The following is a 57,671-nucleotide window of genomic DNA, read 5'->3' as shown; positions in this document are numbered from 1 at the left end:
CCGTGCAAGACCAGGGTTGCGGCAGTTCTGTCGGCAATTTTGCGCAAGAGTTCAATGTCCAGCCTGGGCTCCTCTTTATAAAATCCATGCGCCGTGCCGATGGCCACAGCCAATGCATCTACACCCGTTTCCTGCACGAATGCAGCGGCTTCGTCAGGCTGTGTAAATCCGCTATGATCGTGCGACTGGCCGAGCTTGGCCACATAACCCAGCTCCGCTTCCACATGGACATCGTACTTTTTAGCCCGCTCCACCACTTCCCTCGTCAGCCTGACATTTTCCTCGAAAGGCAGCTCGCTGCCATCGATCATCACCGAGTCGAAACCCGCATCCAGGCACCGCTGCACGAGTTCTACCGACCCGCCGTGATCGAGGTGGATCCAGCCTTCCACACCAAATTCTTCCAGTCCGTTCCGGCCCAGGTTCACGGCCGTTTTGAGGCCCATGTAATCGATCGAGCTCTGGGTAAGTTGCAGAATAACGGGTTGTTTCATGTCCGCCGCAGCCTGTAACACGCCGTGCAATGTTTCCAGATCGTAATAATTGGTAGCCAGCAAGCCCTTTTTCAGCAATGTTAATTCGCGTAGTTTTTCTTTCAGTTTCATGACAGGCTCGATGCTATTCCCCAGAAGTCTTTAATGTTTGTGCTGATTTGGTTGAAGTCACAGAATGCGCCTGTGCCGCCCGCAGCAGTAGTGTTCAGTGCACCCATCAGGTTACCCTCCCGCAGGCAGTCGTCCAGCGGTGCACCTGAAATGTATTTTTGAATAAATCCTGCATTAAAGGAGTCGCCCGCGCCTATCGCATCCACAAAATGCGACACCTCAAAAGCAGGCATTGTTAGCTCCTGCCCGCCGCTGATACCCAGGCTCCCATTTCTGCCCATTTTCAGGGCGAGGGTATTCAGGTACGGCCGGATTTTCTCAATGCCTAGGCTGATCGAATCCGTTTTCGTCAGCGCCAGTAATTCCGATTCATTAGGCATGAAAACATCCACATATGGCAGGCAGCGCGCATAGTCGAAGGTCCACTGCTCGGATGGGTCCCATTGCAGGTCCAGCGAGGTGGTCATGCCAGCAGCGCGTGCACTTTTTAATATTTGTTCAATGTCCTGTAAAAGTCCGTTTTGGAGAAACAGGCTGGATAGGTGCAGATGCTGGTAGGGATCAGTCGCTTCAAGAGGGATATAGTTGATGTTCAGCGCATTCATCGCCCCCTGGTAAGTAATGTTCGCCCGATCCTGACCGTAGTTCATCACGAGCGTGCAGCCTGTCTTTTGGCCGGGAAGTCTGGTCACATGCGCGCAGCTCACCGATTTTCTTTTCAGTTCATCCAAAATAAAATCCCCGAAATAATCATCTCCTAACACGCCACAGAAGGTGGTATCCACGCCCATCGCCGCGATATTTGCCGCCATGATCGCCGAAGAACTGCCGAGGCACAGGTCCATTTCATCCGCGATCGTTTCCTTTCCCATTTGAGGAAAAGCCCGGATTTTATTCAAAATCAGGTCGACATTCAACTCGCCTACTACCAGTAATTTAGGGTTCATCATACGCTACACCAGCTATTCTATGCTCAATATTTTATTCCCTGTAAATATTAACACCCTGCACTACCCTGCTGATCGACCCGGATATGGATGGGCTATCGGGATCAATACCCAGATGCAACGCGCTATAAAAGCCCAGCAACTGGCCGACGAGGGTAACCGGGATCATCTGGTATTGATTTTCCGGATCAATATTCAATTCTAATTTACTGCTATTGGCCAGTACCAACTCGTCCACGCCCCCGATCTGCAGGGACTGAATTGTCCTGGCATCACGTGCGATGTCTTCGGCCAGGTCCCGCTCGTAGCGCATCATCCGCGGATTTCGCGAAAACAAGTATACCATTAAGGTATTTTCATTCACAAATGCCCTTGGCCCGTGCCTGAACCCCAAGAAAGAATCCGACATGCACACCAGTTTCCCGTCAGTCAGTTCGAGCAATTTCAAATGACATTCCCGCGCTATACCCAGCAACTCCCCGGAGCCCAGGAAAACGACCCGCTCAAACCCTTTCAAGACCAGTGTCTCAAGCAGGGATTTTTCTTCCAGGATCAAATTTCCATGTTCGACCATACGCTGGATTTTCTCCGATTCATCGTCCAGCGAATCCACCCGCGCCACCAGCAGCGCACTGAGCAACATGCAGGTGAAACTGCTGGTCATCGCGAGGCTTTTATCATTGGTTGCCTCTGGCAGCACCATGCGGTATATTCTATCTGGTGCGACGGTGTTCATATGGGCAAGCGCGCCCTCCCTATTGCAGGTAATGATCAAATGATAAAGCTCGTCGCAGTGAGCGTCGGCCAAGCGCACTGTCTCAACGCTTTCCGGGCTATTCCCGGAACGGGCAAAAGAGATCAAAAGCGTAGGGACCGTGCGGACAAAAACCGTTTCAGGCTGGGTGACAATTTCCGTTGTGTGTACTGCCTGAACAGGTCTGCGCCATATTTGCTGCAAAGTCCCCCGGGCGGCCTCACCGATAAATCCCGAGGTACCTGCCCCTGTCAGCAAAACGCTCAGATTCTCCCTTTGTATAATCGGATTCAGAAAGTCGGCTATCTCTGCGCTTTCTTTTTTAATTAAATGATATACCTCCTGCCAGAGTGCTGGCTGTGACAGGATTTCACGTTGGGTGTGTGCTTCCCCACCACTTTTAAGCACACTTGTTTCATTTTTCTGCATTATTCTGGGCGGTAATTAGAAGACGGTTATTTTAATCATTTTGAAACACGATGTGATGGCACTTCAAAGTAAACATCATAAAACGAAAGTAAAAAGTATTTTAAACCTTTCTTTTACTTTATTTATTCTTACTTATATCTTGCGGAAAAATATTCATGTATTTTTGACGTGTAAGTAGCTCCCAGACCCACTTTTATGATTCCAACGGAAATGAAGGCCCCGAGCCGGGGACTTATGATAGAGGATTTAAGCAAAATCAGAAAAGTAGGCGCACCTCTGATCTCTCCTGCCAGCGACAATCTCGTATATCACGTATCGGTAGCGGATATGGCTGAAAATGATCGTCACGATCTGATTGTCCTTTTGCCGGCGGACAACCCTATCAAAATCTTATTAGGACGGGGCACCGCACACGCCTGGTCGCCTGACGGCGCCGAGCTCCTGTACGAGACCGAAAATGGAGACCTGCATATTTACACGTTACAAACCGGCACGGGCCGGTTTCTGGCCGCGCGCGATGATTCTTCCTATTTTTTCAATCATTTGGCAGAAAAAAATTGCACCTGGTCACCGGACGGGCAATACATCGCCTACCTAAGCGCCGACATTTCGGAAGCAGAGCCAGAAAATGAGGAAATCCGGGTTATCGACGACCTGCTTTTCAAAACCAAAGGCGGGCGCGGCAGGCCGGTATATGCCGATCATGCTTATACGCACATATACCTGGCGCCTGCTGCGGGAGGATCAACCACACTGCTCACTCCGGGCAATTTCAATGAACATTCCATCACCTGGGCGCCGGACAGCCGCCACATTGCATTCATCAGCAACCGGGCCGGGCGGGGTGGCGATATGCAGCAAAGCGATGTCTGGAAAGTCGACATCCATACAAGCATGATAACCCACCTTACTGAACACACGGGTATAACTTACCAGCCAACATGGTCGCCGGATGGAAATTACATTGCTTTCCTGGCAATTTCAGGCACTTTTGGGACGAATGACAGCACGGCTGAAGATACGCATATTGCCCTCGTTCCCTCTGATGGTGGGAACTTCCGGTATCTCACCAAATTATTCGACCGGAGGATCGAGCATGTCCGCTGGCATCCGTCGGGAAAGTACATTTATTTCACCGCAGGCGATCGGGGGGACACTTCCATTTATCGCGTAAACATTGATAATGAAGAAATTGAAATGGTTCAGGGCGGCTCGGGCAGCATTTTTGAATTTTGTCTTGATGCCAAAGGAGCGGATTTTGTTTTTACCAGGTCCAATACGAACCAACCCGCCGAGATTTTCAAAACGAAAGACCAGGGTGCCGACATAGAGCAAATCACCCATGAAAATACCGATTGGCTAGAATTTAAGGCACTGCAACAGCCTGAAACATTTTGGTTTGAGAGCTTTGACGGTTTGCCGGTACAAGGTTGGCTGATGCCGCCCGTCGATTTCGAACCAACACAGCATTATCCACTGATTCTTTTAATTCACGGCGGTCCGCACAATATGTTCGGCCATGATTTTGACGAGCGCATGCATTTGCTGTCGCAGGCTGGCTATGCGGTTGTTTACATGAATCCTAGAGGCAGCCACGGCTATGGGCAAGCATTTTCAAACGGTGCCCTTATGAACTGGGGCGGTGGTGATTATCAGGATTTAATGGCGGGGGTTGATTTTGTTTTAAATAAAAATCCATGGCTTGATGCGGACCGCCTGGGCGTAACCGGCCAAAGCTATGGTGGCTACATGACCAATTGGATCATCACACAAACAGCTCGTTTCAAAGCAGCCGTGACCGATGGCGGGCTGAGCAACCTGGTCAGTTTCGCGGGCACTTCCCTGTATCATTCTTTAATGGAATCAGAATTCGGAGGCCGGGCTTACGAAAATTTCGACCTGCTGTGGCAATGTTCACCGCTGAGGAATATAGCCCAGGCGACCACACCGACGCTCATCCTGCACGGCGAAACCGACAATGAAGTGCCATTTTCGCAGGCCGAAGAAATGTATGTCGCCCTCAGAAAACGCGGTGTAAATACAAAGCTGGTCCAGTACAAAGGCGAAGGCCACGGCTGGCGACCCGAACTGAGACCGCGCAACAAAGCCGACTTGAATGAGCGCATGATCCAATGGTTTAACACCTATGTAAAATCCGCAGCTACTTAGATTTCAAGCATTTAAACCAGATTTACTCAACCACCAATTCTATAAAAGAAGAAATTCAGGATTTCATGAGCAGCACCAAAAACCACTGGCCGATTTACGTAATTATACATGTCCTGTTCATCGGCGTATGGGGCGCTGTCATTGAAATCCCCGAAAAGAACGGCTTCCCTCCCACCCTCGGATATGTAGTCTGGGCACTAACCATGATCCCGGCTGCGCTTGCCGCTTTGAAGTTGAAAAACTGGAAACTGGATTTTAATAAAAAGGCGGTGCTCTGGGGCAGCGCGGTGGGGATTTTGGGAGCGGGCGGCCAACTGGTGCTTTTCTTTACACTGCGCATCGCGCCAGCCTACCTGGTTTTCCCGATCCTGTCACTTACCCCGGTGGTTACAATCCTGCTGGCAGTTGTTTTACTGCATGAAAAAACGGGCAAAAAAGGCTGGATCGGTATTGCCCTGGCGCTGATTTCCATTTTCATGCTTTCCTACCAGCCAGTAGGCGCGGTTCAGACGAGTGGATATACCTGGCTGCTTCTCGCGGCCATCCCACTACTTGCCTGGGGTGCCCAGGGATGTATTATGCGGTTTGCCAACGAAATCATGTCTGCCGAAAGTCTGTATTTCTATATGATGATTTCGTCCATCGCGCTGATCCCGCTGGCATTGTATATGACCGACTTTGGTCAGCCGATCGAATGGGGATTTAAAGGGCCTTATCTGTCGGCCATCTTGCAGTCACTCAATGCATTTGGCGCGCTTTGTCTGGTATATGCATTCCGCTACGGAAAAGCCATTATCATCGCGCCCATCACCACCGCCCTCTCACCGGTACTTACCGTTACATTGTCCCTGGCTTTGTACCAGACCATTCCGCATCCCGTCATTATTGCGGGAATTGTGCTGACCATCATTGCCGCCCTGCTCATGGGATTTGAAGAAGCCAGCAATGCGTAGGCATGGAGCATCGGGCCAATCCTCACTAAACGGTCTTCTTGAAAGTTAAAAACAATGAAATGAAAATAATTTTATTTCATATAATACTCTTTTTCGTAAATTTATCTAAATTAGCATTGCGCAAGCCAAAGCCACCTTTTCCACGCATCCTGTTGAAAAAAATCAACATCGCTTACCCAAAACAGCATTTATGAATTTCCGCTTTACTAATCCACTGTGCATTGCAGCATGCTGGCTTGCCGGCCTCCTGCTCGTGGCAGGCCATGAACCCGCGAAAGCCCAGAAATCTGCCCGTATCGAAAAACAAGTTACGTTTATCGAATATCCCGATTTCCCCGAGGCACATTCCACCTGGGGGTCGATCGGGTACAATGCGGCTTCCAATACGGTTCATATCGGGGTTACCAACCATGCCAACAACATTGGCTTATATACTTTCGACCCGACAGCAAATGTAATGAAACTCAACGGTTTCATCCGGGATATGGCGCATTTGCGGCCATATCAGTGGCAAGGGAAAATACATTCCAAGATCGTGGCCGCACCGGACGGTTCGATCTATTTCTCGACTGACGGCGGCGAATCGCGGGAGGAATATCTGATGGAACACCCGCAGGGTTATGCCGGTGGTTTCATCATGAAGTGGGACCCTAAAAATGGTTTAAAAAACCTGGGAATCGGCATGCAGTATGAAAGCATCAAGGACGTGGACATAGATCCAAAAACCGGAACGCTCTACGCAATCACCTATCCGCAAGCCCATTTTCTCGTTTACAATCCAGACAAAAATCAAATGCGCGACCTCGGTCGCCTGGCCAGCTCGCACGTCCCGCGCGTGTTGTTCACCGACTGGTGGGGAAACTGCTATTATGTAGACTGGCGTCAGCGGCTGGTGAAATACGAAAAAGATAGCGACAGCCTGGTTTTCGCCCGCGAAAGTCTGCCCGCATTTCCCGGCACACCCGGCTCCAAAATTATCACCGGCGTCACCGCTTACGCCAAAGACGAAGCCAAAGGCATTATTTACCTGATCACCTACGGCGCAAAGCTGGTCGCTTTTTATCCTGAAAAAAGTGGGATTGGCAAAGTAAAAGACCTGGGCGGCGTGATAGACACGGGCACAGCGGACGCCTGGGGACCTTACGTACCCAACCTGAACATTGGCAAAAACGGCAAGCTGTACTACATCATCGGCGGTCACGATAATTATGTGGTGAAAGACAAAACTGTGCTGGTGGAATGCGACCCTGCGACCGGTAAAAAGACCATTTTGCAGGAATTTCCTATCACTGCCGTCACCGAGGCGACGGGCTCGGATACCAGGGACAAAGACGGAAACCTGTACTTCGCAGGCAGGCGCAACCCCTCCGGCGTGGGCGACAATACCCGCCCTTTTATGATCCAGTTCAACCCTGAAAAAGAAATCTCCAAATGAGAAATCCGGCTATAAAAACACTTTTCGCATTTACGCTGCTCGCTTGCGCTCCGCCGCTGTTTGCGCAGTACACTTTTTTCACGCCGAAAGAAGCATTTGCCATAGAAGTTTCGCTGCCGAACAGCGCAGAGACGCGCCTGCCGATGTACCGTAATGCGATTACGTCGCTGACCGTGCAGGGTGATTGGATTTTGGGTGGAACTACGGCCAAAGAAGGTTTGTCACCCTATCTTTTCGTCGCTTCGATTTCCGGAAAAAGACTGCTGACCACGAAGGATTTGCAGGAAAGCGTGCCGGGCCAGAAAAGTATTGCGACAGGTTTTTGCAAAGGTGTCGGCAACCAGCTTTACGCAGGCACGATAGCGCAGGTGAATAACAATCAGCAGCCTGGGCATTTGATACAGATTAATGTTGGCAAGGAAGGAGCCATAGAGGTGAAAGATTTGGGCATACCAGTTCCGGCAGAAAGCATTTTCACATTGCTTAGCAACAAACAAGGCAGTGAGCTTTACGGTATTAGTTATCCGACTGGCAAATTCTTTATTTATAACATCGCTACTAAAAAGACGCAAGTTTTCGATGATGTTACTCCAAAAGAAAAGGAACTGAACAACCTGCACGAATATGCGGTCGGGCCGGAAGTTTATTTGTGCAAAGCTTTGATTCAGGATAATGCGGGATTGGTTTATGGCAGTACTGCGGGCAATAGGGTGTTTGTTTTTAATCCAACAAAAAAGACTTTTCAATTCTTAGAATCTCCTCTGCCAGCAGTGTGGGGCCGGGAAGTGCTGGGACAAGTGGAATCCTGGGCCAAAGCGCCGGATGGAAAATTGTACGGGGGCAATGCGGGTGACGGACAACTTTTCGTCCTGGACCCGACCACCAGGAAAATCAAAAACCTGGGCAAACCGATGATGATGGGCCGGTTGCAGGCTCTGGCATTTGGTCGCAATGGCAAATTGTATGGACTGGCAGGCGGCGCGCCGGGTTACTCGCATTTGTTTTACTATGATGAAAAAGGCGCTGGTTTTGTGGACTTGGGCAATCCTGAATTTACGATGATCGCGCCGGGCATTGAGCAGGGAATTATGTGGCGGGGCTTTCAACTGAGCACTTTGGCAGCTTCGGCGGATGGAAAATACATGGTCATGGGCGAAGATGAGGCATTGAGTCAGCTGATGATTTTCCCTGTCGGACAATAAGCACGAAACAACATTCCTGAACCTACCTTCACTATGATACGATTTGCAAAACTTATCCTCTGTCTGATTGCCTTTACCGCATTCAGCATCGGAAACAAAACGCACGCCTCCGATCCCTGGCAGCTTCGCGCACTACCTTCCTCAGTACGGCTCGATCCTGTCAGTAATGACATTATAGAACATCGGTTTAAAGGTGTTCCTTCCAAACAAACCGGAAATCTGCTAGATAAAAACTGGATCTATGATGGAAAGCAAGTTGCCTTGCACGGAGCGCGTGGGGAATATGTCTCTTTTCAACTGGTTTTGACCAATGAATCGGATACTGAATTGACCGGCATTCAACTTGAAATGGCACCCTTCAAAAATGGAAGGACGGAACTGGCTGTCAAACCTGAGCTTTTTCTGGAATGGTCGGTGAAAGTGGAAACACCGAGCACGGGATATCCCAGATCGACGCTCGGAAAAGGCTGGTATCCCGATGCGCTGATTCCATTCAAATTTCTTCAAACCGACTCGGCAAAAGTCCACGGGCGGTGGGTGTACCCTTTCACATTGCCTGATTTCAATAACCGCATCAGTGACCAGCGTTCGCAGGTTATTTGGGTGGATCAATTTATTCCCCTGGATGCGCAGAAAGCAAAGCCAGGAACCTACCAAAGCGTGATTACAGCCAAAATTGGCACCGTTACCAAACAAATCCCGATCAGCCTGACTGTGTGGGATTTTGAACTCCCCAATGAAAACCTTTTCAAAGCCAGCCTGCAACACGAAGGTTTCCTGAGCCGGATGGATGAAAAGCAGGAACTGGCAGTTTATCAGCTTTTTAAAAGAAACCGCATTTCCCTGATGGACCCGACTTATGATCCTGAAATGCAGGTTAAAAACGGTAAAGTGGAAATCCAGTGGGGCAAATTTGATCAGCGACTAAAAAAATACCTGACCGGAGCAGCCTTTACGAAAGCCCAAGGTTACACCGACGGCCCCGGCTACGGCGAGCCGCTTGAAACATTTGCGCTCCCATTTGACGTGTATGGAAAACACGGAACTGCTGGCTGGCCGGACATTGGCAAACCCGAAGTGGAACGCAATGCAGCCAATCAGGCGATTTACCTCAGCAGCATTCGTCAGGTGCGCCAGCATTTGCTGCCGATGGTGAATCCTAAGAAAACATTGCTGACGGTTTATTTGAATGGTTTGGACGAATCTTACTTCCCCGAAGCCTGGTCGCGGATGGTGTTTTATGGAAATCTTTTCAAAAAGGAGTATCCCGAGGCTAGGTTTCGTGTAGATGGCGGTTATACCAAAGAAGCCATGGACGTGATTGGCAAATCCATTACCGATTGGGCGTCACATACGATTGGCTACAACATTGATACGGTCAAGTATTACCAGCAAATGGGCATCAAAGACTGGCTTTACGGTCCAATGCTCTACGAAGCGAAGCTCAATAGCTGGGTCGGCAGCTCGACATTCATCGACTTACCATTGATCAACGACCGCGCAATCAGCTGGGCCTGCTGGAAATACAAAACCTACTCCTGGATCAGCTGGGGCGTGGGTGCTGGCTGGGAAAGAGGCTGGTACGATCCCGAATCCTGGAAAGACTTTTACAAGGAAGCCTCCGAGGCCGATGCAGAATTTACCTACCGCACATTCAACGGAAACGGCTCGGTCATTTACAAGCCCGGCATGGTGCCTAATGTTTCCGAACCTTGCCCGTCGATCCGTTTGAAAACCATGCGCGACGGTGTGCAGGAATATGAATATCTGCGCCTGCTGGCAAAGCTGGATGGCAACTCCAAACGTGCGGATGCGCTTGTTGATCAATTGATTAAAGAGCCTTTTGGGGATAAATCCATTGGTAACCTGGATGTGTGGAGTTATGATCAGGAACAGTGGCATAAAGTCCGCATGGAACTGGGTGAGCTCATTTCCAAAGGCAAAAAATAATATCCGAGTCTATTCCTAAACCTTTCATCATTTCTAAGTGATTGCCTTTTCCCTTTTCTCAATGTTCCCATCAAATGCCAGAACAATTCGTTTTGTTCTGGCGATGCTGGTATTAACGCCGCTGCTGGTGTTTTCACCAGTAGCACAAGCGCAAAAGGCAAGTATTTCGGAAAAATTACAGGCATTCAAAACTTACCCTTTCTCTGATCCAAACCCGCTGCCGGTAATGGGCATCAGCAAAAAGGTCTCCCCATTTTATCCGTACTATGTTTTCGACGGCTACACTAACAAAAGCTCGACCAAAAACTGGAAAGTGGTGGAGCTGGAAAACCCGTATATCAAAGTTCAGGTGCTGCCGGAAGTAGGCGGGAAAGTATTGGGTGCCATTGAGAAATCGACCGGCGAGGAGTTTGTTTATACCAATCACGTCATGAAATTTCGCGCCATCGGCATCCGCGGACCCTGGACCAGCGGCGGCATTGAGCATAACTTTGGTCTGGATCTCGGTCACGCTCCCTGGGCAGCCGCTGCGGTGGATTATGTGTTACTAAATAATCCTGACGGAAGTGTAACCTGTGTTGTCGGCGGCATTGATCTGGGCTCGCGGACGCAGTGGCGGGTTAAGATTGTACTTCCGAAAGATAAAGCGTATTTCGAAACACAAAGTCTATGGTATAACCCCCTGCCGCTGCACGATTCCTATCTTTCTTGGGAAAATGCGGCATTCCGGGCATCGGATGATATGCAGTTTTTCTTCCCGGGAACGCATCATGTCGGGCATGACGGACTGGCTAGTCCCTGGCCGATTGATCAGAATGGCGTCGATTTGTCGTATTACAAAAATGTCAATTCCGGCGGGGATAAGTCTTACCATGTCATGGGCACGCACACCAACTGGTTTGGCGGGTATTGGCATAATAAAAACTTTGGTTTCGGGCACTGGGCGCCTTATTCGGATGCACCTGGCAAGAAATTGTGGATCTGGTCGCGCGCGCGGGAAGGTGCGATTTGGGAAGATTTGCTGACGGATAAAGATGGACAATACATTGAGGCACAGTCGGGTGTGACCTTTAACCAGGCCGCTGAGCGAAGCGGGTTTCATAGTCCATTTAACCAAAAAAATCTTGGGCCTTTTTATTCTGAGAAAAAAACGGAATACTGGTTTCCCGTCAAAGCCGCTGGCGGGATGGTGGATGCTTCACCTTATGGGACGCTCAATGTGGTGGCGGCCGGTGATAGCTTGAAAATCGTTTTCAATCCAATTTCTCCTATTAAAGATACGCTCAAAGTGACAGTTGGCGGGCAAACGGCTTTTCAAACCTTGCTTCAACTGAAACCGATGGAGGTTTATCTCAAAACCATTTCTTTGACAAAATCCCAAGTTGAAAAACTCCGGGTAAGTATTGGTAAGGACCGTCTGGTCTACGCTACGATACCGGAAAAGATACTGGACCGCCCGGTACTTTCCGCCGATAAACAGGATCCGCATTCGGCAGAGCGACTTTTTGAGTTAGGCGAAGATGAAAATGCGATGCGCAACTTTAAAGGCGCACACCAGCGTTTTTTGGAATGCTTGAAAAAAGAACCCACGCACAGCGGCGCATTGATCCGGTTGGCTGAATATCATTATCGCAAAGGTCAGTATGCAGAGGGACTGGATTTTGCCAGAAAAGTTTTAGCAGAAAACACTTACAATGGTGGCGCCAATTATTTATACGGAGCACTTTACCGAAAACTGGGCGACCTGACCAAAGCGGAAGAAGCATTGTCAGTTGCAACGTGGACAATGGAATACAAGTCCGGCGCCTACGCACAGCTGGCGGGCATTGCATTGCAAAAGCAAGATTTCGAAAAAGCCGAATCCGATGCGCGGAAAGCATTGGATTACAATCGTACTAATCTGGTCGCATATCAGTGGCTGGGGACTGCGCTTCGGAAATTAAACAAGCAGGAACAAGCCGCGCAGGTTTGGAAAGATCTGCTGGAAATTGACCCGCTAAGCCACTACGCACATTTTGAGCAGTATTTGCTTCATCCCACCAAAGAAAAACAGGCCATTTTCCAAGACGCGATCCGTAACGAGTTGCCGCATGAGACGTATTTGGAACTGGCCATGGATTATGTGAATCAGGGACAAAATCAGGAAGCGAAGCAAGTGCTCGCAATGGCTCCCGCCTACCCTACTGTTTCCTATTGGCTGGCTTATTTGAATCGGGATTCGGCGCCAGTAGAAAGCAAAAAGCATTTGCAAAACGCAATAGAAATGTCGCCCGAGCTGGTTTTTCCTTTTCGGCTGGAAACCATTCCTGTTTTAATTTGGGCTGAAAAACAAAGTCCCTCCTGGAAAAACCGCTACTATTTGGGTTTGATTTATTGGCACATTGGTGATCAGGAAAATGCCAGAACGCAATTTGGTGCTTGTAAAAACGAGCCGGATTATGCGCCTTTCTACATCGCGAGAGGCCTTCTTTTACAAAATGATCCAGCCCAGGCGCAATTGGATTTTATAAAAGCCAATCAGCTTAACCCCAAAGAATGGCGCAGCCGGCATTATGTGACTGAGTTTTTGACTGGTCGGAAAAACCAGGAAAAAGCGCTCTCAAATGCGCAAAACGCCTACAAACAATTCCCCGAAAATCCAGTAATCGGAATTGATTACGCTAAATCTCTGCTGAATGCAGGTAAGTTTGCAGCCAGCTTAAAAGTACTTGACAAGGTCAACGTCCTGCCGCAGGAAGGCGCGCGGGAAGGGCATGCATTGTATGTCACGGCCAACCTTGCCCAGGCACTCGCATTCTCTGAAAACAGGAAATACAAAGACGCGATACTATCACTGGAAAAAGCCCGCCTGTGGCCGGAGCATCTTGGTACTGGTGAGCCGCACGAGCCTGACACGCGTCTGATAGATTATCTGGCCGCCTATTGCGAAACGCAGCTCGGCCATGCTCAAAAAGCGCAACAATACACTTCGCAAATTGCGGACTACACGCTGAATGCCAGCAAAGAAAGCAATCGTAATGTGCTTGGCAATTATTTGGGAATAAAGTTGCTGCGCGATGCTGGCAAACAGGAATCAGCATCCAAATTCCTTGAAAACTGGAAAGCAGAGCAAGATTCACTGCGCAACTGGGAGATCACAGACGGATCGGATGCGCCGGAAGTTCAATGGATTTTGGCCAAAACGCAGGACGATCAAACCCGTGCTGAAAAGCTCAGACAGGATTTAACTGCGGATAAAAATTACACCCTGACTACGCTATTTTTCAGCATTCTTGATCTGGCAGACATGCGAAAAAAGAAGGATTAATATTGCATTATGAATCAGCTTTACAGACTTTTTGATTTTTGTAAAAAAAATAAATGCGGCCCAGCTTCAATATGGCTGCTTGTAACCCTATTCTTTGCGGCGTCACTAAACGTTTACGCGCAGCCGTCACAGCGGAAGGCGATCATAGAAGACAAGACGCATTATAGTGAAGTCTTCAAAGAGAATCGCAATTTCCGGCTGATTTTGCCGCCTGATTATTACGCACATCCTGACCGGCGGTATCCTGTGATTTACTATTTCCATGGCAATGCCGGGCGGTTTAATGGTCCGGCCGAGGGCGAGGTTTCCCGTTCAGGCGAGGCGCGTTATTATGATGAATTTAATGGGAATTTCGAGCGCACCGGGCCTGATTCGCTGGATAATTTTGCGAGCTATGTCGCAGAGAATGATGTCATTATTGCCAAATGGGATGGTTATGTGCCGGCGCAATACCCACGTCCGTATGACATTGCGCCGGTGAAGGAAGATCGGCAGTTTGTCGATTACTTTCCGGAATTTGTGCAATACATCGATGCGCATTATCGCACCAAAGCCTACCCCGAAGGCCGGGCGGTTTCGGGGCTGAGTATGGGCGGATTTATGTCCATGCTGGTTGCTTCTAAATACCCGCATCTGCTGTCGAGCGCTTCGTTTTTTTGTCCGTCCGCTTCGTTTACCGTGGGGCCGAAAGCTTTGCAGATTTATACGCCATTTAAGGAAATGGGCCGCAACTTTGTGGGGCTGCCGATTCGCATGCATTTGGGTAGCAAGGATTTTTTGCGGCAGCATGATCAGGAAATCGATGATGCATTTAAAACGCTGGAATTGAACTATGAAAGCTGGCATTATGGCATTGGCTATTTCAGGGGATTTCACAATGCGGTGAATATTAAAAGTCAGTTTGATTTTCACATGCATTACTTCCGCATGCCGCTCGCGCGACCGGAGAAGTGGCACCACATTGATTTGTATCCCCACTTTTCTGTCTGGAATTATAATGTTACCACCAATCGAAATGTGCCCGGATTTACCATTCTAAATGATGTGCGCCGGGAAGGATTTAATTTACAAACTAAAAAATGGTTGCCCGACGGACCGAACGTGCCGAATCTTTCTGTTAAAATTGAAACGGATAGCTTATATATGCCAAACACTAATTATGAGTTAATCCAGCTGGATATTTCCACCCGTAAAATCTCCCGCTCAACTGTGCGCAGCGACAAAAAAGGGCGGATTCAATATCAGGGAACTGGTCAGGATAGCGACATTGGAATTTATAAAAATGGCGATCCCGGACGTATCAGCATGTCATCATATAAGCTCGACCGAAAAATGCCGGCTGTTGGAGACATTATTTCTTTAAATCCAATACTATTCAATAAAGGTGGAGCCTCCGTCGATTCCGTTCGCATGGAGTTAATTGCGCAGGATGAAGAAGTTGAAGTCATAGACCCTGCTATTACAATTGACAAAATTGCACAAGGCGCATTGCATGAAAAAACAGCATTCAAAATACGTTCTCGAAATGCAAATTTGGATCGCGCGAAATTGAAATTAGTAGTGAATTATAATGGTAAAAAAGACCGGTTTTTGTTGGAAGTTCCTTTTTATTCACCCGAAAAAGCATTGGTGAAATTTGAAATTGCGGATGGTCGGAATGTGAATCTTGAAGTAGAAAATCAAACGCGCGTCGGCGAAGGAAATGGGAATGGAATTGCCAATCCCGGTGAGTGGCTTAGCATTTTCACAAAATCAGATCTGGATTCGCTGCATGATTTTGGGCTCCAAGTTTATACTGACGATCCTTATGTGGACATGGACAGTCGGCGCATGCTTTTCTTCGCCCGTGCCGACTGGTCTGGTGCGCAGCGGCTGACTTCTCAGGTGCAGATCAAATCGGACTGTCCCGATGGGCATGAAATCGCTTTTTATGGCATTTACGAATATCCTAAAACCGGCAATACGCGCCGGGATAGCCATGGGGCGCATTCGTTTATCCATGAAACCAAGCGGATTTCTTTTACCGTGAAAGTCAAAAAGTAGTCGGATGGAAAGTCACTTTGCGGGTTCGAGCCGGATATCGGTTTATGTCAGCGATACCAATAATGTTTTGAGCAGACTTTTGCAGGTGTTTGGGAAAAGCCGTTTTGAGGTTACTTATATGCAGGTTTTTAAGACAGAAGATGCTGATTTGAAAATGATTGTCGTGGAGGCCATTTTCCCGAAAGAGATCATGACGCTCATCCTCGAACGCATTGAAAAGATCATCGAAGTGGACAGGGCTTTCGCGCATGAGGATGAAGCGGAAAGTCCGACGACTGCCTGAAAACGTTCGTACTGGTTTTTGCAACACCATTTCCCCGGATGTTGCTACCTTTACAAGCTGGTTTGAGCAGCCAGCGATTTACATTGAATCAATAAAAAACAGCATAAACAGGTTGATACCATGAAGAAAACAGCGCAGCGTCGGTCGCTTATATTGCAAAAACTTGATGAATTGGGCGAGGTAAATGTCAATGATTTGAGTGAAATGCTGGAAGTAAGTGAAGTGACGATCCGCAACGATCTGGACAAACTGGAAAATAGCAACCTGCTCGTCAGGGCGCACGGCGGGGCTTTTAAAACCAACAACATTGCCCTGACGGTCACCGAAAAAAGGAAGATCAACCATGATATCAAGCGGCTGATCGGCAAAAAGGCCGTGTCGCTGATCAATGAGGACGACAGCATTATCCTGGATTCCGGCACCACGACTTTTGAAATATCCAACAACCTCGAAAAATTCAAAAACCTGACCGTGATCAGCAACGCGCTGGACATCGTCAATAACCTTGCGCAATACGAAAATCTGCAGGTGTATATGCCGGGCGGATACCTTAAGGAATTCTCCATGTCGCTGGTAGGCCCGATGGCCGAGCGAAACTTCAAACAACTGTATTGCAACAAACTTTTTTTGGGAATCGACGGCATTAAGGCCAATACCGGGTTTTTCACCCACTACATGGAAGAAGCATACCTCAACCAGATCATGATCGACATCGCCGAAGAAGTGATCGTCGTCACGGATTCATCAAAATTCAAAAAATCAGGACTGGCGTTTATTTGCGGTTTTGATAAGATTGACAAGGTGGTGACCGATGATAAGATCGAGGACTCGGATTTGAAGATGCTGAAGCAGCATAATATTGAGGTGATAGTTGCGTGATGGTAGGTTTTCTTTTGGCTCATTTGATCGAGCTCGTGGAAATCGAATGATGTGTTCTTACGGTGCGCTGCACCTTGAAATCGTTACATATGTTCTTTGTCTACAAGTCTTTCGGTGCTCTGCACCTTGCATTCCGCAGAGGTAATGAATATTGGCAAAGGTGCAGAGCACCGAAAGATTTGTAGAAATTAGATGGTATCCCAATTTTAAAAGGTGCAGCGCACCGCAAGAAAACCGGATAGGGCCCTGCCAGAATTAAGAAACACACTTCTATGAGCAACGAGACTCTAAAAAACTAACTTCCTGCTCCGTACATCTGGCTAATTGGTACGGAACTCAATCATAAAAAATTCGTTTGCTGAAAATACTACCACAATAAAATACCCACACATACACATGAAAACCACTCTCTCCTACCTCGCCAACGATAAGTAGGAAAAATTAGGTTTCCGCAGGCACATCCTCATTTCTACCAAAAATTCCAACCGTTTAAGAACTAATGCCAAACCGCCCTGGTTTATAGACATATCGGGAAAAGCCGATACGTTGTAGGCTATGGAACATTTGGAAATATTCAAGGCACTTTCTAACAAGACCAGACTGGATATCCTGAACTGGCTGAAAGACCCTTCGCTCAACTTTCCGGCACAGAAAGCGGATGGTTTTGAGCATGGTGTGTGCGTCGGGCAGATCCAGCAAAAAGCGGGTTTGACGCAATCCACCGTATCCGAATACCTCTCGATCCTGCAACGTGCCGGACTTGTGAAGGCAACCCGTGTTGGCCAGTGGACTTATTATAAGCGCAATGAAACTGCGTTTGAGGCGCTGAGCCAGCTTATTCAAAAAGAAATTTAATAAAAAAACACCCCGTCATGCAGACAGACATTTTATTCAGGCCGTTCAGCCTGAAATCATTGAATATGAAAAACCGCATCGTGATGGCACCGATGACGCGTTCTTTTTCGCCCCAGGGCGTACCCACCGAAACGGTAGCCGCTTATTATGCCAAACGCGCGGAAGGTGAAGTCGGTCTCATCCTTTCAGAAGGTACCGTGATCGACCGTCCTTCATCTTCCAATGACCCCAACATTCCGCATTTTTATGGAGCAGATGCGCTGGCAGGCTGGCAGGAAGTAATTGACCAGGTTCATACGGCCGGTGGAAAAATGGGCCCGCAGATATGGCATATGGGCGTGATGGACAACCACCATTCTGGCTGGGTACCTTCGCAGCCATTTGAAGGTCCGTCGGACAGCGGCAGACCAGGCTTTGCAAATGGTAAAGCCATGACTGACAGTGATATTTCAGATACAATTGCCGCATTTGGCCGGGCAGCAGCAGATGCCCAAAGACTGGGTTTTGATACTTTGGAACTACACGGTGCACACGGTTATCTGATCGACCAGTTTTTCTGGGAAAAGACCAACAATCGTGCGGATATTTTTGGCGGAAAAACATTGCCGGAACGCAGCCGCTTCGGGGTTGAGGTGGTGAAGGAAGTACGCAGACAAGTGGGCGAAGATTTTGCTATTATCCTCCGACTGTCGCAATTCAAGCCGTCGGCATATGATAATAAACTGGCCAAAACGCCACAGGAAATGGAAGCCTGGCTGAATCCGCTGGCTGATGCGGGCGTTGATATTTTCCATTGTTCTCAGCGTCGGTTCTGGGAACCGGAGTTTGAAGGTTCCGACCTTAACTTCGCTGGCTGGGCCAAAAAAGTAAGTGGAAAAGCGACCATTACCGTAGGTTCTGTCGGATTGACCGGTGAATTCCTGGCTGCATTTGCTGGTGAAAGCTCCGAACCAAGTTCACTGGATGAACTGGTAAGGCGCATGGACCGCGGTGATTTTGACCTCGTTGCAGTAGGCCGGCCCATACTCGCCGATCCTTCCTGGGTTAAAAAGGTCCACGACGGACGAGTTGGCGAACTAAAGGGTTTCAATTCCACCGCACTTCGCGAGCTGGTTTTGGAATAACAAGATTTAAGTAAAAGTAAAAACGGGACAACCAGGCGCAATGATTGCGTCGGGTTGTCCCGTTTTTTTTGAGATGTGCACATGGGTTTTCGGGCAAATAAAACCTGGCATGGTACAAACAGCAGCAGCGGAAAAAATTCCTAACTTGCTCCACTAAAATCACACAACTTGAAAACAACCCTCTCCCACCTGCCCGAAGACAAGCAGGAAGAATTAAAACATATCACCAAAATCATCGTCGAAAAGGTACCGGCAGAAATGGTAATTCTTTTTGGCAGTCACGCTCGCGGTGATTGGGTGGAAGATTTTCAGGAGAATACGGAGTATGTGAGTGATTATGACATTCTGGTTATTACGAAAGACAGAAAAGCAGCAAGAGGACAAAAGAAGTGGCAAGATTTAGATAAGGCATTGGCTGCTAACCAGGACACTACTAAATCCAATATTATCCAGCACACCGTTTGGTTTGTGAATGATAAGATTGAACGGAATTATTACTTCTTTGTCGACATTTTTAAAGAAGGAATTATGCTTTTTGATTCCGGGAAATTTAGGTTATCGGAGCCGAAAGAATTGAGTCCGGAGCAAAGACAGAAAAAAGCAGTTAATTCATTTGAGCATTGGTTTGAAAGTGCAAACCTTTTTCTTGCGACTGCATTTATTCAAATAGAAAAGATGTGGTTTAAAAATGCTGCTTTTGAACTTCATCAAGCTACTGAAAGATATTATGCAGCCACACTTCTCGTTTTCACTGATTACAAACCGAGGACACACGACATTGAGGAATTAGGAAAACAAGTTGAAATACTTCATCCTGACTTTACAATCGCTTTCCCTAAAAAAACAGCGGAAGAATCTCGGCTATTCAAACTACTCAAAAAAGCCTATATCGACGCGCGCTATGAGATCAATTACAAGATTGAGAAAGAGGAATTGGAATATTTAGCGGAACGTGTGAAGCTGCTGAGAGATTTGACGGAGCGGATTTGTAAGGAGCGGATTGCGGAGTTTACACTAGATTAAATGAGCTGGGCTGGGGCCAACCGACGTAAGCATAAGGCGTTTTGCTGGTCGTCTGCGTCTGTTTAATGCGATTGAAACTCTTGCTGGCCAGGTCATTCCGGCGCTCCGGGGAAGTGGGTGGCATTTGCAGGTAAGCAGATTGATTGGGGCTAATTCGAAATTAAACAACTGCAAAGTGTTTCTCTGCAGCTGTTCCAAACTACCAAAAGTTGCGTACCAAATTTGCCTTGTCCTTACTTGTGATATCTTGTAAAATTGTTGTCTCGCCTGCGTTCAGAAGAATGTCGTAACCTACGCAAGCATGGACAACATCCTCCTGCTGATGGCGGGAACCCTGATGCCTTTCAGATGCTTGATGCGTTCTTTGATGGGGATTTTATAACTGTAGGTCAACCCAGGACCAAAAAGCGCTTTGAATTCTTTGACAGTCTCCAGCAATTCCTTTCTGGAAACGCCGCTGTATTCCAGCTGTAAATACTGCGCTTTTTCAGCCGTATAGTTCTTCAATTTCCAATACTGCGGATGGTTTACTCCAATAGGTGCATGAAAATCCTGATCATGCGTCTCTTTGATCAGAAATTCCAAATCCAGAATTACTTCTTTGCGGTATTTGGCTTTTTCTCCCCTTACAATGATCTTGGCTTCTCTGCCTACCGTGTGCCTAAATACTTTTTCGTGAATCATATCTCAATCGTTAATTCTTTGTTATTGCTGTCACAATTCCCTTTCTGACCATCCGTAGCTTGAAACCGGCGAGTTCGACAGCTACCTCCATACATTTGCCGTCGGCGTAGGTGTACATGGTCCGTTTTCCGCTTGGCATCAGCACACCATACAAGCCGTCACCGAGGTTTTCCACCTTACACATCTGGCCATACTTTTCCGAGTAAACCGCGCTGACATTTACCGGTTCTTCATAATACAGGTTCACTATGGTTTTGGTGATCCCATGCCGTACTTCCTTCTGCTTCTCAAAATCTTCCCCGGAACCAAAGAAATCGACCTGGTACTGACTCAGTGCTGCTTTCGAAGTAAGTACCTTTTCCTTTCTCTTGCCATTTAAGCGGTAGTCGGTCACGGATGTTTTCAGGGAGCCATCGATAAATTGATTTTCGCTTCGCAGGCTGGCCGAAAAAAACGGTACACTTGCTTCGGCGTCTATGCGGAGCTTTGGATTTTCTGCGTTTGAATCATCCTGGATCACTTTGACAGATCCAACCGTCCGGCCTGCAATCACAATATCATACAGCACCGTCTGGGACATCGCCTCGACAGAAATGTTTAACAGAAAGAACAGTGCTAATGAATGCAACAATTTCATTTTCTAAAATCAGGTTGAAACAAGAAAAACGGAGTCATTGGGAAAGCTCACTGCGCTCGTCCTTTGACTTGAACAGCGGATAGCCTAATTGTACATACCATGGTTCTTCGTGGTAGTCTTCCAGGCCAATGTGCTCAGAGAACTGTCTCGTTATTTTGGCCGTGCCGAAAATCATGTCCCAGATAAAAAACATGTTTCCATAATTGCCGTTGACCACCCCTATCCCATCCGCATCCGTAGCGGCATGGTGCGCGTGGTGGGTAGCGGGAGTGGATATCGTCCGCTCAACCACCCACATCACCGGATGCAGCCACTTAATTTTGTACAAAGGTTTGTCCCAGCGAACACTCGAATGAGCGGATATGCCAATGATCGCCTTGAAGAAATATCCGATTAAAAACGCTTGCCCAAAGCCTAAAAATATCAAAACGGTAGACACTATACGGGATGGAAACAGGAGGAGATACAGCCAGGAGTTCCTGCCGGTCAGGAACACGCTCATTTCCGGGGCGGTGTGGTGCACCCGGTGCGCCTTCCAAAGCCAGCTATAAGTATGGGCGGCCCGGTGCCACCAGTATTGTGTAAAATCTTCCAGCAGACAGGTAATGATAATACCGGCCCAGAGCGGCACGCTTTCGAATGTATTGTAATAGCTGGGAAAGAAATAATTCAGCAGATAGGCCGATAGCAGAAAACTGATAGGCCTGGTGATGGTGCTGGACAGAAACAGTCCTGCGAAATTGATATACCATTCGTTTTTAGACCATTTTTCGCTTTTGTAAAGTCCAGTAAAAAACTCGGCTACGCTGATCACCACAAAAAGCGTGAGGATTTCGTAGTATATGAAACTGTCAGTGAATCGCATTGTCAAAGCATTTTGTTGTATAAGATGGAATGAAACCAGTTAGCCTACCCGGGACAGTTGCCTGGCAACAGAAATAGTGACCACCGAAATTTCGAATGCCGGGCCGTCTGTCTTCGGAAATAGGATGGATGATGAAATCCAGGAACGGGGTGCGTCAACAACTACAACAAGATTGCTGAACGCGGGTAAAAGTCAAAGATGTTTCCGGTCCGGAAGGTAAAATGGGTTGAAGTAAATGAATCGAATTCATACGTACATAACGTTTGGTTCAATACTCAGCCGCGGGTGGATCGTTGCTATTTTCTATTAGTCTATAAAATAGATAGACAAAATAAACTAATAGATTTTTGATTACCAAATGTTTCAGGAAGATTTCTCAAAAGTATTGCAATAAAATCCATAGAGTTTATAGATTATTTTATCGACATTTGAAATTCACAAAGATATCTCAACCAAAAGAATCGTGGCTATGACTATCAAAAACCTCCTTTTCATCCTGATACTGACCAGTTTTGGGACCCATGCATTTGCCCAGCAGACCGGTGATCAGACATTCACCGTCGAAGGATATTATAAAGCAAAATGGGGCTATGCAGATGAATTTATCGATTTGTTCAAGAAGAACCATTATCCGCTTTTAAAGAAGGCGCTTGAAAAAGGCGACATTATTTCTATCAGAGCGGAAAAGCCGCGCCTGCATTCCACGGAGGAAAGCCGCTGGGATTACAGGGTAACATTGGTCTTCAAAAATATCCAGGCGGCGTTCGATCCCGATCTGACCACCCCATACAAAAAGATACTTTATCCTGATGCTGAAAAACTCAAAAAAGACGAAAAAAGAAGGTTCGAAATCCTGGACGCACACTGGGATGTCCAGGTGCAGGGGGTTGATTTGGAAAAATAAGTCCCCTCTCAGCAACCGGATGTGAAAGGGTTAAGGGCCGACGGGCTACGGGTTTCCCAAGCTTTTAGAAGTTAAATATTTGATATCAATCATTAAGTATTACCCTACATCTTTCACCATTGGCCTTTCAACCTTCACCTTTTAACCATTAACCTTTTAACCCCATTCCTTCCCATGCCAAGAATATTGCCCCTAGAGAAAAAAGACTACAGCTCGGAGGTCAAAATCGCGTTCGTTCAGCATGAAACGATTTACAACAGCAGGATCACCAACATGAAAGCCACGTTGGGCCATTCTCCTGTTGCCTTTAAGGTTTATATGCAGTGGTACCCGATGTACCACGAAGTAAAACGGATCTTGGGCGGTCGGCTGGCAACGCTATTTGCCTGGTCTGTTTCCGAAGCTTCGGATTGTCCCCTTTGCAGCACTTATTTTCGAAAAGAAATCATCGAGTCCGGTCAGGAACCCGAGAATCTGGAAATATCGGAGGCGGAGCAGCATCTGCTGACTTTTGGGGCGGAAATCGCTAAAAATAAAGGATTTGTACCGGATGAAATTTACGATCCGATACGCGCGCAATACCCCGACGAACATATTGTGGCATTCACGGCATTTGCCGGGATCATGATCGCCACCAATATTTTCAACAATGTGATTCATACCGAAATCGATGAATACCTGTCACCCTACCGGCCTCAGCAACAACAACACACTGTCTGAAATATGTCTCTAAAAGATAAAGTGGCATTTATTACAGGCGCGGCACATGGCCAGGGACGGGCAACCGCCATTGCATTGGCAAAGGAGGGCGTCCGCATTGCGGCATTCGATATTGGTCGCCCGCTCACTTATCCCGCTTATGACCTTGGCTCGCTGGATGATCTCCTGACGCTGCAATCTGAAGTGGAGCAGGAAGGCGTCCGATGCCTGACTTTCCAGGGCGATGTACGGACTGATCTGGATCTTAGAGCCGCTGTAAACGAAACCGTTTCACAATTTGGCCGCATTGATATTCTTTTTAATAACGCGGGTATATGTGCCTATGGGCTGGCTCACGAGCTTCCGGAAGAAGAATGGGATGCCATGATCGATATCAATCTTAAGGGTGCCTGGCTCGCTGCCCGGCATATCATTCCGGTAATGATTGCTCAGAAATCGGGCAACATTGTCAATAATTCATCCATTGCAGGACTGCGCGGCATGAACCGGTTGAGTCACTATGCGGCTTCCAAGTGGGGCCTGGTAGGGCTTACCAAATCCTGGGCGATCGAGCTGGCACCTCACAATATCCGTGTCAATTCCATCCACCCCACGGGAGTGAATACCCCTATGAACGACGGACTGGCTGCATTGGAAGGAAAAACACCGCAGGAAATCGCCGAAGCCTCCGCCGGGAACCTACTGCCCGTTCCGTGGATAGAACCTGAAGATGTAGCCCACGCGGTTCTTTATCTGGTTTCCGACAAGGCCCGTTTTATAACAGGGTCCCAATTCGTACTGGATGCCGGACTGCTAACCCGTTAGAAATGTCCATCAAACCGCGCCTCAACACGTTTGACCTGACCATGATCGTGATCAGCGTGGTCATTGGTACAGGTATTTTCAGAACGCCGGTCGAGATCGCGCAAAAAGCGCAGTTGCCTTCCATTTTCTTTGCAGCCTGGATCGCCGGAGCGGTGATCAGCCTCTTTGGAGCGCTCACGCTGGCAGAGGTAGGCTCGCGCTATCCGGCAGCCGGCGGTTTTTACAAGATATTTTCCCATTGCTATCACCCCGCTTTCGCATTTATGGTAAACTGGATCTCGGTGCTAGCCAATGCAGGTTCCAGTGCATCCGTAGCGATCATCGGCTCGGCATACATTTCACCCTTGCTGTTTCCCTCACTGGATCCTGAATTTGCGGCACGGATTACCACGATCTCGGCGGTTGCACTTTTATACGGCATTAATCTGCTGGGGATCAAAATGGGATCGAGGATACTCAATATGCTGATGATCATTAAAATAGGCATGCTTATCTTGCTGATCGGCACAGTATTTTTTTCTTCGACGCCCGCTCAGCCGGTTACAAAGGAACTATCGCAGGAAGATAGCCTGAAAGCATTCTGGCTTTGTTTCGTCCCGATTTTCTTTACCTATGGCGGTTACCATCAAACCATGAATTTCGGAAGTGACGTCCCTAACGCCAGCAGGATCCTGCCGCGTTCTATCTTTATTGGTATGGGCGCGGTTATGGCACTTTATCTCCTGGTCAATTATTCTTATGTGAAAGTTTTGGGGTTTGAAGGGTTAAAAAATTCACCTGCTTTGGCTGCTGAAATGATCGGTCGCCTGTTCGGCAATGTGGCGTCCACCATCGTTTCCGTGGTCATGTTCCTGGCCGTTCTGGCTTATGTAAATGCGTCATTGCTCTCAAATCCGCGCGTTTATTACGCCATGGCCGAAGAAAACGTGCTGCCCGCCGCTTTCAAGAAAGTAAACCCCAAAACCCAGACTCAGGAATTCGCATTAACTGCCTACACGCTCATCATCATTCTCTTTTTGTTCGCCTTGTCCTCTTTACAAAAAATCCTCAATTACGTAATGTTCTTCGACAGCATCGGGCTCATCGCAGCCTGCGCAGCGGTTTTTATTTTACGTAAAAGGGCAAAGATCGGAGGAGAAAAGGCTGGCATTTACAAAATGAAGCTATACCCCTGGATGACCGTCATTTTCATCATCGGCTACGCGCTCGTCAACCTCAGCGTCATGTATTTCGAGCCGGAAACGGCGCTGATTGGGTTTCTGCTTTTTGTGATCGGGCTGCCGGTTTATTTTTTGTTGGTAAAGGCTTTTCGGAAATAGTCATGTCATCTTTTTATCAAATCAAATTCAATACCGCACTCAGCAGACCGATACTAGTCTTCTATTTCAGTATATTTTTACTTGGCAAATACCAGGCTCAAATTATTACCTAACCCAATTAAACCGTTGTGCAGCTTGATCTTTTGTTAAAACCAGGTAAGCACGAATTCCAAATAATTTGGCGTAAGATTTAAATCTAGATTTGTATTCTGAATTTATGGTTGCAATGTATGAAATGTCCGGATCAGTCCAGTTTATGATTGATAACAGTATTAATTGAGTATTATTAGAAATTGTAAACGGTGAGCAAGCTTGAATGGTAAGCCCTGTCTGCCTTCCTATTAATATAGACATAAACATGCTAATACTATCAACTGATTTTTTGAACAAGTTATGAATACGATGCTTTGAAATTCTGTTCTTTATGTCTGCAATGTCTTGCGGTGTAAATGTTGGGTCAGTTTCTTCTATCAAAATATTATTTTGCCAATCTTTTAATTCAAGAATAAACAACGTATCAGTCGCCTGCTCATACCAACATACGTCCATTTCACTAAAATTATTTTGCAAATCTTTATAGCCTTGACAATTCTCAAACCGAAAGAAGTTAGCATCTGGAAAATCTAGTGTGATCGAACTCTCTGTAATGGACATCTAACTAAGCTTTTAAATCAATACTTATTTCTTCATCGAACATCCTAAGCGCTTCCGCAATTATTGTATTGGAAGGCAAAACCCCATCAATTAAATCATGAAATGAGTTTTCCACTGGCCTTCCAATTTCGCGTGTAAGATTCCAACACTTAATATTTAATTCATCTCTTTTTGCACAATTTGACAATTGTTTGATAACAAAATAACTATGCGAAGCAATAAATATTTGCACTCCGGCTTTGCTCATTGCAACTAACATCTCAACCATTTTCCGGATGGCATCGGGGTGAAGCGCCGTTTCTGGTTCATCCATAAAGAGAACCGTTCCCTTACTTAATTGCCTGTTTGTAATTAACGTTGTAAGAATTCCTATTTTCTTTATTCCCTCCGCGGTTTGCTGCATTGCAAATTGCTGATTTCCTTTTTTAAACAAAAATGGTTGATCTTGCAATCCGGTTTGTTCAATCTTACCTTCAAAAAGGTCCTCCAAAGATTTGTTGACTTGGCTAAGTTCGTTCGCAACTCGACCTTTTGTAGTTTCTAGACTTAGCGCTTTAATTAAATCAAGATAAGTGTCATCAAATCCGACTCCATAAAAATTCTCACGTATATTTCTTATGTCATTAAATGCAGTTAGAACTTCTTTTGCCGGTATGAAAAGAGCATTTATCGAGTTAGGAGGAATCGAGTCAACATGTTCTATACAAGTTGGGATTGACTTTTCTGTTCTGTCACCAAATGAATAATATAAGGGTTGCCTATATTTTCCATTATTTCCGACAACAGTAATATTTATATCTAGCTTATCCTTACTTCCTTTCTGGACTAAATCTCCCAAGCCATTTTTTCGAGGCATGAACGTATCGGTTAACTTATCTGCTAACTCTCTTTTAAAAGAAACCTCAATTGATTTTGATTTAAGACTATAGACTTCCAGTGCTTTAACAGTTGCGTACAACAGCTTTAATAAGCCTGTTTTACCAGTGTCATTTTTTCCAATAATTACATTTATACCGGGAAGATCTTTTATGGTCATATTTGAATGAGCCATAAAGTTTTTGATTGTAATTGAGCTTATCATAGGTATTTATGATTTTATGCAAATATATTGATTTCTTTTGACACAGGTCCACTATCGCGGTTTGCCACAATTAATCAAAATATCCACAGCTGATAAAGCTAAAAACCTTATTACTACCGAATATGAATCGAACCACAAAAATACAACCAACTCGTATACAGCAAGTTAATCGCTAATTTTCAGTCGAACACTTAAATAGCTAGACTATATAAAACCAAACTCGATTAGCAGTCCTACGCTGCTCGAGGTTAATCTCTATCCCCTAACCAACCCTTCGCTCAACTCCCAAAGCGCTTTCCCCAGCCCCTTATCGCTGCTCGCCGAAGATGTTCTTCTCACCTTGCAATCCACAAAATACTTCCCTGAGACCCCCCTCCACCTCGGGCGAAGTCGCCAGATAAATACTGGTGGCAGCGCCCTTTGCCGTGGTCCTTAGAAACGGCCGGAACAATTTCATAAAAAACGCGGAGGCTCCCGTTCCGCCGCCCGCAAAGTTACTGGCAACCGTCCCGGGGTGGGCACAATTGGAGGTAACCCCGAATGGTCGCAGACGGTCAGCAAGTTCATTAGAGAAAAGAATATTGGCCAGCTTAGACCGTCCGTAGACGATCAGATCCTGGTACCACGATGGGTTTACCAGTTGATCGATATCAAAAAAAGCAAAGTAATGTGCGGCGGACGAAACATGAACGATCCGGGCTTTTTCTGCGGCCTTAAGTAAGTCGATCAGCCCGGTCGTCAGAATAAAGGGCCCGAGATGGTTTGTGGCAAATGTCAGTTCGATGCCATCGACAGAATACTGTTTATGCTGAACAATCAGCCCTGCATTGTTAATCAGCACATCGAGCTTGCTATACCGGCTCCTGATCGCCTCCACCGCATTCTTTACGGACACAATGCTTGAAAGATCGCACTGGACAAAGTCGGTCCTAACATGGTTTCCAATAACTCTTTGCAATTCCTGCACCTTAACCTCATTACGTGCTACCAGTATGAGATCGTAACCCTTTTTTGCCAGTTCAACAGCAGTAACATAGCCAATCCCCGAAGTGGCGCCTGTAATAAGAGCGATTTTGTTGTTCATTGATGAATACCGGATCCCGGCTATTTTTAAAACGTATGATGAAAAGCGATGTCAGCCCGCCTGTTCCAAACAGCAAGGGCAAATTCACAGGTGCATAAAAATATCACTTTCATCATTCAAAGTAAGCAAAAATTTAAATTCTCTACTTATTTGATATACTAAATGCACTATTTGGCATTCGATCGTAGAAAGTTTGCTTAAATTGCGTCGGACAGATAGCACGTGGCTACTAAGACTGTACCTGAATTTATAGATTATTAACTAGTTTTGCATGACAAATCAGTTTTTCTGTGTCCCGGCTGACCTACCCCAACCTAACTACTCTCACTCTCTATTTGGTAGCGTTTCAACTCCTGTTTTTTGGAGCCGGCGATTTATTTGCAGAATCGGCCGATACCCTGCGCCGTGAATTAACCGTTGATTTTGAATTAAGACCCAGGGCCGAGTACCGTGATCACTTTATGTGGACGGCCGCCGATACGATTATGCCCGATCTGTATACTACCCAAAGAAACCGGCTCAGCATTACATATAAGACAAACCAGCTTCGTTTGCATGCTTCGCCGCAGGAAATCCATGTTTGGGGCAAACCCGGACGCTTCTCACAGGTCGGTAGCGTCAATTTTTTTGAGCTTTACGCCGAACCCGCCATTACCAAAAACTTCTCTGTAAGGATTGGCAGGCAAGCTCTGTCGCTCGACAACGGGAGGATATTCTCCGCCGCTCCCTGGAGCCAGCAGAGCCGGGCACATGAAGGGATCAGGTTACTTTACAAGAAGAAATTGGAGACAGACCTGACATTAGCTTTCACCCGGTCCTATGGAAAGCGTTTCGATCCGGCTTACTCGCCCGTTGGTTCGCATACCTATAAATTTCTTTTCGTCCATCACCTGAAGCACAAGTTCAACAACATTACGCTTACGACGATCAATACCATGGATGTATTCCGGAGAACGACCGGCGACCAGCGGTACTACCCACGTATCACCAATGGCGGACGGCTTGAATATACCCAAGGCGGCATTTACGGGACGGTGAATGCTTACTATCAGTACGGACAAAACGCCGCTTCGGAAAAATTACGCGCTTATTACGTCCAGCCCGAGATCAGTGCGAATACGGGGAAAACATTGTTCCGGCTGGGTGCCGAAATATTGAGCGGCGAGAAAAATACGGCCTCTAAAGAAATATCCAGTTCGTTCGTGCCGCTCTATGGAGTTGCCTGGAAATTTATGGGCAATATGAACCTGTTCACCAGGTTCCCAGCGGATGTCAACGAAAAAGGGCTGATCAATCCATATCTCTTCGTGATCTGTCAGGCCGGTACAAAGCTTTCTCTGCGAGGCGATGCCCACCTATTTTTCTCACAGTATCCACTCATCAACGAAGGCAAAGAAATAGATGGAAAATACCTCGGCTTTGAAAGCGACTTGTCTTTAAATTACAAGCCCGTCAAAGGCATCGAAATCATTTATGGATTTTCGTTCACCATTGCAGATCAGCGCATGGAGCTGCTCAATAAGGTTCCGGATGCCGGAAAAATACCAGTATGGAGCTATCTGATGATATCCTATACCCCTCGCCTACTGAGCCGGGAATGGTCTAGGCTTCAATAGGATTTTTATCCATTGACCCGCAAATCCGTTACTCGCGCTGGAAAGCTCAGCTGAGAAAACGGCACCTCATACTGGAGAAAGACTGAAAAAAATGGGTAACGCAGATGCACTCAGCTTGCTGTTCATCAAATTTCGGCTATTTTAAAAATACCCGGGTTTGAGGAGAATCTTCATTCTAACAGATAAAAAGTTTCGTTTACTTACTTTTTTCTTATTAATTGCACCAAACTCTGGAACGTACAGTGGATTTGCAGGCAACTTACCTTGTACCTTCTTAAATCCCAAGCCCCGTCCGAACCCGATTCCTAAATCAACCTTTACCATTCTAGCTGCATGACAACCCCATCAAAGCCCCTGGCACTCAACTCATCTCTCCAACTCGCCGATCGCATTTCGAGCCCGTGTAACCTGATTTTACGGAGGATTGTATCCACAAGCCAGCTTTTCCTGCTGGGTTGCTGCTTTTTTCTTGCGGCAACCCCAATGAGCGCACAAAACAAAAACAGCCACGCCAGTTCAACCCTGCTCCCGCTCCCGCAGCAACTAGAACTGAGTGACAAAATGTTCATAATCAGCAAAAACTGGAAAATCGTAGCCAGTCCAGCACTTGGCAAAGAGCAGACGGTGAAAAACCTGCTGGAGGAATTAAAAGAGACAGGCTTACCTCTCTCCATTGCAGCCACGGCCACTTCCGGCAATGTTCCGGCAATCCGGCTAATCGTTCAAAAAGGCGCTGTCAACATTGGCGCAAGCGTTGATACCAACCGGATTGCGCTTGAACGCCAAGCGTATAGGCTTAGTTTGAAACCGGGAAATGTGACGATTACGGCCAATGCTTCGCAGGGGTTATATTATGGCGTGCAGACATTTTTGCAATTATTAAGGTCCCAGGCTCCTAAAATGCAGCTGCCGGAAGGCGAGATCACCGACTGGCCCAATGTGGAAGTCAGGATGATTTACTGGGACGATGCGCATCATCTGGAGAAAATGGGTGCGTTGAAGCGGATTATCAAGCAAGCTTCCACTTACAAGATCAATGCTTTTTCGATCAAGCTGGAAGGGCATTTCCAATATAAATCCGCTCCGGCGATTGTGGAGCCTTACGCTTTGACGCCGCAGGAATACCAGGAGCTGGCGGATTTTGCGAAGGCGTATTATGTGGACCTGGTGCCTTTTCTGGATGCACCGGCACATGTTTCATTTATCCTGAAACATCCCGAATACCGCAAGCTGCGGTTGATTGACGACATTAACTACCAGTTTTCGGTGACCAATCCGGAGACAATTAAACTGCTGGACGCCATGTTCAGCGAGCTAATCAATGCGAGCAAAGGCAGCAAATACATGATCCTTTCCAATGACGAGGCCTACTACACGGGTAAGGCGCCTTCGGAGAAAGCGATGGCAGACAGTCTGGGCGGAAATGGTCGATTACTGGCCTGGTTTATCAAAAAAATGGCCGACAGGTTGCATGAACAAGGTCGCACTGTTCTGTTTTGGGGCGAATTTCCTTTGCGAAGAGAAGATATTACGGCGCTGCCTTCACACCTGGTGAACGGGGTTTATAATAATGCGATTGCTGCGGATTATAAGAAGCACGGGATCAGGCAGTTTGTATACACGGCCACCCAGGGCGCGGAGCCCATTTTCCCGAATTATTACCCGCTCCATACAAAGTCCGCGGTGATGGCTGATGGAAGTGACCGTTCATCAGGGCGGGTGGCGGATATGATGAAGGAAATCAATACTGCTTTCAACGAAAATCTTTCTTCCTTCGCGGGCGTGGTAATCGCCGGCTGGGCTGATGCGGGGCTGCATCCTGAAACATTCTGGCTGGGTTATGCCACGGCCACGGCTGCTGGATGGAATAGTAAAAACCTGACTCCTGCGGATGCCTCGGCACGTTTTATGAACGCATTCTATGGGCCCGCGCAAAAGGATATGGATAGCGTTTACCACGTTCTGAGCGAGCAGGCGGAGTTTCATACCGAGAGCTGGGACTGGATTCCTTCGCCCTGGCGACCGATGATCAAAGGAAATTCGGATAGCCTTTTCCTGCAACCGGAAAGGGATCAGACCTTGCCCCTATTGCCTGTGCCGGTATCCGGAACACTGGCGGTTTCAAACAAAACCTATCCCGTCAATGCAGAGCGACTCGCAGCTGCGCAATCCATGCTGCCGCGCAATCAATATGCGCTTGAGTTGATCCGGAAGAACAAATCGCTGGCAGGAAAGCAGCTTTATAACCTGGAAGTACTGGAATCGGTGGCGGCAATTTGCGGGCAGAATCTGCGGATGCTGGTGGCTTTAAATAAAGTGACCGATCTGCTGCAAGAGGCTTCTACGGCGGGCAGTCCCGTACAGGCGGTAAAAAAGCTGGATACTGCTTTGGAAATGGTCAGCAAACTCAAAACCCAGCGCGACAGTACGCTTGCGTTCGTCGAGAAGATCTGGTTCAAAGAATGGCATCCCCTGGTGGAAGAAGCCAACGGACGCAAGTTTCTGCATCAGGTGGATGACATCAAAGACCACCAGCCGGTACGGACAGTCGACCTAAGCTATCTGATTTACAGGGAACTGCATTATCCGCTCGACCAGTGGTGGAATGATGTGCAAAAAGTGAGGAATGAATATGCGCAACAACATCAGCTGCCTTCCATGAACAAACCACTGAACTGGCAGCAATATAAATAGCACGCCAACTTTGCTTATCCTTCGCCGACATCAAAAAGAAATGCTTCCAGCCGCAGGTTTGGAAGCATTTTCTTTTTTGCCTTTTTACATCAAGAAAATTTCTTTAAAATCTCCGTTATCTTTCTTTTTGATTCTATAATATTATTTTTTTCTTACGAAAAGATTTTACATTTAATAAAAACATTATATTTGTTTCGATACCTTTCGATTCAATCATTTCTAGACCCCTTATCTTCCATAACGTATGGGAAAACTAATTTTTACCAAAGATTACACTTGTTTCCGCAACCGATGCGGACTGCCTCCGGGACTGCTCTTCAAAGTGTTGTTCCTGTTTCTTTTTTGCGCAGCCGCGCAAGCCCAGACATCTGGCCGGGCAAATCAAGTTACTGTGAGCGGACAGGTTACAGAAAAAGCAACTGGCCAGCCGCTGGTCGGCGTGTCTGTCCGGGTAAAAGGCGGCACCGACGGTGTGGTATCCGATGCGAATGGCGCGTACAAAATTCAGGTACCAGCCAATAGCACCTTGCTGTTTACGTATATTGGTTATAGTGATCTGGAAGAGCCGGTGGGAAATCGCTCGACGATCTCACCACAATTGGAAGTGGGTGACAGGTCGCTGAATGAAGTCGTGGTTGTGGGTTACGGTAGCCAGCAGAAGCGGGAACTGACCGGCTCGATTGCCTCGGTAAGTTCCAAGCAGTTGCAGGACCGGGCGGTGGTTTCATTTGGCGAAGCGCTGGCCGGACAAATGGCGGGCGTGCAGGTGCAACAGACTTCGGCAGCGCCTGGCGGCGGTATTTCTCTCAAAATCAGGGGAACAGGCTCTATTACAGCAGGTAACCAACCTTTATATGTAGTCGATGGTGTGCCGCTGGACAACTCGGTGAGCAATGCATCAGCTCAGGGTGGCGACATTGGTGATCAATCGCCGGTCAACCCGCTGGCCAGCATTAACCCTGGTGACATCCAGTCGATTGATGTTTTGAAAGATGCTGCGGCGACCTCTATTTACGGCTCGAGGGGATCGAACGGTGTTGTTTTGATCACAACAAAAACGGGAGCCGCCGGTAAGTCGCAGATCAGCATCAATGCCAGCTACGGTTTCCAGGAAATTGGGAAGAAGGTAGGCATCATGACCAACCAGCAATACGCGCAGCGTTCCATCGACCAGCGAAACACCGACTGGGTGCGCGCGGGCGGAAAAGCAACCGACCCCAATTCAGCAAGAAGCGGTCCTCAATACAAGATACCCAACGAATTCAAAAACGCGGCCTCCCTTCCATTCACCGACTGGCAGGACCTGCTTTATCGCCGCGCACCGATGCAAAACTATCAGCTGGCTGCTTCCGGCGGGACGGAAAATGCGCGGTACTACCTCTCCGGCAACTACCAGAACCAGGAAGGTATCGTGATCAACTCCGGTTTCAAAAAATACGCATTTCGTTTGAACGTGGATGCCAAAGTAACTGACAGAGTAAAGGTCGGTTTCCGCGTAGCGCCCTCTTACAGCAACAACCGCATTGCCACCACCGGCGGGATCCAGGATTACGGCGCGGTAGCCACCACGGTCATGTCGGTGCCTGGTTTGTACCCAGCCCGGAATGCGGATGGCACTTACTCAACATCGTACACGCTACATTACGACGATGGTACCACGCAGAACATCATTTACAACAATGCGCTGGCTTTTGGCGAGGGCATCAAAAACACGATGAACCAGTTCAGCACGGTGGGCAGCATGTTTACGACGGTTGATATTTTGAAAAACCTGCAATTCAAAACCAGTATCAACGCGGATGTCAATACGTTCAGCAACAACAAGTTCTCGCCTTCATTTATTAGCGTAAACCCTTCATTTGGTCGCTCTTACGCCGCTACTAATGTGAGCTGGATCAATGAAAATACGCTGACTTACGACAACTCATTTGCCGAAAAACACCATGTGAACGTACTGGTAGGTTTGACGGAACAAAAGTCAAGCTTCAACTCCACGGCAGTCAATGCAAATTCATTCCCGAACGACCTTGTGCCTACATTGAATGCAGGGATCGTGACGGGCGGAAGCTCGATCCGCTCACAGTGGACCTTGCTTTCGCTGCTGAGCCGGGCGACTTACAACTTTGATGAAAAATATTTCCTGACAGCTACCTTCCGCCGCGATGGTTCGTCCCGTTTCGGTGCGGACAATAAATGGGGAAATTTCCCTTCAGCTTCCGTGGGCTGGCGGATCGGCCAGGAAAAATTCATGGCCGATGTAACCGCTGTGAGCGAGTTGAAGTTGCGCGCCAGCTACGGTTTGATTGGTAACAACCAGATCCCTGATTACGCTTCTGTCGGACTGATTTATGGCAGCAACTACATTCTTGGCTCAGGCGACGGTTCTATCGCCAGCGGTTTGGCCCAGGGTTCACTGGGCAATGCCAATTTGGGATGGGAAAAAGCCAAGGAAGTAGATTTAGGTCTTGATCTGGGACTTTTCCAAAACCGGGTTTTCCTGAATGTGGATTATTATAACAAGCTTACTTCCGACCTGCTGCTCAATGTTCCGGTACCACTTTCGACAGGCTATGAAACTGCCCTGCGCAATCTGGGAAGTCTACGGAATAAAGGACTTGAACTCGCCTTGGAAACCAGAAATTTCAAGACCGCGAATTTCACCTGGACTACCAATGCCAACATTTCTTTCAACAGAAATAAAGTGGAATCACTTGGCGCAGGCGGCACGCCGATCATTGTTGCCAACCGCGCCCAGGAAAACTCTCTGACGCACATTACGCAGATCGGCAGCCCGCTGGGAAGCTACTACGGCTACATTTTTGATGGGGTTTACAATACCATCGACGAAGTGAACGCGTCGGCGCATTTGCCCAACACCTACGCCGGCGATGCCAAATTCAGGGATTTGAATGGCGACGGCGTGATCAACGATTCCGACAAAACCATCATCGGGAATAACCTTCCGAAATTCACCTACGGCATCACGAACAGCTTTACGCTCGGAAACTTCGACTTCGGATTTTCGCTGCAAGGTGTCCAGGATGTGGAAGTGATGAACCTGACAAAACGCAGCGCCTACCGCAACAACGGAACGATTTCGGTCAACTACTGGCGGTCGCCGGAAGAGCCGGGGGATGGCAGGACATTTGGCGCGGGCAGCTCGGCCAATAACCGGACGATTTCATCTTACCTCGTGGACGATGCCTCTTTCCTGCGCATCAGAAACGTGACGATCGGCTACCGGCTTGGCAAGGTGCTCAGCGGCTCGATCCTGAAAAACGCGCGGATTTACATGAACATTCAGAACCTGCACACCTTCACCAAATACTCGGGCTACAATCCGGAGGTGAACACGACCGAAGGCGATCCATGGATTTCTTCCGCGCTTACGCCGGGTATCGATTACGGTACTTATCCCGTGCCCAGAACGATCGTATTTGGCCTTAACCTTGGTTTCTGATCCTACTCAACCCAGATCAACTTCTAACATTGATTTATTATGATCTCAAAAAATATAAAAATAGCTGTCGCCCTGATTGTCCTGGCATTTTCGGGAACGTCCTGCGAGGACTTCCTGGAATCGAAACCCATTTCACAGATTGGCGAAACGGATTTCTTTAAAACCGAATCCGATTTCAACCAGGCGCTGGTGGGTGCCTACTCCGCTTTTGCGCAGGTGTACCAAGGCAATGGGTATTATTCCCTGCTGGTGGATCTCCGTTCCGACAACACCACCGAGCTTACCGCTGGTGGGGACGGTAATGACGCAAAAAGAAATATCGACGAATTCAGGGAAACAACCGACAATGAACACCTCACCGCATTCTGGCAAACCAGCTACATCCTGATTGCGAGGGCTAACAGTATCCTCGCGAAAATCGATGGTTCAACCGTATCGGATAACCTGAAAAAGCAATACACCGGCGAAGCACTTACCCTGAGAGCCCTGGGCTATTTCAACCTCGTGCGGCTTTTTGGCGGCGTCCCGCTCGTGACAGAGCCGGTCACGGACATAGACGCCAGTTACAGTGTTGGCCGCGCCACGGTTCAGGAGGTGTATGCGCAGATCGAAGCTGATCTTATAAAGGCGGAGGAATTAGTGCCTGTCTCATACGATGAATCCGCTGTGGGAAGAGCAACAAAAGGGGTTGCTCAAAGCCTGCTCGGACAAGCTTATCTGACGCAGAAAAAATACACGGAGGCCGCTGCGGAGTTCAAAAAAGTGGTTTCCTCGGGCACGTACAGCCTGCTGCCTGTTTATGCCGACCTGTACAAGGCTGGTCAGCAAGGAAATGCAGAGTCGATCTGGCAGGCACAATATAAAGGTGCAGCAAATTACCTCGGCTCAAACTTGCCCAATCACTTTGCACCAACCGGTTCAGAAGGAATCACCATTGCATCAGGAGGCGCCTACGGATTTAACCAACCTACCGAAGATATCGCTGCCGCCTACTCGGCAGGCGATGTACGCCGGAATAATATCGCCGACGGTTATCAGAATGGAAATACCTTCGTTGCCGCCAAATACATCCGCGGTTATGTGGAGCGCGAAACAGGAGGCGGTTATGCCGATTCGGGAGCAGATTGGTACGTAATCAGGTATGCCGATATCCTGTTAATATACGCCGAAGCATTAAATGAAGTAAACAAAGGACCTAATCCCGATGCTTATGCGGCGATTAACCAGGTTAGAAAACGCGCGAAACTTACAGACTTGAGCGGCCTGACGTATGAAACATTCAAGGCGGCGGTTTACAATGAAGAGAGACTGGAGTCGCCCTTTGAAGGACACCGTTGGTTTGACCTCCTGCGCACGGATCGTGCACTTACCGTCATGAATTCAAAAGTGTCTGGCGCGGGCAAGATTACAGTAGGAATTTCGACGCCGATCAAGTCTTATCAGCTGTTATATCCTATTCCGGCATTGGCGGTCATTACCAGCAGCCCCGCAATTACGCAGAACGAGGGGTACTGACGGAAGGAATCCGATCCCGAATTAACTCTGATGCTTTTTTGATTTTCCTAAAATCGAGGAGGCAGAGAACAATCAATAGAAGCTTGCAAATCATTGATTTGCAAGCTTTTTACATTTGAAATTCGCTGGGACTCGGATGAGCCTTAATCAGTATATGACGTAATCGCATTAACGGGCTTGACAACCCAACCCTTTTCAACTAGGACTCCAGGCAGGCCGGGGGCATTCAGCACGGGCGCTCCCGGATTATCGTACGGCTTGAATTGAGTTTCCGGTCAATGCTGTAAGTTTGCAGCTATGAAAGTGTGTATTGCTGAAAAGCCAAGCGTTGCCAAAGATATTGCCGCAGTTATCGGGGCCAATCAGCGCAGGGACGGTTATTACGAGGGAAACGGATATCAGGTAACCTGGACGTTCGGGCATTTTTGTACATTAAAAGAACCCCACGATTACACCGAGCGCTGGAAATCCTGGCGGCTCGAAGACCTCCCCATGATCCCGTCGAGCTTCGGAATCAAGCTCATCGACAATCCGGGTGCGCAGAAGCAGTTTGGTATTATTGAAAATCTGGTCAGCCAATGTGAAGAAGTGATCAACTGCGGGGATGCGGGCCAGGAAGGTGAACTCATACAGCGCTGGGTTTTGCTGAAGGCCAAGTGCAATGTGCCCGTAAAACGTCTCTGGATCTCATCATTGACCGAGCAGGCGATCCGGGAAGGATTTGAAAAGCTGAAAGACAGCGTGCTCTACGACAATCTGTATGCAGCCGGAAGCGCCCGGGCGATTGGCGACTGGCTGCTGGGCATGAACGCGACCCGGCTCTTTACCAAAAAGTTCGGGCAGGGGAAGGTGGTCCTGAGCATTGGCCGCGTGCAGACCCCTACCCTTGCGCTGATCGTGCAGCGGCAAAAGGAGATCAATGCTTTTCTTTCGGAAGATTATTGGGAATTAAAAACCATTTATCGTGAAACGGAATTCACCGCGACCATCGACAGGATCAGAAACGAGGAGAAAGCAAACAAAGGTCTTGCATACCTGGTTCAGCATGATTTTGAAATCACCGCATTTGAAAAGAAAGAAGGAAAGGAAGGAAACCCAAAATTGTTTGACCTGACTTCATTGCAGGTAGAGGCCAATAAAAAATACGGTTATTCCGCTGAGGACACGTTAAAGCACACGCAGAACCTCTACGAAAAGAAGTTCATCACCTATCCCAGGGTGGACACAACCTATCTTTCCGAAGATCTGCATCCCAAAATAGAGGGCATTTTGAGAGAGCTCACCTATTATGCCCAATACACGGCGCCGCTGCTCGAAAAGCCGATCCCCAAGTCGAAAACGGTTTTTGATGATAAAAAAGTAACCGATCACCACGCCATTATCCCGACGGGCGTTTTGCCCAATCACATCAGTCAGGACGAAAAACGCATTTATGACCTGGTCGCCCGCCGGTTTATCGCTGCGTTTTACCCCGAATGTAAAGTTTCCAACACGACGGTGCTGGGCAAAGTAGGACAGGTAGAATTCAAAGCAACCGGCAAGCAGATACTCGAGCCGGGCTGGCGGGCTGTGTATACCAATGATGCGAGCGCAAAGAAAGAGACGGCGGAAGAGGAAAAGGTGATGCCTAATTTTGAGGTCGGGGAAAGGGGCCCGCACGAGCCGCGCGTACACCAGGGGAAAACGACGCCGCCAAAGGCTTTCACCGAAGCCACATTGCTGCGGGCGATGGAAACAGCAGGCAGGCAGGTGGAAGACGAAGAAATGCGTGAATTGCTGAAAGACAATGGCATAGGGAGGCCTTCAACGCGGGCAAACATCATTGAGACGCTTTTCAAAAGGCGCTATATTGAGAAGAAAAAGAAAAACATTTACGCCACGCAAACCGGCATGGATCTCGTCGACACGATCCAGAACGAGCTGCTCAAAAGCGCGGAACTCACAGGAAACTGGGAAAGAAAGCTGCGGCTGATCGAAAAGGGCGACTACTCGATGGATACCTTCAAGCAGGAACTGATCCAAATGGTGGTGGATCTCGTGCAGGAAGTAAAAATCAACCGCGGAAGGGCGATCAGTATTGCGGAAGAGGTACCAGCGGAGGCAGAAAAGGAACAAAAAGAGAAAAAGCCTGCCAAACCAAAAGAGCCCAAAGAGGAAATTTCGATTGAGTCGCTAACCTGTCCCAAATGCAAAGAACAGTTGCTGAAAAAAGGAAAAACTGCGTACGGCTGTTCCAATTTCGGTGTGTGCGGTTTCAAAATCCCGTTCGAATTTCTTGGAAAAAAACTCACCGACAAGCATGTATACGACCTGCTCAGCAAGGGTAAAACGGCCAAAATAAAAGGATTGCAGATTCCCGGCAATCCTGAAACCACAGATGCAAAACTCATCATGAACGGTGATTTTAATTTTGAAGTCGGCTGAGAAACAGTAGAGTTGCCCCTTCCCTATTTTTTCTTAAACTCCATCCCATCCAACACCAGCGTATCCACTTTACCGGCAACATTCAGCGTGAAACGGGCAGTGGCGTTGCCATACCAGGCTTTTTGAAATGGCCCGTAGAACGTATCGTAATGCCAGTGGGCGAGTCTGGCTTTCAGGACGTTGTTAATATTGACCTGCAAATTTTTTCCATCCGAAGATATTTCCGCTTCACCATACAGCTCGCTGAAATATTTCCCAGCATACTCCTTCAACTCCAGAGAGGGTGACGTGCCGGCGACGCGCCTGGCCACAAATTGCTGCTGCCTTTTTTTACCGTTTTCCCTGATCCCGGCATATAAAGCTTTGAATTCCGTGTTCCAGTCGCGGTACTCGCCCAGGGCAAAGCAGTCCAATGTTTTATATAACAACACATGGCGGACTTCCGCGTGGTCGTAATTCCCGAAAACAAACACGCCAAGTTTCTCATCTGGGAGCTGACCGGTGATGGCCGTCAGTCCTGCCAGACTTCCTGTGTGAAAATTGACCTTATGTCCCTTATAATCATGCTGATACCAACCCAGGCCATACGTTTTCCAGTTCGGTTTGAGGATTTGCATGGTCGGGTATTCGCTTTCGGGGAAAAAAGTCTGCGGCTTGAACATCTCTGTCCAGGTTTCTGGTTTAAGCAGACGTCCGCCTTCAAATTTGCTGCTGTCCAGCATACAAATCACCCATTTGCTGATATCATCCGCATTGGACCATACGGCACCGGCAGAACCGATCTCGTTATCCGCTCCGTAGTCGATCACTCGAATGGTATCGTTGATGTTATAATGTGGTTTTGTGAGGTTGTTGGTTTTGATCAAACCACGTTTGGGCGCAGTGGTCGTCATTCCAAGTCGGTCAAAAATCCGCTCCTGGATCACTTCCGACCATTTTTTGCCGGTCAGGTTTTCGATGATCCTCCCGGCGGCCGAGTACATGATATTCTGGTATTCAAAACCTGAACGGAATGAGTAGGCAGGCTTTACCAATGCCATTCTTTTGAACATTTCACTGACCGGAATGCTCATGATGCCTGTGAAAAAATCGGTGCCTCCCAGCCCCGTATCATGGATCAGCAGGTCGCGGATTGTTACTTCGCGGGTTACGTAAGGATCGTAAAATTGAAGTTCCGGCAGGTATTTATATACTTTATCATTCCATTTGATTTTACCCTCGTCCACCAGCATGCCCATCAAAGTTACCGTCATGGCTTTGGTGGTGGACGCACAGGCAAAAAGCGTTTGCGTATCCACAGGGTCGGTTTTCCCAAGCTCACGTACGCCGTAACCTTTCTTGAAAATCACCTGATCATCCTTCACGACGGTTATGGAAAGCCCCGGCACATCCCATTCCTTCCTGACCTTTTCGACATACTGATCGAATTCCTCGATTTGTTTGGGAGTGATCTTTTTTTGCGCGAATGTGGCTTGGAAAAGCAGAAATAGGAAAAACAGAAGTGAAATTCTCATAGCAATAAGTCTGCAATTTGTATGTTTCCTCACAAGTTAACTGTTTTTTGTTCGGCTGCTTGACGTCTCCTGTCCTGCGTCGGCACTAAGCTCCAAGGTATTTGCGTCAAAATCCTATCTTTGCCGCATGGACAAACACACACAAAAACACGATACCTTCATCAGGGCTATCATGGCCGATCGGCAGATCGCTTTGGACTATTTCCGTGCATGTATCCCGAAAAATATTCTGGACATGCTGGACTTTTCTACCTTCCGGCAACTGCCTGATACCTATGTTTCTAAGGAACTGCAAAAATCCATTTCAGACATTGTGTACACCTGCCGGAAAGCGGACGGTCATGGAGAAGTAAAAATTTCTCTCCTTGTCGAGCACAAGAGCTATGTCGACAAATACACGCCGATCCAGATTGGAAGCTATATTTTCTCAGGACTTTTAAAGCAGATCGGTGACGGCGAGACCCCCTCGCTGATCATTCCCATACTACTTTACCACGGAAAAGCCAGGTGGGAGTACAAAACACTTGCTGATCTCTTCGATCATCTCGAACCGGCATTGCGAAAGTTCGTGCCTGACTACGAATACATTTTCCATAATCTAGGGCAGATCCCGGACGAGCAGATACACGAACTGAATAACAAATTTCTCGCCGCATCGCTGCTGGCCATGAAGTACAGCGTTTTCAAAGACAGGCTGATCGCACTTCTCCCGACGATATTGACATTGGCTGGCGAGATGGACAAGAGCTTGCAAAACTGCCTCGTTGTTTATACATTAGTTGGGAATAGCCTCAGTGATGAACAAGTTTCAGATTTAATTACATCGTTACCCGAAAAAAATAAAGAAACAATTATGGATGCTTTTGAAATATTTGAAGAGAAGGGCCGAAAGGAAGGTCTCAAAGAAGCGGAGAAAAAGATCCAATCCGCCGTGAAGAACTTGATCGAGCAATCACTATTTACGGATGAGCAGATCGCTTCTATTATGGAAGTTTCGGTAAATTATGTCGCGGAGATTCGAAGAAATTTAATTGCTGATTAATTATGGATTGCAAGCGCTGATTTCGAATTTCTTCTTACCCTTCCGTAAACTGCTCAATCCGCTCAATACAAATGCGTTCGGTCAAATCTTTCAGCAGTTTCACACGACCGGATAAATATTCCAATTCTTCCTTTTCAATCTTGTAATTCATATTATAGCGCGCATCGATATAGGCTTTTTTTAGCAGTTCGAACAGCCGTTTTTCTTCCGGTGTATTTTTTGGAAAAACGGTTCTAAAAGCAGCATGAAGTTTTTCAACCCGTTCTCCTAATATCTCTATATCGTGAATTTTGGGCTTGTAGTCGGTGAAGACCAGCAGAATTGTGGCATAGTATCTTTCTGTCGCTTGATGAAGTTGAAAGGCTGCAACCGCGAAATCATTTTCACCAAGATTAAATTCGAAAGTTTTTAGAAAACTATTCGCATTCTTAAACCAAGGCTCAAACTGACCTTTTGCTTTTTTCTGTCTTTCTTCCGGATTCATATTTTTTGGCTCGGCTAATTTGAATTTCCCCGAATCAAAAAGCATGATTCCTTCCTTTAAAATATCGACAAAGAAATATTGATTTTGTTCGATCTTATCATTTACAAACCCGATGCTATGTTGAATAATGGTGATTCTTGTCTGCTCATCATTACTGTTTATTTTCTTATTCAGGTCCCACCACTTTTTGTCCTCTTTGGCAGATTTCCTGTCTTTGGTAATGACGAGAATGTCGTAATCGCTTACGTATTCAGTGTGTTCCTGATAATCTTCGACCCAATCTCCACGGGCGTGGCTACCGAAAAGGATGACCATTTCAGCAGGTACACTTTCAATGATAGTTTCGGTGAGTGTTGCTAATTCTTCCTGTTTGTCTTCGGGGAGGTGGGAGAGGGAGGTTTTCATGTGTGTGTGTGATTTATCTCTGGTTATTCTTCCACTGAATAAGAAATTTTTAAGCAGACAAATCAGTCTTGGAGACGTACTTTTTTCGTTTGTAAGTATGCTCTTATTTCCTCAAAGGTCTTGTCTGAAATGTCCTTTGAAATTTTTTCTTTTATAGCTCTGAAAGTTTTAACTGTGTCAAACTCTTTGTCCTTGATTTGTTTTTTAGTTTCAGTCTTCATAACTAATAATGTCTTTTAGTGAACGAATTTCCAATGTCTGGTAGCCTGCACGTAGATTTACTGCATTGTAACCGCGAATTCGATAAATATTTACAATGTGTTTGAAATTCCAACTTACAAGAATATCTACTTTGTGAATAGTCGCAAGCGCAATGTTAACACAATCGTCAAAGCTTGTCTTGCCTACAACATTTTCTTCGATGTAACTTTTTGCAAGAGTGATTGATTCTTCAGTCACTTTTACAGCCTCTAAATTTTCTTTTGGCAGGTCTCTGAAAAAATTTTTGACTCGCTCAGGCGCTTCAAATAATTCCCCCTCGGTCAAGTCCGAATAAACGCAAATGATCTGTCCCAGTTTCACTTTTTCAAATAGTTGAGCCGAAGCCTCGTCGAACTCAATATCATAAATTCCGCCAAAAACAGATGTATCAAAATAGAAGCGTTGTCTCATGAGACAAATTTACAAGTTTCTGGATGGTGTCCAACGCTCCGATTAAACGTTCCAATCAACGTCCGGAAGCCGTAACAGCCACCGGCGAAAACAAAAAGTAGTCATAAATAGCCCTTGTCAAATGCGCAATGGTCTGTTCACGTTCCGCCAGCGGCTGCTCGGATTTGCCTACAAAAACGGCAATCGCAATATGCCCGGCGCCATCGGGTAAGGTGATAATACCTACATCGTCGGTCGCGTTGGCGTCCAGCGAGCCCGTTTTGTGAGCGACTACGGTCGCGGGCGGAAGGTATCCTTTCAATCGGGCCAATCCGCCTCGGCAGCGTTCCATGACAGCCAGTAATAGGTCCCGGCTTTCTGGTTTGATGGCTTTTGCGTTATAGATCTGAGTGAGCAGTTCGACCATTGCTTCCGGCGTGGAGGTGTCGCGCGGATCTGTTTCCAGTTTTATGGCTGCGGCCTTTACGGCTTCGGGTGTGGACGTTTTGAGCAGCTTGTCATAAAAGCCAAGTGTCCATTGATCTTGCGAAGGCAGAACAACCGCATCCAGATCGGCCAGTAACTCGATGATCGTACGATCGACCGACATGCCCTGAATGTTCAGCGATTTCAAACGTTCCGCCACTGCTTTTGGCCCGCCCACGAGGCGAAGCAAAATATCAGTCGCAGAATTATCGCTGATGACCATCATCAGTTCCAGTAAATTCTGCACAGATAGCTGGACGCCGGGTTTGTTGAAAAGTACATCGAGCGTTCCGCTTCCCGGGTGAAGGTCAGACGGCTGCAGATCGACCATCGTCATCAAGGACAGCTCACCTTTTTCAATTTTTGTAAACAGCTGCACAGCAATCGCCACTTTCACGGTGCTTGCCATCGGATATGCACCCTTGGGGTCCAGACTCACTTGCCTGCCGGTTTCCAGATGCAGGGCAGACACGCCAACCCTTCCTTTGGCAAGCTTTGCGATCCGTTCCAGCTCACTTTGCAAGCGTTGAGCAGGGAGGTCAGCTACGGTTTTAACGGACTTTTGGGCAAACCCGGGAGCAGTGATTTTAACAATCAGGAAAGCAAGAAGAAGATATCTGAACAGGAGTGCTAGATTTTTATTCACAAGAGTCTGGGTTAATTTGTGCAAAATTGAAAATCCTCTATACCGCCGCAGCAACTTTCACTGACTGAATAGCAGCCAGTGCCTGGTCCAGGTCCGAGATCAGATCCCCCACATTCTCAATCCCCACCGAGTAGCGGATCAGACTTTCAGGAATTCCCAGCAGCGCGCGCTGTTCTTCGGTCAGTTCCACGTGGCTGGTCGTTCTCGGCGGACCTGCCAATGTGCTCACCGACCCCAGACTGGCAGCCAGATGCACCAGTTTCAGTTTTGGTAAAAAAGCTTTTACATCGTCATAACTGCCTTTCAACGCAAAACTCATCACCCCGCCAAAACCCGACATTTGAGACTTGGCAATTTCGTGACCGGGGTGTGTTTCCAGACCAGGATAAAAAACGTCTTCAATCGCTTCATGGGCTTTCAAATGTCTGGCGATTTTCAGCGCGGAAGCATTCTGGCGCTCAATGCGCAGTTCGAGCGTTTTCATGCCACGCAAGATCATATAAGCCGGATCGGCCTGCAAGCTGGCCCCATTGATTTCGCGGAATCCATACACTTTCTTAACCAGTTCGGCTTTCCCGCAAAGCAGCCCGCCCATGGCATCGGAATGCCCGCAGAGGAACTTTGTCGCACTGTGAACAACCAGGTCGGCGCCGAGCAAGAGCGGGTTTTGATTAATGGGTGTCGCAAAAGTATTGTCCACCACCACGACCGCACCTACCGCACGGGCAGCCTGCGCCAGACGTTTGATGTCGATGACTTTTAATGTCGGATTGGTCGGCGTTTCGAGATAAACCAGATCGCAGCCTTTGGCTATTTCAGTTTCGATTTCCTCGTGATTGGTTGTCTCACACAGCGTTACCTTCATGCCATACGAAGGCAAAAAATCCAGAAAAAGTCGGCTCGTGCCGCCATAAGTATCTTTGATGGAAACAACCCGCTTTCCCGGCCCGAGCAATGCAAAGAGCGTATTACTGATCGCGCCCATGCCGGTGGCAAAGGAGGTTGCAGCCTCCGCGTGTTCCAGTATCCGGATCTTTTCTTCCAGCACATGGACAGTCGGATTGGTATTCCTGCTGTAAATGTGACCTTCGGCTTTGCCGGTTGCCACGGCATACCACTCGTCTAAATCTTCGTATGCAAATGCTACACTGTTGACGATCGGTGCGGTGGTCGCGCCTTTTAAAAATCGCCCGGTTTCTCCGGCCCATACCGAGGCAGTGCCTTTTTGAAAGTTGTCCACTTTTAGTTGTTAATTTTTAAGAATAAATATGGCTGTAATGCTATCGACAGGAAGATACAGGCCTGACTTGCCCGCCAAATCCAATGTAGCAAGTTTGACGGGCAAAATCAAAGTATTGAAAAGGAACTCACAGACCGATTAAATGCTTTTTACTAGAAGCATTCTTAGCTTTTCAATCCCATGGCAGACAAACTTATTCAGGATATACCATTTTCCATTCTTGATCTCGCGCCGATCACGGAAGGAAATAATGCAGCCACGACATTTAAAAACAGCCTTCGGCTTGCGCAGCGGGTCGAAGAACTGGGCTACAAGCGATACTGGCTTGCTGAGCACCACAACATGGCGAGCGTCGCCAGCTCGGCTACATCGGTGCTGATCGGCTACATTGCAGGCGGGACCCGTACGATCCGCGTGGGCAGCGGCGGCATTATGCTGCCCAATCACGCGCCGCTGGTGGTTGCCGAGCAGTTCGGCACGCTCGCGTCGCTTTACCCCGACCGCATTGATTTGGGCCTGGGGCGTGCCCCCGGAACAGACCAGGTTACCGCCCGCGCGCTCAGGCGCAATTACATGGAATCCGCCCAGGATTTCCCGGATGATGTGATCGCCCTGCAAACCTATTTTTCGGCAGAAAACAGCGGCTCCAAAGTACGCGCGATCCCTGGCGAGGGGCTGGAAATCCCGATCTGGATACTGGGTTCGAGCACCGATAGTGCGCGGCTGGCTGCGCATTTGGGGTTACCTTATGCATTTGCAAGCCACTTTGCCCCCGCGCAATTTATGACTGCTATAGAACTTTACCGCCGGAAGTTCAAACCATCGCAATACCTGGCGCAGCCTTATGTGATGGCTTGTGTGAATGTGATCGCCGCAGATACTACAGAGGAAGCCGAGCGCCTTGCGACTTCATTCTTCCAGCTGGCTATGGGAATTATCACAGGCAAACGCAAGCCATTGCAACCCCCGGTAGAAAGTATGGATGGACTTTGGGGAGAATATGAAGAAGCCGCCGTGAGGGAGATGATGAAATACACATTTATCGGCGACAGGACAAAAATCAGCACTGATCTAGCTTATTTTCAAAAACATACGCAACTCGACGAGTTGATGGTGACCAGCCACATTTTCGATCCCGTGGCGCGTATTCATAGTTATGAAGTTTTGAAAAGCATCCAGGAGAAGAGCGTGCTTGCCGCTTAATTCGCACGAATTCTTAAGGATATGGTATCGCTACAAATCTTTGGGAGCATGGCGCCTATCCGGATAAAAAGGCGCTGAGCTCCGAAAGGTTTGTAGAAAAGAAGATGATCAACGTGTAGCAAAAGGCGCAACCCAGCGAAAGAGAGAGTTCGAAGCCCCAGTTAATCCTCCGCCCACTAGCCCCGTGCATGGCTGCCGAAAGGGATAACCATTTCAGCGGGCAATGGCCCCGGGTGATTTGTGAGGGTTTTTAGTCCGGTTTACTTGGTTTTGGGGAGGTTTAGGAGGAGGTTTTCAATTTTGTTGGGTTCAGTAGGGCGAGTTGTCTGTCAGTGTCCTCCATGTTTAATGATGAGTTCTGCCGTTTCCTGGAATTTTTTCTCATTTGCCATATCCAGAGGTGTCTGCCCGCTATCCATCTTTGCATTAACGTCAGCACCGTTGTCTATGAGAAGTTGGGAAAGTTTTGTCTGCCCATGATGTGCGGCTGAATGTAACGGTGTAACTCCTTGCATTTGTTTTGCATTTACGTCAGCATGGTATTTGATTAAAAGCTCGGTAATGTCAAAGTGAGAAATCGCACAGGCGGAGTGAATGGGTGCAACTTTGAATGGATTGTTCGATGCAATATTGGGGTCTGCCCCGTTATCGAGAAGCAATTTTACAAGAGATAAATGCCCAAAGAATGAAGCAAGTCCCAAAGCGGTAAAACCGTCGGAAGAAAATGAATTTAATAATTCAGGATTTTCATCCAATAATTGAGAGACTATTTCGGTGCGACCTATGCTTGAAGCTTCATAAATGTCAAGTTTCTGCTTATGCTTTCTTAAAATATCAAGTGCAAAATCATTTCTGCAATAAGCAGCTAATTGTAAAAGAGAAATTCCTTGCTCCGTTTTGCCGTCCGCAAGCGAAGGGTTGTCATTTAACTTCTGTTCCAAGAGGTCATTTGAGCCTGTCTTGATCAGGTCAATCATTTCTGCGATATCCATGGAATCTACTTTGTCTTCTACGTGATACTTGCCTTTAATGCTTTGTCAGCCCGATGAGGATGCCCAATAATGTGAATTGGATGGTACAAAATAACCAGCTCGTTGCTGGTAAGGTACAAAATTTCGGGTTTAGTTGGATCGTGCCGGCACCTCTTCCCGCAAATTCGAATGCTCAGACCGGGCTTCTCATCTCACATTACGCCAGGCAGTTAGCTCAACCGCTTCCGGCCAGCCCGGTGCAAATAAATGAAAATCAGAGAAATTGGGATTGGTACGACACCTGGTATCGCTTGTTGTCAGGTATTCTTAATACCTAGGCCCTGCGAATATGGAAAATGAAAAGAAGGAATTGCCGTTGTTTTTTGCTATCCGGTCTTATTTTTCTTTAAGCTCATAATACAGCGTCACCGCACCGAAATCGAAGGTTTTCGTGTTTACAAGCTTCAAAGAAACCTTGTCGGCGATCATTTCGAACAGTGGCAAACCGCTTCCCGCGATCACCGGATGAACCATGATCTGTAATTCGTCAATGAGCCCGAGATTGATTAGAGCGACGATCAAACTCCGGCTGCAAACCAAAATATCGCCACTTTCGCGGGAAGCTCTTAGCGCCAGCACCTCTTCTTCAAGGCTTTGTGTCGCCAACCTGGCACTTGCCCAGTCGACATCTTTCACCGTGTGGGAAAATACAACTTTTGGAATGCGGTCAATGGCTATGGCAAAGTCATCTGCTGACTTATCGCCGCTTGGATTGTTAATCAAAGGTTTCCAATATTCCATCAGTTCGTAGGTGATCCTGCCATAGAGGGCAACGCCCGCATTTCTCAGCAATTCCGCGTAATGTTCGTGCATCGAATCGTCGGGGATGACTGCCGTGTGGTCGCAAAACCCGTCTAATGTCATATTGAATCCTGCGATAATCTTTCTCATCGTATTTTGCATTTAAATGAATACACCAGAAGCAATGCAAAAATAGGTCGGCGTAACGCCATGTTGTGAGGTCATTCAGAACAAATAGCAGGGGAAATTGGGACATATTGCGTTGCCAGAGCTGGCAACGGCTCATAATTTCTCACGCCTGGGAATTGATTAAACGGTAAATTGTCCTCTCATTCTTGAAACCATGCAGGACTTTTCTTCCATACTGAACCATATCGCACCCCGCATTACGCTTACCGAGGAGGAGAAACAATTATTTGTTTCGGTACTGACGACGAGAAAGGTGAAGCGCAAACAATTTCTGGAACAGCCTGGCTTTGTCTCCCGATCTCGCACTTATGTCGTTTCGGGCTCGTTCAGGGCCTTTTTTATCGGGGCAGACGGGCAGGAACATACCATTTCATTGGCGGTAGACGACTGGATGATCGGTGACCCAGGCAGTTTTCTCTCGCAGGAGCCGGCTACGTTGTATGTAGAAGCTATCGAAGAAAGCACGGTGATACAATGGAGCTATGAAAGCGAACAATTGCTGCTGGAAAAAATACCGCAATTTTCGATCGTCATGATGCGAAGGGCACAGCAGATCGCCGTGATGCTGCAAAGGCGTGTCATTTCACTTTTGAGTCTTTCGGCAGAAGAGCGTTATGAAGAATTCGCTGAAAAATACCCATTGTTCGTCCAGCGCATCCCACTTTATATCATTGCCTCATACCTGGGAATGACCCGCGAATTTCTTTCCAAAATCCGTAATCAGAAGATTTCCCCGAAAGCCTGACGCCCATCCATGTGAACTGGTTCACATGGATTTGGTAATCTGGTTCAAGTAGTCTTTCAACACGATATCCCAATTTTGCTGCATCAATTCTGACAGGCAAAAAACGAGATCATCATGAAAGAGTACGCAAATGAATTTACGGGTAAAAAGGCGATGATCACCGGCGGGTCACGCGGCATCGGCGCGGCCACAGCGAAACGGCTTCTTGATGCTGGCGCAACTGTAGTAGTGGCTGCCCGCGCTCGCCATGAGCAGACACCGGTGGGGGTCACATTTATCCAGGGGGACATCAGCACGCTTACCGGAGCAACTCATGTGGCGAAAGAAGCATTGGAAATCCTCGGCGGATTGGACATCCTGGTCAATAACGCTGGCGCAGCTGCTCCCAGACTTCCGGGCATCGAGTCGATATCCGATGAAGACTGGATCGAATCGCTGATGATCAATTTCATGAGTGCCGTGCGGGTAACCAACCCACTGTTGCCCGCGCTTCGTGCCAGCAGTTCAGGCGCAATTGTGAATATTTCGGCTGGCGGCCACCTTCCGTTTCATGGTTTTCTGGCACAATATGGAGCAGCCAAGGCGGCATTAAACAGTTACACCCGGTCACTGGCCAAGGAACTTGCACCGGCCGGGGTACGCGTAAACCTGGTAACGCCAGGCGCGATCATCACACCGGGAGGCGACGAAGGACGCATGCAACTTACGGCCGCAATGGGCATTACGCCGGATCAATTGTTCGGGTCAATCCCTCAGCGCAGGCCGGGGACAGCGGAGGAACTGGCCGAAACAATCGCATTCCTGGTCTCGGACCGTGCCTCTTATATTACTGGCCATAACCATTTTGTGACAGGCGGCCACGGGGATCTTGCGTGATACTTCCAGCACCTGGGGTTAAAACAAACTCGAATATCAAAAACCAGAACACAATGAAAGTCCCTTTAAATGTAATGGTCTGGTTTACGATGAAAGAAAGAGAACCTGCAACACTGATTTACAAACTTTTACATCCCCTTTACAACTTTTGACTGTTAAAAAGTTTTTGGCAAGTCGACGCCCAATATCTTTACGACCATTGTTTCACCAAACTACTGATGGTCATGAATAGCTATAACCTAACCTTTGCGCTCCTTTTCCAATTTCTATGTCTTTTCGATCCGGCGTTGAAATCTACTCAGTTATCCCCAGTTCCGGATAGTCGAAAAAAACAAAAAGCAAACATAGCCATAGCTGCAAATTCCATTTTTAAATCTGCAGATGGCGGACAGACCTGGCAGAACGTGAGCGAACCGCTGCCTGAAAATCAGCAGGCCGATCATTTTTTTGAAACCGCAGGTATTGTTTTCACCGGCTCCGACCATGGTCTTTTCAAATCTGATCACAGCGGAAAAACCTGGAAACAAGTCTATACCGGAGGCTGGGTAATGAAATTGGCAGAGTCAGACGGCGTGCTCATGGCAACCAGCCAGAATGGTATAATACGTTCGACGGACGGCGGCGAAACCTGGGATTGCGTGCTTCATGAGGGCGGTGTGGGCATCGCTGTGGAACGTATCAAAGGCGGATTTGCTGCCATCACTTACAATACAGAATCGAAGACCAGAAGAGTGCGCACATCCTACGATGGTGGTAAAACCTGGCAGCCCATTGATGCCGGACTTCCGGCAAGCCTCTCCATTTCCTCCATTGTAGAGGTCGGGGAATTCTTCTTTTGTGGTCATCCCGATGGCATTTTCAGATCGTCAGACAACGGAAAAACGTGGAAGCTGATACTGCCCTCGGTCGAAAATAAGGTCTTCAACTTATCTGTTTCAGAGAATGTGATTTATGCCATACCCAAAGATGGAGGGTGCTGAAGACCGAGGGGATTTCTGGTCCCGTGGCAGATCCGACTGTCCGGGACACAGATGAAAAAACGGGCGAACAGTTAATTCAAATCTTTCAGGATCCGGTATTGATTGGGAGTCTGTCCGACACGCTGTTTAAATAATCTGCTGAAATGCTGCGGATATTTAAAACCCAGTTCAAATGCTACCTCACTGACGGTTTTTGTTCCGATCAAAAATTTTTTCCTTCGCTACTGAGATCCGTTTGGACTGAATGTAGTCCTGAGCCGTCTGGCCAGTTTCCTTTTTAATCAGGCCGCCGAAATATTTGGCTGATAAGTTCAGCTCACCTGGGCAGTAGGCGACGGAAGGCAAACCGATGGTATGGGTAAATACCGGGTAAGCAGCGCTTCAAAGCACTTCAGGATACCCTGATGTGCCTGATCGAGGGTCACGAACTGGCGGTCGTAAAAGCGCACGCAGCAATCCGGAAAACACCTGGCCGGGCGACATAAAACGAGCGTTCCTTCCTGGTAATCGTCATATTCCTTCCCATAACGCAGGCGGCGTACACCACATCTTTCAAAAAGACGCCATTGCCCCCCATGTACTGGCTCGACTTACGTCGTGGAAAGACGAAAACACGACATTTGACAAATCGGATTTTCGCAATATCGTTTCACGGCAGAGGCACGCAGGGCCAACCAGGTGATGGTGGATTTGCTCGCCAATATTGCGCAGAAAAAAGGCAGCCACGCCCGCACAAATAGCGCGGGCGTGGCTGCTGGCACAAAAGCCATGGATCGTCCTATACTACCAAGCTGCACAGAGTGGAAGAAAATTTGGGAGGGGCAACCATCCGGCTCAGTGCGCAGGATTTAAGCAATATGGAGCGGGCAGCGTCCGAAATTGCCGTACAAGGAGACCGTTATCCCGAAGCCTTGCAAAGAAGGGTGGGTAACTAGATCTTCTTCTTAAATTCCAGGTATTCCTCTTTCGAAGATCCGGTACTGGTGTCAGTCAGCTTAACTGTAATATTGATCTGCGGTTTTCCCTCAGCATTTACAACCTTAGTACCAATCCCCTGCACTTTTTGCTGCAATGGCAGTCCGTTGCTCTGAGTTACAGCTACTATTTCATCAATTTCCAGGATATCCTTGGCAGTCGTCTTGACAGAAATCAAGTCATATTTCTGTTCTAACGTTACTTTGGTGCCGGCGACAGTTACCTCCGTATTTTTGACATATAGAATACCCAGTTGGTTTTTCTCTTTAACTGTCACTTCCCATGACTGTTTAAAAACGGTATTTGGTTCCAGGGTAGTTGTCTCATAATTTCCCACAAAATCAGGCGCAAAATCTGCTTCCGGTTCGACGTTATCATTCTTATCCTTGCATGAGCCCATCAAAACAACCAGACAACAAAAGATCAGCTTTTTCATACTTAAAGTTTAAAGAGTAAAATGTTAGGCAATAAAATCAGGAAACGTTCAAATTTTTAGTATAACGGCAATTCGTCCTAATGCGCGTATTCTAATTTGTGAAAATTCGATTTTAAAACGGTTCTACTTGCATCCACAACGCTTTCAGAACGGCAATTTACCCAGGTCGACATTTCCGCCCGTAAGGATAACGCCTATTTTTTTACCGGCGAATTGCTCCTTGTTTTTCAAAATCCCGGCAAGTCCGACAGCGCCCGAAGGCTCCACAACCAGCTTCATTCTCTCCCACAAATAGCGCATTGCCGCAATGATCTCTTCGTCCGAAACGGTCAGGATATCAGTTACATATTCCTTGATAAGGGGAAATGTCTTATCCCCAAGATATGTGAGTAATCCGTCCGCAATGGTTTTCACGTAGGGAGCCTTTTCAATTTTATCGCTTCTGAAAGACAACACGGCGTCGGCGGCACCCTCGGGCTCTCCCGCATAAACCCTGGTACCCGGGGAAAAATAATGGACGGATAATGCAGTTCCACTCAACAACCCACCCCCGCCAACCGGTGCGATAATCAGATCGAGCCTTTCTTTCTGGTCTTCGATCAGTTCCTTGGCAGCAGTAGCCTGCCCGGTTATCACTTGGTAGTTGTTGAACGGGTGTATAAATGTTGCCCCGGTTTCTTTGATAATTTCCTGCACGGCCTTCTCGCGCTCCTCGGGCGTATTCTTACAAAAAGTGACCTCCGCACCATAGCCTTTCACCGCGTTAATTTTAACAAGGGGCGAATTTTCAGGCATTACAATATATGCCCTGGCGCCTACTTTAGCAGCCGCAAATGCAATAGCCTGAGCGTGGTTCCCCGATGAATGCGTCGTGATCCCGTTTTTTAGCTTATCCTCTGCCAGGGAAAGAATGGCATTGAGCCCGCCACGCGCTTTGAATGCGCCTATCTTCTGCAGGTTTTCACATTTGAAAAAGAGATTGGCACCGCTAAGTTCGTCGAGGAACTGGGAGGTCATCGTTGGCGTGTGATGAATAAATGGCGCCACACGCTGATGCGCAGCCTCAATGTCATCTCTGGTCGGTATAGCTTCGGTCATCTTGCTCATTTGTTAGTATTTATTTCAATTTTAGAAATAAGACAATGCTTGCTCATGCAAAGGTAGCACCAAACCTACTCAACGCTCCTGCTTTCAGGCGCCAAAAGTTGCGTTCCGGCCTTGCCACGGTATCTTGTTGTTCCAAATTATCCACAGGTTCTTGCAAACGCACAACTCCCGCTGAGCCAATAGTCTTGTGGCGGCCGTGCAGTGACTGCTACAGAAAGCCAAAAGCGGAGCGGGTGAAATTACCATTTATCCAAACGGGAGACAGAGATGTGTCAATAATGACAGACGGTCCAGTATCAATAGTTGGTGATGAGCTGTATACAAACGAAAAAAGCCCGTCGTTGTGGACGGGCTTTTTTCGTTTCTTCCAAAACCTTATTTACCTGCATTAGGTGTGTAAAGGTTGAAGAACTGGTCCAGTTTCGGCGTAATGATGATTTCAGTACGACGGTTCAGGCTGCGGTTAGGTGCCGAATCGTTTGCTACTTTTGGTAGATATTCACCACGGCCACCAGCAATCATACGAACTGGCTCCACACCATACTTCTTCTGAAGCGTGCGGGCAACGGATGTAGCACGCAACACACTGAGATCCCAGTTATCAGCAATTTTATCCGTAGCGATAGGTACGTTATCTGTATGTCCTTCAATCAGGATTTCAATCTCTTTGTAGTCATTGAGAATCTTAGCTACTTTTCCCAACACAGTTTCAGCCTGTGTATTGATCACAGAACTTCCTGATTTGAAAAGCATTTTGTCGGACAAAGAGACATATACGACTCCTTTTTTAACTTCGATCTGAACATCTTCATCGCTTACATCAGCCAATGAACGTTTGAGGTTCAACACCAGCGCCATGTTCAAGGAATCTTTCTTCTGGATGCTTGAATTCAGGTCTCTGATCTGAGTTCCCTGCGCATCCATCATTGCCAATGATTTTTTGATACTTTCCGATCCTTCTTTGCTGATCACTGAAAGATCGGACATTCTGTCTAACAGGTTGTTGTTATTTTTCTTAAGGAATTCGATCTGATCTTCCAGCTCTTTCAATTTTGAGTTTTTGCTGCTGAGCTCGTCGTTCTTAGCTTTCAAATCGTTATTCAGACTGGCAGTTCTGCTGTCGCAATCGTTCAAATCGGCTCTGGCCTTATCCAATTGGATCTGGATTTCGTTCGCCTGTTTCTGCACGCTCAGCAATTTCTTCTTGCTTGCGCAGGAACCCAATACAAAAAGCATTGCAACGGCCAAAATGGTATTTTTCATAGTCATCAAGGGTTTTTTAAAATAGTTAAACACTGTTAAGTTAAGTAATTGAATAGGTACGTTTTATTAGTAAAAATATCTTGCCAGACAGCTAAATGTGGTTAAAAGCCTGGTCTAAGACCGTTTCAAGTCGCAAAGGTAAAAAAAAAGGGAAGAATGTCACAGGACATCTTCCCTTTTAACATATAATTAAATAGTTGTCTGCTGATCTAATATTTTTTTAATATGGCAACGCCCAGAAGGGGTTGCGGTGCGCTTTGATACTATCGCGTATATGTGCCGATACCAGGTCTGCATATTGCTTGTTGTCAATTTTGCGTCCTTTCATCTTTTTCGGAAGTTCCAGCTCCGCGGCAGGTACAGGCCTCATTTTGATATCAATGGCGCTTACCGTAATGTCCCCGTCATTGATTTCGAGTTCCAGGATAATACCCGGCAGGCTGGTGTAAAGTTCCGGGCCGGCTGACAGCGCTATGTCATTGGCAAACCAAGCCGTGATCTTCTGATTCTTGACTGTGTCTTCGGTCACAGCCATCATACACATATGTCCTGCCACTTCCTTGATCTTATTCATCACCTTCCAAGTCGGAGCCCTGATCGAATCTTCCACAACATAAGTTTTCCCAATCATTTCAATGATTTCGGTTTTTGTTTCCTTGCCGAAATCCCGGTAAATCCGATAATCGTCCCTGGTCCAGGAATACCCTCCCTCATTGTCTTCCTTTTTTTTGTAAGTATAGTAGGTTTGGTTTTCGTTGAAAAGTAAGGTCATTTTTTCTTTGTACTCGTCGTCGTTGCCCCATGTTTGTTTGATACGGTCCTTCTCCTCGTTGCTCAGGTAGGTCAGCCGGGAATAGATCCTGGTCCAATGAAATGTCCTTTCGTAAGTAATTTCCCCCTCTATCTGTTGTGACAATGCCGGAAAACTGGCAATGCAGACTATGATCAATATTTTGATTGCTTTCATATCAGTTTGTTAATGGTTAAAAGAATCCACCGTTATGTTTCACAGACGCTGACATACCCCGCATATTATATGTGAAGGTCAGCATAAAGTAGCGCGACAAGGTCGATACGCGTCTCTCGGTGTAAAAGTTCTGGCTGACATATTGCGAAATGCCCAGATTCTTCTTGAAAACGTCATAGGCAGTCAGACGGATTTCTCCCTTTTTATTTTTCAAAATCAGCTTGTATACCGACAGGTTCAGGATTGGTTGCTGCTGGTTAAAGCCGAACTG

Annotated in this window: 49 protein-coding genes and 1 pseudogene (2 of these 50 only partly in view); 27 read left to right on the top strand and 23 right to left on the bottom strand. The window is 47.4% G+C overall.

Translation table 11 applies throughout. The features are described from left to right. The 3 genes in view from AC1XUF_RS21450 to AC1XUF_RS21440 are tightly spaced (at most 31 nt apart) and all read right to left on the bottom strand, a layout consistent with a single transcriptional unit that may run on beyond the window. Positions 1–605, bottom strand: the 5' portion of a protein-coding gene (locus AC1XUF_RS21450; protein WP_483343881.1) for a class II fructose-bisphosphate aldolase. Its footprint begins 223 nt before the window's first position; the window shows 605 of its 828 coding nt (coding positions 1–605); its start codon is at positions 603–605; its stop codon lies beyond the left edge, outside the window. Continuing rightward, positions 602–1,555 carry a carbohydrate kinase family protein gene (locus AC1XUF_RS21445; RefSeq protein WP_483343880.1) on the bottom strand — a complete coding sequence of 318 codons (954 nt, stop codon included), beginning with the start codon at positions 1,553–1,555 and terminating at the stop codon, positions 602–604. The genes AC1XUF_RS21450 and AC1XUF_RS21445 overlap by 4 nt, the downstream gene beginning before the upstream one ends. A gap of 31 nt (positions 1,556–1,586) precedes the next feature. Continuing rightward, complete coding sequence (locus tag AC1XUF_RS21440; protein ID WP_483343879.1) at positions 1,587–2,735, bottom strand: SIS domain-containing protein; 1,149 nt, start codon at positions 2,733–2,735, stop codon at positions 1,587–1,589. A 195-nt stretch (positions 2,736–2,930) separates the two neighbouring features. On the opposite strand from AC1XUF_RS21440, the gene AC1XUF_RS21435 reads away from it, so the two are divergent. The 12 genes from AC1XUF_RS21435 (at position 2,931) to AC1XUF_RS21380 (ending at position 19,958) form a co-directional block, all read left to right on the top strand. Continuing rightward, a complete protein-coding gene (locus tag AC1XUF_RS21435; protein WP_483343878.1) occupies positions 2,931–4,904 on the top strand; it encodes a S9 family peptidase in 1,974 nt (657 codons plus the stop codon). Positions 4,905–4,969: 65 nt separating this feature from the next. Then, the gene (locus AC1XUF_RS21430) at positions 4,970–5,857 is read left to right on the top strand and encodes an EamA family transporter (protein ID WP_483343877.1); all 888 of its coding nucleotides are present in this window, start codon (positions 4,970–4,972) and stop codon (positions 5,855–5,857) included. Between the two features lie 190 nt (positions 5,858–6,047). After that, the gene (locus tag AC1XUF_RS21425) at positions 6,048–7,292 is read left to right on the top strand and encodes a hypothetical protein (protein ID WP_483343876.1); all 1,245 of its coding nucleotides are present in this window, start codon (positions 6,048–6,050) and stop codon (positions 7,290–7,292) included. Next, positions 7,289–8,494: a hypothetical protein gene (locus AC1XUF_RS21420; protein ID WP_483343875.1), complete on the top strand. Its 1,206-nt coding sequence runs from the start codon at positions 7,289–7,291 to the stop codon at positions 8,492–8,494. The genes AC1XUF_RS21425 and AC1XUF_RS21420 overlap by 4 nt, the downstream gene beginning before the upstream one ends. 33 nt (positions 8,495–8,527) lie before the next feature. After that, a complete protein-coding gene (locus tag AC1XUF_RS21415) occupies positions 8,528–10,444 on the top strand; it encodes a hypothetical protein (RefSeq protein ID WP_483343874.1) in 1,917 nt (638 codons plus the stop codon). A 61-nt stretch (positions 10,445–10,505) separates the two neighbouring features. Then, on the top strand, positions 10,506–13,751 hold the full coding sequence (locus AC1XUF_RS21410) for a DUF5107 domain-containing protein (RefSeq protein WP_483343873.1): 3,246 nt from the start codon (positions 10,506–10,508) through the stop codon (positions 13,749–13,751). A 9-nt stretch (positions 13,752–13,760) separates the two neighbouring features. Then, positions 13,761–15,794, top strand: a complete 2,034-nt coding sequence (locus AC1XUF_RS21405; RefSeq protein WP_483343872.1) for an alpha/beta hydrolase — start codon at positions 13,761–13,763, stop codon at positions 15,792–15,794. 4 nt (positions 15,795–15,798) lie between these two features. Beyond that, positions 15,799–16,077 carry an ACT domain-containing protein gene (locus AC1XUF_RS21400; protein ID WP_483343871.1) on the top strand — a complete coding sequence of 93 codons (279 nt, stop codon included), beginning with the start codon at positions 15,799–15,801 and terminating at the stop codon, positions 16,075–16,077. A gap of 120 nt (positions 16,078–16,197) precedes the next feature. Continuing rightward, a complete protein-coding gene (gene agaR, locus AC1XUF_RS21395; RefSeq protein ID WP_483343870.1) occupies positions 16,198–16,956 on the top strand; it encodes a transcriptional repressor AgaR in 759 nt (252 codons plus the stop codon). A gap of 555 nt (positions 16,957–17,511) precedes the next feature. Continuing rightward, a complete protein-coding gene (locus AC1XUF_RS21390) occupies positions 17,512–17,811 on the top strand; it encodes an ArsR/SmtB family transcription factor (protein ID WP_483343869.1) in 300 nt (99 codons plus the stop codon). Positions 17,812–17,828: 17 nt separating this feature from the next. Continuing rightward, positions 17,829–18,935: an NADH:flavin oxidoreductase gene (locus tag AC1XUF_RS21385; protein WP_483343868.1), complete on the top strand. Its 1,107-nt coding sequence runs from the start codon at positions 17,829–17,831 to the stop codon at positions 18,933–18,935. Between the two features lie 168 nt (positions 18,936–19,103). Next, positions 19,104–19,958: a HEPN domain-containing protein gene (locus tag AC1XUF_RS21380; RefSeq protein WP_483343867.1), complete on the top strand. Its 855-nt coding sequence runs from the start codon at positions 19,104–19,106 to the stop codon at positions 19,956–19,958. A 291-nt stretch (positions 19,959–20,249) separates the two neighbouring features. Here AC1XUF_RS21380 and AC1XUF_RS21375 read toward each other — a convergent pair whose 3' ends face one another. From AC1XUF_RS21375 to AC1XUF_RS21365, 3 genes are read right to left on the bottom strand one after another with little or no spacing between them, the layout of a single operon-like run. Beyond that, on the bottom strand, positions 20,250–20,642 hold the full coding sequence (locus AC1XUF_RS21375; protein WP_483343866.1) for a hypothetical protein: 393 nt from the start codon (positions 20,640–20,642) through the stop codon (positions 20,250–20,252). A gap of 10 nt (positions 20,643–20,652) precedes the next feature. Further along, positions 20,653–21,279: a DUF6134 family protein gene (locus AC1XUF_RS21370; protein ID WP_483343865.1), complete on the bottom strand. Its 627-nt coding sequence runs from the start codon at positions 21,277–21,279 to the stop codon at positions 20,653–20,655. Between the two features lie 34 nt (positions 21,280–21,313). Next, a complete protein-coding gene (locus tag AC1XUF_RS21365; protein WP_483343864.1) occupies positions 21,314–22,144 on the bottom strand; it encodes a sterol desaturase family protein in 831 nt (276 codons plus the stop codon). A 469-nt stretch (positions 22,145–22,613) separates the two neighbouring features. Here AC1XUF_RS21365 and AC1XUF_RS21360 point away from each other — a divergent pair, with 469 nt between their 5' ends. The 4 genes from AC1XUF_RS21360 to AC1XUF_RS21345 all read left to right on the top strand — a co-directional run bounded on the left by AC1XUF_RS21360 (position 22,614) and on the right by AC1XUF_RS21345 (position 25,891). Then, a complete protein-coding gene (locus AC1XUF_RS21360) occupies positions 22,614–23,048 on the top strand; it encodes an EthD domain-containing protein (protein WP_483343863.1) in 435 nt (144 codons plus the stop codon). A 174-nt stretch (positions 23,049–23,222) separates the two neighbouring features. Continuing rightward, a complete protein-coding gene (locus AC1XUF_RS21355; RefSeq protein WP_483343862.1) occupies positions 23,223–23,768 on the top strand; it encodes a carboxymuconolactone decarboxylase family protein in 546 nt (181 codons plus the stop codon). A gap of 3 nt (positions 23,769–23,771) precedes the next feature. Continuing rightward, positions 23,772–24,572, top strand: a complete 801-nt coding sequence (locus AC1XUF_RS21350; protein ID WP_483343861.1) for a mycofactocin-coupled SDR family oxidoreductase — start codon at positions 23,772–23,774, stop codon at positions 24,570–24,572. Positions 24,573–24,574: 2 nt separating this feature from the next. Further along, the gene (locus AC1XUF_RS21345) at positions 24,575–25,891 is read left to right on the top strand and encodes an APC family permease (protein ID WP_483343860.1); all 1,317 of its coding nucleotides are present in this window, start codon (positions 24,575–24,577) and stop codon (positions 25,889–25,891) included. A 105-nt stretch (positions 25,892–25,996) separates the two neighbouring features. On the opposite strand, the gene AC1XUF_RS21340 is transcribed toward AC1XUF_RS21345, so the two are convergent. The 3 genes from AC1XUF_RS21340 to AC1XUF_RS21330 all read right to left on the bottom strand — a co-directional run bounded on the left by AC1XUF_RS21340 (position 25,997) and on the right by AC1XUF_RS21330 (position 28,710). Beyond that, the gene (locus AC1XUF_RS21340; RefSeq protein ID WP_483343859.1) at positions 25,997–26,545 is read right to left on the bottom strand and encodes a hypothetical protein; all 549 of its coding nucleotides are present in this window, start codon (positions 26,543–26,545) and stop codon (positions 25,997–25,999) included. A gap of 4 nt (positions 26,546–26,549) precedes the next feature. Further along, positions 26,550–27,626 carry an AAA family ATPase gene (locus AC1XUF_RS21335; RefSeq protein WP_483343858.1) on the bottom strand — a complete coding sequence of 359 codons (1,077 nt, stop codon included), beginning with the start codon at positions 27,624–27,626 and terminating at the stop codon, positions 26,550–26,552. Positions 27,627–27,933: 307 nt separating this feature from the next. Further along, the gene (locus AC1XUF_RS21330) at positions 27,934–28,710 is read right to left on the bottom strand and encodes an SDR family oxidoreductase (RefSeq protein WP_483343857.1); all 777 of its coding nucleotides are present in this window, start codon (positions 28,708–28,710) and stop codon (positions 27,934–27,936) included. Positions 28,711–29,000: 290 nt separating this feature from the next. Between AC1XUF_RS21330 and AC1XUF_RS21325 the strand changes: the two genes are divergently transcribed. The 5 genes from AC1XUF_RS21325 to AC1XUF_RS21305 all read left to right on the top strand — a co-directional run bounded on the left by AC1XUF_RS21325 (position 29,001) and on the right by AC1XUF_RS21305 (position 40,419). Further along, a complete protein-coding gene (locus AC1XUF_RS21325) occupies positions 29,001–30,326 on the top strand; it encodes an alginate export family protein (protein ID WP_483343856.1) in 1,326 nt (441 codons plus the stop codon). Between the two features lie 333 nt (positions 30,327–30,659). After that, entirely contained in the window at positions 30,660–33,020 is a 2,361-nt protein-coding gene (locus tag AC1XUF_RS21320) for a glycoside hydrolase family 20 zincin-like fold domain-containing protein (RefSeq protein WP_483343855.1), read from the top strand. A 244-nt stretch (positions 33,021–33,264) separates the two neighbouring features. Next, positions 33,265–36,480 (top strand): SusC/RagA family TonB-linked outer membrane protein, encoded by a 3,216-nt coding sequence (locus tag AC1XUF_RS21315; protein WP_483343854.1) that lies wholly within the window; start codon positions 33,265–33,267, stop codon positions 36,478–36,480. A gap of 39 nt (positions 36,481–36,519) precedes the next feature. Then, complete coding sequence (locus AC1XUF_RS21310; RefSeq protein ID WP_483343853.1) at positions 36,520–37,995, top strand: RagB/SusD family nutrient uptake outer membrane protein; 1,476 nt, start codon at positions 36,520–36,522, stop codon at positions 37,993–37,995. A 297-nt stretch (positions 37,996–38,292) separates the two neighbouring features. Continuing rightward, positions 38,293–40,419, top strand: a complete 2,127-nt coding sequence (locus AC1XUF_RS21305) for a DNA topoisomerase 3 (RefSeq protein WP_483343852.1) — start codon at positions 38,293–38,295, stop codon at positions 40,417–40,419. A 23-nt stretch (positions 40,420–40,442) separates the two neighbouring features. On the opposite strand, the gene AC1XUF_RS21300 is transcribed toward AC1XUF_RS21305, so the two are convergent. After that, positions 40,443–41,933, bottom strand: a complete 1,491-nt coding sequence (locus AC1XUF_RS21300) for a serine hydrolase (RefSeq protein ID WP_483343851.1) — start codon at positions 41,931–41,933, stop codon at positions 40,443–40,445. Between the two features lie 127 nt (positions 41,934–42,060). On the opposite strand from AC1XUF_RS21300, the gene AC1XUF_RS21295 reads away from it, so the two are divergent. Beyond that, positions 42,061–42,975 carry an Rpn family recombination-promoting nuclease/putative transposase gene (locus AC1XUF_RS21295; RefSeq protein ID WP_483343850.1) on the top strand — a complete coding sequence of 305 codons (915 nt, stop codon included), beginning with the start codon at positions 42,061–42,063 and terminating at the stop codon, positions 42,973–42,975. Positions 42,976–43,009: 34 nt separating this feature from the next. On the opposite strand, the gene AC1XUF_RS21290 is transcribed toward AC1XUF_RS21295, so the two are convergent. The 5 genes from AC1XUF_RS21290 to AC1XUF_RS21270 form a co-directional block, all read right to left on the bottom strand. Next, a complete protein-coding gene (locus AC1XUF_RS21290) occupies positions 43,010–43,864 on the bottom strand; it encodes a HEPN domain-containing protein (protein ID WP_483343849.1) in 855 nt (284 codons plus the stop codon). A gap of 62 nt (positions 43,865–43,926) precedes the next feature. After that, positions 43,927–44,085 carry a hypothetical protein gene (locus AC1XUF_RS21285; protein WP_483343848.1) on the bottom strand — a complete coding sequence of 53 codons (159 nt, stop codon included), beginning with the start codon at positions 44,083–44,085 and terminating at the stop codon, positions 43,927–43,929. After that, entirely contained in the window at positions 44,075–44,536 is a 462-nt protein-coding gene (locus AC1XUF_RS21280) for a PIN domain-containing protein (RefSeq protein ID WP_483343847.1), read from the bottom strand. Before AC1XUF_RS21280 ends, AC1XUF_RS21285 begins: the two co-directional genes overlap by 11 nt. A gap of 55 nt (positions 44,537–44,591) precedes the next feature. Beyond that, positions 44,592–45,647, bottom strand: a complete 1,056-nt coding sequence (bla, locus tag AC1XUF_RS21275; RefSeq protein ID WP_483343846.1) for a class A beta-lactamase — start codon at positions 45,645–45,647, stop codon at positions 44,592–44,594. A 37-nt stretch (positions 45,648–45,684) separates the two neighbouring features. Next, on the bottom strand, positions 45,685–46,887 hold the full coding sequence (locus AC1XUF_RS21270; protein ID WP_483343845.1) for a cystathionine gamma-synthase family protein: 1,203 nt from the start codon (positions 46,885–46,887) through the stop codon (positions 45,685–45,687). Positions 46,888–47,067: 180 nt separating this feature from the next. Between AC1XUF_RS21270 and AC1XUF_RS21265 the strand changes: the two genes are divergently transcribed. Further along, positions 47,068–48,090 carry an LLM class flavin-dependent oxidoreductase gene (locus AC1XUF_RS21265; protein ID WP_483343844.1) on the top strand — a complete coding sequence of 341 codons (1,023 nt, stop codon included), beginning with the start codon at positions 47,068–47,070 and terminating at the stop codon, positions 48,088–48,090. A 329-nt stretch (positions 48,091–48,419) separates the two neighbouring features. On the opposite strand, the gene AC1XUF_RS21260 is transcribed toward AC1XUF_RS21265, so the two are convergent. Both AC1XUF_RS21260 and AC1XUF_RS21255 read right to left on the bottom strand, forming a co-directional pair. Further along, a complete protein-coding gene (locus AC1XUF_RS21260) occupies positions 48,420–49,082 on the bottom strand; it encodes an ankyrin repeat domain-containing protein (RefSeq protein WP_483343843.1) in 663 nt (220 codons plus the stop codon). A gap of 375 nt (positions 49,083–49,457) precedes the next feature. Next, complete coding sequence (locus tag AC1XUF_RS21255) at positions 49,458–50,012, bottom strand: dihydrofolate reductase family protein (protein WP_483343842.1); 555 nt, start codon at positions 50,010–50,012, stop codon at positions 49,458–49,460. A 193-nt stretch (positions 50,013–50,205) separates the two neighbouring features. Between AC1XUF_RS21255 and AC1XUF_RS21250 the strand changes: the two genes are divergently transcribed. From AC1XUF_RS21250 to AC1XUF_RS21240, 3 genes are all read left to right on the top strand, one after another. Then, positions 50,206–50,796 (top strand): Crp/Fnr family transcriptional regulator, encoded by a 591-nt coding sequence (locus AC1XUF_RS21250; RefSeq protein ID WP_483343841.1) that lies wholly within the window; start codon positions 50,206–50,208, stop codon positions 50,794–50,796. A 114-nt stretch (positions 50,797–50,910) separates the two neighbouring features. Next, positions 50,911–51,672, top strand: coding sequence for an oxidoreductase (locus AC1XUF_RS21245; protein ID WP_483343840.1), 762 nt, complete (start codon positions 50,911–50,913; stop codon positions 51,670–51,672). Between the two features lie 224 nt (positions 51,673–51,896). Next, positions 51,897–52,652 carry a WD40/YVTN/BNR-like repeat-containing protein gene (locus AC1XUF_RS21240; RefSeq protein ID WP_483343839.1) on the top strand — a complete coding sequence of 252 codons (756 nt, stop codon included), beginning with the start codon at positions 51,897–51,899 and terminating at the stop codon, positions 52,650–52,652. 71 nt (positions 52,653–52,723) lie between these two features. On the opposite strand, the pseudogene AC1XUF_RS21235 reads toward AC1XUF_RS21240, so the two are convergent. Next, positions 52,724–53,116, bottom strand: a pseudogene (locus tag AC1XUF_RS21235) (helix-turn-helix domain-containing protein); the annotation flags it as partial. Positions 53,117–53,452: 336 nt separating this feature from the next. Between AC1XUF_RS21235 and AC1XUF_RS21230 the strand changes: the two are divergent. Next, the gene (locus AC1XUF_RS21230) at positions 53,453–53,587 is read left to right on the top strand and encodes a hypothetical protein (RefSeq protein WP_483343838.1); all 135 of its coding nucleotides are present in this window, start codon (positions 53,453–53,455) and stop codon (positions 53,585–53,587) included. On the opposite strand, the gene AC1XUF_RS21225 is transcribed toward AC1XUF_RS21230, so the two are convergent. The 5 genes from AC1XUF_RS21225 to AC1XUF_RS21205 all read right to left on the bottom strand — a co-directional run. Then, on the bottom strand, positions 53,584–54,063 hold the full coding sequence (locus AC1XUF_RS21225; RefSeq protein ID WP_483343837.1) for a hypothetical protein: 480 nt from the start codon (positions 54,061–54,063) through the stop codon (positions 53,584–53,586). The two genes, AC1XUF_RS21230 and AC1XUF_RS21225, sit on opposite strands and share 4 nt — an antisense overlap. Positions 54,064–54,207: 144 nt before the next feature. Further along, entirely contained in the window at positions 54,208–55,161 is a 954-nt protein-coding gene (locus AC1XUF_RS21220) for a threonine ammonia-lyase (protein ID WP_483344042.1), read from the bottom strand. Between the two features lie 384 nt (positions 55,162–55,545). Further along, entirely contained in the window at positions 55,546–56,433 is an 888-nt protein-coding gene (locus tag AC1XUF_RS21215; protein ID WP_483343836.1) for an OmpA/MotB family protein, read from the bottom strand. A gap of 220 nt (positions 56,434–56,653) precedes the next feature. After that, positions 56,654–57,400 (bottom strand): GLPGLI family protein, encoded by a 747-nt coding sequence (locus AC1XUF_RS21210; protein ID WP_483343835.1) that lies wholly within the window; start codon positions 57,398–57,400, stop codon positions 56,654–56,656. Positions 57,401–57,416: 16 nt separating this feature from the next. Next, positions 57,417–57,671, bottom strand: the final stretch of a protein-coding gene (locus AC1XUF_RS21205; RefSeq protein ID WP_483343834.1) for a TonB-dependent receptor domain-containing protein. Its footprint extends 2,553 nt past the window's final position; the window shows 255 of its 2,808 coding nt (coding positions 2,554–2,808); its start codon lies off the right edge, out of view — the gene reads right to left on this strand; its stop codon occupies positions 57,417–57,419.

The sequence above is a fragment of the Dyadobacter sp. HNCC25DJ185 genome (genome assembly GCF_056895195.1).
This window is presented reverse-complemented; position numbering and strand designations above follow the sequence as displayed.

Bases quoted from the DNA above. Each gene is read 5' to 3' on its own strand.
- AC1XUF_RS21445 (WP_483343880.1), bottom strand. From the start codon at position 1,555: ATGATGAACCCTAAATTACTGGTAGTAGGCGAGTTGAATGTCGACCTG.
- AC1XUF_RS21440 (WP_483343879.1), bottom strand. From the start codon at position 2,735: ATGCAGAAAAATGAAACAAGTGTGCTTAAAAGTGGTGGGGAAGCACAC.
- AC1XUF_RS21435 (WP_483343878.1), top strand. From the start codon at position 2,931: ATGATTCCAACGGAAATGAAGGCCCCGAGCCGGGGACTTATGATAGAG.
- AC1XUF_RS21430 (WP_483343877.1), top strand. From the start codon at position 4,970: ATGAGCAGCACCAAAAACCACTGGCCGATTTACGTAATTATACATGTC.
- AC1XUF_RS21425 (WP_483343876.1), top strand. From the start codon at position 6,048: ATGAATTTCCGCTTTACTAATCCACTGTGCATTGCAGCATGCTGGCTT.
- AC1XUF_RS21420 (WP_483343875.1), top strand. From the start codon at position 7,289: ATGAGAAATCCGGCTATAAAAACACTTTTCGCATTTACGCTGCTCGCT.
- AC1XUF_RS21415 (WP_483343874.1), top strand. From the start codon at position 8,528: ATGATACGATTTGCAAAACTTATCCTCTGTCTGATTGCCTTTACCGCA.
- AC1XUF_RS21410 (WP_483343873.1), top strand. From the start codon at position 10,506: ATGTTCCCATCAAATGCCAGAACAATTCGTTTTGTTCTGGCGATGCTG.
- AC1XUF_RS21405 (WP_483343872.1), top strand. From the start codon at position 13,761: ATGAATCAGCTTTACAGACTTTTTGATTTTTGTAAAAAAAATAAATGC.
- AC1XUF_RS21400 (WP_483343871.1), top strand. From the start codon at position 15,799: ATGGAAAGTCACTTTGCGGGTTCGAGCCGGATATCGGTTTATGTCAGC.
- agaR (WP_483343870.1), top strand. From the start codon at position 16,198: ATGAAGAAAACAGCGCAGCGTCGGTCGCTTATATTGCAAAAACTTGAT.
- AC1XUF_RS21390 (WP_483343869.1), top strand. From the start codon at position 17,512: ATGGAACATTTGGAAATATTCAAGGCACTTTCTAACAAGACCAGACTG.
- AC1XUF_RS21385 (WP_483343868.1), top strand. From the start codon at position 17,829: ATGCAGACAGACATTTTATTCAGGCCGTTCAGCCTGAAATCATTGAAT.
- AC1XUF_RS21375 (WP_483343866.1), bottom strand. From the start codon at position 20,642: ATGATTCACGAAAAAGTATTTAGGCACACGGTAGGCAGAGAAGCCAAG.
- AC1XUF_RS21370 (WP_483343865.1), bottom strand. From the start codon at position 21,279: ATGAAATTGTTGCATTCATTAGCACTGTTCTTTCTGTTAAACATTTCT.
- AC1XUF_RS21365 (WP_483343864.1), bottom strand. From the start codon at position 22,144: ATGCGATTCACTGACAGTTTCATATACTACGAAATCCTCACGCTTTTT.
- AC1XUF_RS21360 (WP_483343863.1), top strand. From the start codon at position 22,614: ATGACTATCAAAAACCTCCTTTTCATCCTGATACTGACCAGTTTTGGG.
- AC1XUF_RS21355 (WP_483343862.1), top strand. From the start codon at position 23,223: ATGCCAAGAATATTGCCCCTAGAGAAAAAAGACTACAGCTCGGAGGTC.
- AC1XUF_RS21350 (WP_483343861.1), top strand. From the start codon at position 23,772: ATGTCTCTAAAAGATAAAGTGGCATTTATTACAGGCGCGGCACATGGC.
- AC1XUF_RS21345 (WP_483343860.1), top strand. From the start codon at position 24,575: ATGTCCATCAAACCGCGCCTCAACACGTTTGACCTGACCATGATCGTG.
- AC1XUF_RS21340 (WP_483343859.1), bottom strand. From the start codon at position 26,545: ATGTCCATTACAGAGAGTTCGATCACACTAGATTTTCCAGATGCTAAC.
- AC1XUF_RS21335 (WP_483343858.1), bottom strand. From the start codon at position 27,626: ATGATAAGCTCAATTACAATCAAAAACTTTATGGCTCATTCAAATATG.
- AC1XUF_RS21330 (WP_483343857.1), bottom strand. From the start codon at position 28,710: ATGAACAACAAAATCGCTCTTATTACAGGCGCCACTTCGGGGATTGGC.
- AC1XUF_RS21320 (WP_483343855.1), top strand. From the start codon at position 30,660: ATGACAACCCCATCAAAGCCCCTGGCACTCAACTCATCTCTCCAACTC.
- AC1XUF_RS21315 (WP_483343854.1), top strand. From the start codon at position 33,265: ATGGGAAAACTAATTTTTACCAAAGATTACACTTGTTTCCGCAACCGA.
- AC1XUF_RS21310 (WP_483343853.1), top strand. From the start codon at position 36,520: ATGATCTCAAAAAATATAAAAATAGCTGTCGCCCTGATTGTCCTGGCA.
- AC1XUF_RS21305 (WP_483343852.1), top strand. From the start codon at position 38,293: ATGAAAGTGTGTATTGCTGAAAAGCCAAGCGTTGCCAAAGATATTGCC.
- AC1XUF_RS21300 (WP_483343851.1), bottom strand. From the start codon at position 41,933: ATGAGAATTTCACTTCTGTTTTTCCTATTTCTGCTTTTCCAAGCCACA.
- AC1XUF_RS21295 (WP_483343850.1), top strand. From the start codon at position 42,061: ATGGACAAACACACACAAAAACACGATACCTTCATCAGGGCTATCATG.
- AC1XUF_RS21290 (WP_483343849.1), bottom strand. From the start codon at position 43,864: ATGAAAACCTCCCTCTCCCACCTCCCCGAAGACAAACAGGAAGAATTA.
- AC1XUF_RS21285 (WP_483343848.1), bottom strand. From the start codon at position 44,085: ATGAAGACTGAAACTAAAAAACAAATCAAGGACAAAGAGTTTGACACA.
- AC1XUF_RS21280 (WP_483343847.1), bottom strand. From the start codon at position 44,536: ATGAGACAACGCTTCTATTTTGATACATCTGTTTTTGGCGGAATTTAT.
- AC1XUF_RS21265 (WP_483343844.1), top strand. From the start codon at position 47,068: ATGGCAGACAAACTTATTCAGGATATACCATTTTCCATTCTTGATCTC.
- AC1XUF_RS21260 (WP_483343843.1), bottom strand. From the start codon at position 49,082: ATGGATATCGCAGAAATGATTGACCTGATCAAGACAGGCTCAAATGAC.
- AC1XUF_RS21255 (WP_483343842.1), bottom strand. From the start codon at position 50,012: ATGAGAAAGATTATCGCAGGATTCAATATGACATTAGACGGGTTTTGC.
- AC1XUF_RS21250 (WP_483343841.1), top strand. From the start codon at position 50,206: ATGCAGGACTTTTCTTCCATACTGAACCATATCGCACCCCGCATTACG.
- AC1XUF_RS21245 (WP_483343840.1), top strand. From the start codon at position 50,911: ATGAAAGAGTACGCAAATGAATTTACGGGTAAAAAGGCGATGATCACC.
- AC1XUF_RS21240 (WP_483343839.1), top strand. From the start codon at position 51,897: ATGAATAGCTATAACCTAACCTTTGCGCTCCTTTTCCAATTTCTATGT.
- AC1XUF_RS21225 (WP_483343837.1), bottom strand. From the start codon at position 54,063: ATGAAAAAGCTGATCTTTTGTTGTCTGGTTGTTTTGATGGGCTCATGC.
- AC1XUF_RS21220 (WP_483344042.1), bottom strand. From the start codon at position 55,161: ATGACCGAAGCTATACCGACCAGAGATGACATTGAGGCTGCGCATCAG.
- AC1XUF_RS21215 (WP_483343836.1), bottom strand. From the start codon at position 56,433: ATGAAAAATACCATTTTGGCCGTTGCAATGCTTTTTGTATTGGGTTCC.
- AC1XUF_RS21210 (WP_483343835.1), bottom strand. From the start codon at position 57,400: ATGAAAGCAATCAAAATATTGATCATAGTCTGCATTGCCAGTTTTCCG.